The organism is Wolbachia endosymbiont of Litomosoides sigmodontis (assembly GCF_013365435.1).
Classification (GTDB): Bacteria; Pseudomonadota; Alphaproteobacteria; order Rickettsiales; family Anaplasmataceae; genus Wolbachia.
In genome coordinates this window covers 749,729-807,399 of the sequence record NZ_CP046577.1, presented here as the reverse complement: position 1 = coordinate 807,399, position 57,671 = coordinate 749,729, and the positions used below count along the sequence as shown (strand labels likewise).

The window sequence follows — 57,671 nt, the reverse complement described above, 5'->3', positions numbered from 1 at the left end:
CTAGCTACCTTTGGTTCTTTTTATTTTCTCTGCTTAGTAAATTTCTTGACATTAAGTTTGTTGCATAAAAATAGCAAAACTGTATATTTAGAATAAAAATTCCAAGGTTTGAGTACATAATAAGATCAATTTCTACTGTAGAAGGAACGGATAGGTAGTAATGGAGAAGAAAAGTCATAAAAGAAATGCTGAAGGAAGTGTGAAATAACACGTATATGTTGCAAAAAAACTAAATGCTGTAATTGTAGAAAAAAAGTACTGTATAACACAGCCATAGTAAAAAATATGTTGCATTTGAAGAACAGTATTAACTGCATGATAAAGCACTAAAACTTGGAAGAGAAGAAAATCAGAGTAATTTAAACGAGTTGAAGTATAAATACAAGAAAATCTAATATTACCATTAAAGGATGAGAATAAGAATCCAAGAAAAGTTTGCTTGAATGTTAACAAGTCTACAGTACACTGTAACGTCCAAAAAATGAGGTTACGTATATTACGCCAAGACCAATAATTCATAATGAGTGTAAGATAAAGGTGGATAAGGGGAGGGTTTTAAAAGAACCTTAATGAGGTTATTGGTAAGTATCCTAAATAAGAGTTATTCGCCTTTGGTGAATTGTGATTTGGTATACTTTTTCAAAAGTTGATACTGGTGGTTTAAAAAGGCGTTAAAACACAGGTTAAAGTTAGGTAGACAGAATTTTTATCTCTACAATACAGTTAATCCTAGTAATGGAAAGCATTCTAGCTTATTTGCACAGGATTATTATCACCACTAATTGGTATGAATATGTTTCTTGAATAAATGTTACGATATTTAAGAATATGAGAAGCCTTTCTTATTATGGATTGTGCTAATGGTATAAATCGGAAAATTTAAAGACACCTTAAAAACGTTGAAATTATATACTTACTATCATACTCACCTAAACCATCTTCTATTGAGAGACTTTTGGTTGTATATAGAATAGAAAATTTTGTGTAATAAAGCCTATGATGTAGTTGCTTTGCTTGAGAGCACTTCTTTATTCAAATTTTTCCTTTCTTTCTCACTACGTAATTAAATAACTCTGCAATATCGCTTATTTGATCCACGGAGTGTAAAAATTAATATAAAGAGTTTTTAAAAAGCTGCCTTAAACATTTTGGTAAGCGAAAAATTTTTTACAAGCACTACATTTGGTGATTAAAGATATCCACATTTTCCCATCCCATTAAATCTAATTCAACACGAGCGGGAAGAAATTCAAAGCATTTTTGTGCTAACTCTTTTCTGTTTTCACGCTCCAACATTAAATCTAACTTTTCCTTTATCTTATGAAGATACAGAACATCGGATGCAGCATAACTTTTTTGTTTATCTGTTAAATTCTCACTTCCCCAATCAGAAGATTGCTGCTGCTTATTTAATTTAGTATTAAGTAGCTCTAAGCATAACTCTTTCAGACTATGATTGTCTGTATAGGTGCGAACTAAACGTGAAGCTATTTTTGTGCAATAGCATGGAAGCGCCCAAGTCTCTAGATAATAACGTGTTATGCTAACATCAAATCGTGCAAAATGAAATATTTTAGTTATATTTTTATCTCCCAATATTTTTCTTAAATTTGGAGCTGTATAATCATTTTTGAATTGAATCAGGTGAGCGTTTCCATCATTAAAAGAGAGCTGTATAAGGCACAATCTATCTCTTACATGAAGTAAGCCCATTGCTTCTGTATCAACAGCTATAGACCTTACATTATCTGGTATTGAACTAATTGGCAAGTCGTTTTTATATACAAATATCCTCATAAGGCTTTGTAGAATAACAAAACGTCAATAATAATTGAAAGTAAGTTTTAAGTACACAAATATATGGATATAATTCCTCACATTTTAGTATGCATGTAGTTTACAAATTGTTGTATATGTCTATAATTAAGGAATTAATCTAAACTAATTGCGGGAGTAGTTCAGTTGGTAGAACGTAACCTTGCCAAGGTTAAGGTCGAGGGTTCGAGTCCCTTCTCCCGCTCTTTTTTCAAGAATTACTACATGAAAAAAATATTTCACCTAATTTAGTCAATTTATGGTTAGGGTATAACCATTATTGGTAGGTAAAAGTGTCTCATAGAAGGCAAAAAGTTATTTGATCTACCTTAGGGGCCAGCTCTTTTACCCTGGCAATATAAGAGCTGTTTTATATAACTAATTTGGGCAGGTTAGTTGAAATGGCAAAAAGATCTTGTGTATTTAGCGTATTAGCGTTTAGTTTTTTGTAATATGTATATATTATGTCTTTATAGAATTCTGGATTTTTGCCTATTTAAATTGAAAAGCACCTATAAGGCATTCAACGTCAAATTTTTAAAATAGGGAGTTAGTAGACTAATTCTCATTTTCAATTAGTCAAATAAGTGACATTGCAGAGTTGTTTAATTATATAGTGAAAAAGAGTGGTAACAAATTTGCAAAACACTCTTAAGCAAAGTACCTACATTATAGGCTTTATTACACAAAATTTTCTGTTCCTATATACAACCAAAGTCTCTCAATAAGAAAGGGTTAGGTGAGTGTGGTGGTAGGTATATAATACTGACGTTTTTATATGTGCCTTTAAATTTTTTGACTTACGCCCCAACTAGTACAATCTATGACAAGAAAACCCTCTCGTGTTTTGTGTTCTAATTCCAGCTATATAAAAAACTGGTAGATAATAATTGGAAAGAAAAATCATGCTGCAGTAAATAAAATAGCAAGGTTTAAATGGCATTGTAATTAAAATTATTAGATAAAAAAATCGTGAAATCAGTAAAAAATCCTGAAGGAAATGTGAAGTAACGCATATATTGTAAAAAACTAAGTGCTGTAAAATTGTGGGAAAAAGCACAGTATAATAGCCATAGCAAAGAATATGCTGAATTTTAAGAATAATACTAACTGTATGGATAAAGCACTAAAATTTAGAAGAGAAGAAAAATTACCTGCTCTCCCTTAACGTTGTAGCAAAACTAGATTGAATTAGAGTTAATTTAAACAAGTTAAATGTGGATACAAGAAAACCAATATTACCATTAAAGAAATGAGAATAAAAATCCAAGAAAAATTTAGCTTGAATATTAGCAGATCTGCAGTATACGTAGTATGCAAAAATGAAATTTCGTACATTACGCCTAGACTAATCTCCATAATGAACAAGATAAAGATAAACAAGAAGAGTTAAAAAAAACTTAATGGTACTATTAATGGGCACCTGAACAAGGGCTATTCATCTTTGATGAATCACAATTTGACACACATTAGAAAGTTTGACATGGATAATTAAAAAAAGGTGTTAGAACACAGATTAAAGCAAAATTGGGTAGATAAAATTTTTATCTTTACAGTGCAGTTGATTCTAAAAATGGAGAGAATTCTATCTTATTGTACCGAATGTCAACACTGATTGTATGAATATATTCTTGAACAAATATTGTAATATTTAAGAACACGAGAAGCCTTTTTTATCACGGATTGTTCTAGTTAGCATAAATCAAAAAATTTAAAGGTACTTAAAAATATTGAGATTACATACTTAATACCATATTCACTTGAGCTCAATTCTATTACATAATAAAGTCTATAATACAATTGCTTTGTGTGAGGGCACTTTGTGCAAATTTATTACCTCTCTTTTTCATATCGCAATTAAACAACTCTGCAATGTCACTTATTTGATCCACTAACAGAGAATTGGTATTAAAAACTTCAATGCAGGAAATAGATATTAACTAGGGATTCTTTTGCCTTTTTTCTATTTGGTATATTTCTAGTATTTATAATTAAAGCGATTCGTGAATTGATACTGAGTAGTGCTTTATCTAATTGTAAAATTAGCTATCTATTGTTAATAGCTGGAATATTTGTAAGTCAAGGGTTCTAACTTTTTTTACTCTTTTTCAAAATAATACCGTAAAAATTGCTTTGCTTATCTGATTATCTCACCCTTAATGACGATAGAAAGGACTTAAAGCTTTGTAGAATATTTTTATTGTTAAACTTAGGGAAATTGTGTAGATGGAGATTTAATACTTTCAGGTGTAGCATTGGTAATAGGAGCATTTATAAATTAGGTATTAAAATTTCACATCTATGTTGCTTTTGGTAATTAGGTGGAATTATTTCCGCTATTCTTGTAATGTTATTGATGCGCATTATATATGCGATAATGTAAAAAAAAGAAAATTCTCTAAAAAAGATCTCTTAGAATTTGTTTGTATATGCTTTACAAGTGCTGCAACTGCAATTTCTATTTTTTCTTGGCACGATGGTTGAAATGAATTTTTCACCTTCAGTAGGTACAGCAATAAGAGGATAATGGTGCAGGTTGTAGCGATGTTTACGACGTACAGTATTATAGCATCAGTGGCTGAAAAAGTGAATGAGTATATTACCTCTCCTATAATTTGGTATTCTTCTCTAACAGAGAAAGAGTGCAAACCAGTTTTAGCTCATCAAAAAAAATCTATTTTCTGTTGTTTTAATGTGTGATATTAGAGTAATAATTGGAACAACGCTGTATTGCTGTAAAATTTGACATCAATTGCTGATAATTGAAATACTAGTAAAGTAGAAATTACTTAGAAAAGTATGAATAAATATGACGTAGTGGTAGTAGGTGGTGGTCATGCAGGCTGCGAAGCAGCAGCAGCAGCAGCTCGCCTTGGTGCAAGCACGTTGCTTATAACCCATAAAATTTCAACTATAGGAGAAATGTCTTGCAATCCAGCAATTGGAGGAGTTGCAAAAGGTATTGTAGTCAGAGAAGTTGACGCCCTTGACGGAATAATGGGAAGGGCAATCGATCAAGCAAGCATACATTCAGTCGTTTTAAATAGTAGTAAAGGTGCAGCAGTGTGGGGGCCAAGGGCACAGGCAGATAGAAAACTATACAAGAAAGCGATACAGGGAATTATTCTAAATTATGTCAATTTGACAGTAAAAGAAGAGTCAGTTGATGATTTCCTTATTGAAAGTAATAGCAACGGAGGGATGTACATTAAGGCTGTCATAACAAGCTCAGGAAGACAGATACTGACAAGCAAAGTTATTTTAACTACGGGTACTTTTCTACAAGGTGTGATTCATATAGGAGAACAAACAACTACTTCAGGGAGAATGGGAGATAAGTCTGCAGTGAAACTTGCAAATACGTTGAGAAAGTACAATTTTAAATTAGGCAGGTTGCGTACCGGAACTCCACCTAGGCTTAATCGTAGTACTATAAACTGGTCAATATTAGAAGAGCAAGTGGGTGATAATCCACCTATACCCTTTTCTTATCTCACAGAAAAAATTAATCAACCTCAAGTCTCATGTTTTATTACCCATACTAATGAGAACACACACAGAATAATTCAAGCGAGTCTTCATAGGTCAGCTTCTTCATATATGAATGATATTGTTGCACCAAGATACTGCCCATCAATTGAAGCTAAGGTAAAAAAATTCGCAAAAAAAAATAGTCACCAAATATTTTTAGAACCAGAAGGGCTTGATGATGATACTGTATACCCAAATGGAATTTCAAATTCATTGCCTATTGAAGTGCAATGTGAAATGATAAATAGTATCAAAGGGCTTGAAAATGCAGAGATGTTAAGACCTGGATATGCAGTTGAGTATGATTACATTGATCCACGAGAGCTATTTCATACCTTAGAAACCAGGAAGGTTAAAGGTCTATATTTTGCTGGCCAAATTAATGGTACCACTGGGTATGAAGAAGCAGCAGGGCAAGGAATTATCGCTGGAATCAATGCAGCACTCTCTGCATCTAAAAAAAAAGAAAGCTTTGTTCTCCATCGTACAGATTCATATATCGGCGTAATGATAGATGATCTGGTTACTAAAGGAGTGACTGAGCCTTATAGATTATTTACCTCACATGCGGAATATAGGCTGGCAATTAGGTCCGATAATGCAGATAGGAGATTAACGCAAAAAGGTTATAATATTTCTCTTGTATCGCATGAAAGATACTCTGTTTTGCAAAATAAACTTAAATCTATTAAGCAACTTAGAGAGAAATTAGAAAGTCTGAAAATTACTCCTGAGCAGCTTGGGTTTTATGGTATTAAAATATCTTGTGATGGGATAAGAAAAACGGCATTGGATCTACTTGGCTATCCAAATATCGATTGGAACAAATTACAAGAAATATGGCCAGAGTTAATTAATGTCCAATGCTGGAATGGTAATGAAGTAAGTCAAGCTATTATCCAAGTAGCTGATACTATAATCCAGAAAAGAAATAATGTAGATTCCGGCGTCATGAGCTGGAATGATAAAATAAGGTGCTGGGGTGATGGTAAAACAATGAATAACATAATTAAAAATGAAATATGTGAGGCAATTGCAATTGAAGCAAGATACAAACCTTATTTAGTAAGACAAGAGGCAGATATGAAGTTTTTACAAGAAGAAATGAATACTCAAATTCCAACCAATTTTGACTATTCACAAATTAAAGGCTTGTCAAATGAAGTAATAGAAAAACTGCAGGCAATTAAACCAGCAACAATTGGTATTGCAAAGCAAATACAAGGTATTACTCCAGCAGCAATAGTTAGCATGTTGGTGTATTTGAGAAGAAATAGGAAAACGAAAGTAGCTGCTAATTCTATACAAGGTGTCTATGTCGAAAATTGAAAAATTCCGTTCTTTTATGCGTGAAATAAACGTTGATGCGTTTATGTTGCATACTAAAGATGAGTATTTAAATGAATATTCAGATGAATTAACTAAATTGTGTGGCTTTACAGGTACAAATGGGCTACTTATCGTTACGAAGGACAACAAGTGCCCATTTTTTACGGATGGGCGCTATATCATACAAGCTCGCAATCAGCTAGATCAGGAAAATTTCCAAGTATATAATATACAAGAAGAGGATCCACCCAAATGGGTAAAAGCAAACTTAACATTGAGCACCTCGCTAGGTTATTATTTACAATACTTTACCGTAAAAGAGATGAGAAAATATAAAGATATTTGTAAATTAGTACCATATTCAATTAAAAAAGGAATTGGCCGTAGAAAACAAACGGTAGTTTCGCACGCAATTGAGCATTCAGGTGAAAGTAGTAAGAGTAAATGTGAAAAAGTAGCTAAAAGCATAAATAAAGAAGCTGAAGCAGTACTTTTAACTGATCCAAATTCAATTTCGTGGTTACTAAATCTAAGAAATGAAAGTGCTAAATATACTCCGTGTATATTGGGTCGTGCTATATTATATAAAAACGGCAACATTGACTTGTTTATTCAAGATAAAGAACACTCAACTATAGAAGCAAATTTAGATAATTATGTAAACATCTTTGATATTAGTGAGCTCAAAAATTCACTGCGCAAGCTAAATTCGATAATTACAGATCCAAGTACAACTCCAATGAGTATTGTAAATATAATAAAAAATAAGCAGATAGTTGAAAAAGAGGATCCATGCTTGCTTCACAAAGCAGTAAAAAACCAAACTGAAATAGCTGGAGCTATAAATGCACACATCAGAGATGGAATAGCAGTTACAAATCTTCTACATTGGATTAAAAATAATATCAGTACAGAACTTAGAGCAGAAGAGAAGATTTTAGAATATAGAAAAGAGCAAGCTTTGTTTAAGCAACCAAGTTTTCCAACAATTTCTGCATTTAATGAAAATGGAGCAATAATCCATTATCGTGCAAGCAGTAAGACAAATAAAGTCATTCAGAAAGATGGAATATATTTGATTGATTCTGGTGGCCAATATCTTGATGGTACAACTGACGTAACAAGGACTGTAGTAATTGGTAGTCCAACCAATGAACAAATAACTCACTATACAATAGTATTGAAAGCTCACATTGCTATAGCGAGTGCGATCTTTCCTTACGGCACTACTGGCGGAGAATTGGATACATTGGCACGCATTCACTTATGGAAATTTAGAATGGATTATATGCACGGCACAGGTCATGGAGTAGGGAGCTATTTATCGATACACGAAGGGCCGCAAGCGATATCAAAAGGAAATAAAGTAAAGCTCATACCAGGAATGGTACTTTCCAATGAACCTGGTTACTACGTTCCAGAAAAGTATGGAATAAGAATTGAAAATCTGATGTATGTTGATAAGCAAGAAAATTGCTTTTTACAATTTAAACAATTGACTTCCATTCCATATGATAGAGATCTAATAGATGTGCAAATGCTCACTAAAGATGAAATTGAATGGATAAATAATTATCATCAATTTGTCTATAAAAATTTACAAAATAGTATCAAAAATAAAGAATGGTTAAAGAAAATATGTGACTTTTTATAAGCAAGAGAGTAGCTTTTTATTGTTTAATAAAATATTGATACAATTTGTAGTGGGTATTTTGTATTGTTTTTAATTTAAAAACAATATATAATAGAAGATATATGTTTTTACGTAGGTGTAATCATGATGGGTAAAGTACAAGAAGATGAATTTATGAAGCAGTATATAGATACTTGTAAAGAGCAAATAGAGAAATTAGCTAAAGATCCTGAATTGCTTAATCAGACCTTAAAGCCATTTATGCAGATGTCTCAGCAACTTATGGCTGGTGGTATGTTAGATAGTTCTATGCCTAATATGATATCTAGTTTGGGTAGTATAAATATTGATAAGATGATTGCTCAGATGAAGGAAATGATTGACTACATAAGAAGTAATTATAAGGAACTTATGAAAAAGGATAACTTGCAGATTCAGGAGCTTGATGAGTCAAGTAAAAAATTGAGGAGCTTAGTCAAAAAATTGATAGAAAAGATCGAAAGTAACAAGTAATAGTAGCTGAAGTTATTAATAGCGTAGCAGTATGGAACCCCAAGTTAAGCCTGCACCTATTGCAACCAATAGTCCTAAGCTTCCAAGTTTTATTTTGGATTTTTGTATTGCATAGTCAAGTGCTAATGGAATTGATGCTGCTGAGGTATTTGCATGTTGATCAACTGTATTAATTACTTTCTCCATAGGAAAATCTAGTTTCTTTACTACAGCTTCAATAATACGAATGTTTGCTTGATGAGGAATTAACCAGTCAATATCAGTAATCTTCAAGTTATTGCATCTTAGTGTTTCTTTTATTGAAACTGTCAACTTATCTACTGCATGCTTAAACACTTCTCTACCATTCATACATATTTTTCCAGAATTACCAGTTGAAGATATACCTCCGTCTGTACATAATACATCTACATTACCATCGGAGTATAAGTTGGTTGATATTATACCTCTTGTAGAATTTTCTGTTATTTTATTACAATGTGCTGTAGATTTCATTATCACTGCACCAGCACCGTCACCAAACAGTACACAAGTTGACCTATCTTTCCAATCAACAATCCTAGACATTATTTCAGCACCTATCACCAATGCATACTTAATTCTATTATTAGATTTTGTGAGTGAATCAGCAATTGTAACTGCATATATAAAACCAGAGCATGCTGCTTGCACATCAAAGGAAAATGCGTTTTTACATCCTAACTTATTTTGTGCAATTGTTGCACAGCTAGGTAAAGTTTTATCGGGCGTTGTTGTTGCAACTATGATTAACCCAATTTCATCCACTGAAATTTGAACTTTTTCTATAGCATTTTTTGCTGCATTAACAACTAGATCAGACGTTAATTCTGCTTCATCTGCTATGCACCTTTGAGTTATTCCTGTTCTCTGTCTAATCCATTCATCACTTGTTTCAACCATTAATGCAATCTTGTCGTTGCCCAACTTTTTTTTTGGCAGGTAAGATCCAGTGCTTAATATAAAACTTTTATTCAATTTGATTTACCTCACTAATTATCTTTTGGTTTAAATTTTCACTAATGGAATTTACTGCAAATTTTATAGCATGGGCAAAAGAAACGGCATCAGAGTTCCCGTGGCTCTTAATAACAATACCACTTAGCCCTAAAAACATAGCTCCGCTTCTGATTTTAGGATTAAACCGCGTTAATGCTTTATTCAACTTAAATTTTAATAACATACCAACAATCATCTTTGTTGCCCACGAATTAAACACTTCCTGTTTTATTAGATTGATAAAAGTGCTAGCAGTTGCCTCAGCTGTTTTAAGCATCACATTGCCAACAAAACCATCAGTAACAATTACATCTACATTACCTTCTAAAAATTCACTTGCCTCTATATATCCTTTAAAATTAATGCCTGGAGTACTTTTTAGCAGCTCGAAAGCGCCACGTACTGAATCATTGCCTTTAACTTCTTCTGTGCCAATATTTAGCAAAGCAACTTCAGGATTGTCAACTTTTAATGCTATTTTTGCAAATACACTTCCCATCAACGCAAATTGAAATAATGAGTCAGCATTGCAATCAACATTAGCACCAAGATCAAGCAATACAAAGCTTTTTGTCTTGGTTGGACAAGTGGATACTATAGCAGGACGATAAACGTTTGGTAATGTCCCTAAAATAAATCTAGAAATTGCCATCAATGCTCCAGTATTACCTGAAGATACTACTCCAGAAGCTTTACCTTTTTTCACTGCTTCAATGGCGGCTTTCATACTTGAATCTTTGCGGTGTTTCAGTGCAAAAGAAGGCTTATCATTTGCGAGAACGTTATCAGAGCAGTGAGTAAATTCAGAATTATCACTTACTTTTCTATATTTTAAAAGCAAAGGAGATATTTCTTTCTGGTCTCCATAAATATGAAAAAAAACTTTTATGTCTTGATCAAGAAGGTTATCCAAAAAGAAACCAGCGCCTTGAATCACTGAGAGAGGTGCAAAATCACCTCCCATAGCGTCAAGTGCAATGGTTATATTATTGTTAACCATGGATAGCATATCACGATAATTATTTTGTCTGTTGTTTAATGAAAACCCGTCTTCCTTTATAGCTGCCATCAACTGCTATACTGTGAGGCAACATAAATTCTCCAGTTATTGTGCATACTACAATATTCTTAGGCTCAATAACATGATGAGAACGATGCATATTACGCTTTGATTTTGACTTTTTTCTTTTTGGAACTGCCAAAACTTCCTCCATTTTACTTGAAAAATTACAATTTATTAGTAGCATATTTTTTACAAGAAGTAAACAGTGGTAGTAAAATAAGTAAGATTTGCTTATACAATTAAACTCCATTAATTTTAAACTAAAGCATTTTAGATTAAGTATATTAAACTTAGGATATATCTTGGCTATACTATGCGGTAAAATTAATAGAGTTTTTAACAAAATCAGTAAAATTAATTTTTAACTGGACAAATGCAAAGTGAGTGCGTTTACGTAAATGGTATTAGAATAATTTGTAAGTGCTTCATTAAGCTCTTATTAAGGGCTTGGCAGCACATTCATGTTTTTTATTCAAGCATATATTGTTGCTTCGTACTACTATATTATTTGCCTAATGTAGCAAGGCAAGTAATAGAAATAGGCTTTTTCTCTTTGCCAATTATTAGACTTACAGGAATTTTTATAAAGAGTGATGGTTTTGCAAGACAGTTTGAGTACTTCATTGATTAGTTAGAACAAGATAATACCTAATCTTGTCACGGCCACTATTATTGAAGATTTAGAACCAATTTTAGTTAGTTTAATAATGGTAGGAAAGGTTGAGTTATCAATTGCTATAGAAATTAGCACGATGTATACCACCGAACAAATAGATGCACCTACACAGTTTTGAATATTAATTATTTCAAATACCTAATTGTACTAAGGATTTTAGCATCAGTTACAGTATTTTATATATTTACAATATGTGTACAGATCTAATAGGAGTATTCGGGGGATATATCACTGCAGTTTTAAAATAACCATAACTTAAATGTATATTAAATACACTACTCAATTCTTTAATATGTATGCTTTTATCGCCGGAGTAATAAAAGCAACTGCTTTTGAATGTTATATAATTTCCGTTTCAAGGAGAGTCGAGTACTTGGCATTGCTGGCAACATTAACTGTTGTTTTACTATATGCTGATCATTCTAATAAACTATATGATTACTTTAATTCATGTATAATGCTGTAATGTCAATATCAGATTTGCACCTATTTTTTAATGATAAGGAAATACTGAATGGTATAAAGAAGTCTTAGCATACAGAAGAAAGAATTACTAGTTATGTTTAGCGACTTAGGAAGCGGCAAATCTGTATGAACAAAGACAATTATCATCTTACTGGCATTAAATTTAGGACATATTAAGATAAATAGCAAAAATAAAAACAGATTTAAGATTTTATTTCAAAATTCCACTTTATTTGACTATGTTAGGTATGGAAAAATATTTCTTTTAATTGTAGGAAACGTTTCAATCTTATCAAAAAAGAGGTAAAAGCAATTAGCAATTGAAAAATTAAATGATGTCCAGGTTAGAGAAAAACATATCAGGTATGTTTTAGATAGAGTTATCGGGTAAAATGAAGAAAAGGGTGGCATTTACAAGAGCAGTTGCGTATAATTTAGAAATTATTATATTAGACATTAACCAACTTCAGGATTAAATTCTATCATGTTAGATATAGTAAACGAGATAATGGTAAGTCTGTCTAAAGATCTTAGTCATACAGTTATCATAGCTACATACGATATTTATGACACATTCAAAATTGCTGATGAAATAGCAGTGTTCTATGAAAGAAACATTATTTTTATGGAATCATTTAAGAAAATGGCCATACTAAGAATAAATATGTAAAGCGATTTATTTTTTATATAGGTACAAATAATAAAATTCCCTACCTTATCTCTTATTTTCGAGGCATATAATTTTCGTCATGTTTTGCAAATACCGTTTCTGCCAAAAAGGTATTGTTATCAAACATTTTACCTTGAACAACAACACCACTTTTTTCTGAGAACATTGGAGGGAGTATTCCCTGATATTTTATCATAACGCTTTTGTTAAAGTCTGTCATTTGGAAAATTACTTCATTCTTACTGTGTATTACACTACCTTCAACAACCATTCCACCTATACGGATTGGTTTTTGATTGTTTGGTAAAGTTATTGCTTCGCTTACTGTATAAAAAAATGAGATATTTTCTCTGAGCGTTGTTAAAATAAAAAAGATTGTACAATTTAAAAAGAAGAAAAATCCTGAAGCTATAAGTAATCTCTTATATTTCTTTTTCATTATTCTTTTTAAGATTTTCTAAATTTTTTTTACTTTTAATATAGCAAGAAGTAGTAAAAATCAGTTCTCCAGCAATTAATATAAAACTGATAAGGTAAGCAAAAATTACATATGTATTCATAATGTATTATCAATAAATAACTCACCTGCATTAAAATAGATTAATCTTCCATCTTTTTGCTGCAATACCAATCTACCACCTTTATCTATATCAATAAAAATTCCCTCATACAATTTATTAGCAAACTTTACACTAATTTGCTCATTCATTTTGAATGCTCTTTTCAACCACATTTCTCTTATAGTGCAAAACCCATCGAGCATCCATTGTTTTTTTAACTTATTAAAGTTTATTATTAATTCCTCTAATAGATATGTGTTTCGTAGCGTCATTCTAGCACGTGACATCGGAATTTGCATCTGTATTTCAGTGTCGGTTGCTGAAATAGCAGATAATGAGAGAAGCTTGCTAATGCAAGTTGCTCCTAAAAGTGGTGCGTGATTAATGTTAATTCCAATTCCTATTACCAGCCAATTTGAATTGGATTTTTTTTCAAGCAATATTCCACTTATTTTTTTTCCATTAACAAAGATATCGTTTGGCCATTTATATTGAACGTTACTATCATTTATAAACGATAGTAACGTGTTTCCAACAGCAAGAGCAGTAACAAAAGTTAATCCTGTTAGTTTGCTTAAATTTTCTCTGTCATTCCAACGCTGGATTTTGATTTCATGTGCTGGAATGACACCAAAGTGTGCTGCTACACTTAATTCACCATTATGGTATATGATGTTAGGACCTAGTGCTGGAATTTTTAAGAGGTCTATGATAAAACTTACATGAAAATTACCTTGGAGAGAAATCCAATTCTTTCCAGTGCGTCCCCTACCTTTTGTTTGTTTATCGGCAATAATAACGGTTTCATTTAATATTCCTCTATCAATCAAATCCAACGCTTTTTCATTAGTACTTGAAACTTCTTTGTAATGATAAATATGAAAGCTCTCAAATATTTTATGGCTCATTTTATAAACTTTTAGTTATTAAGTGGATCAGTAAGTGTAAATCCTCTACGTACATAAAAAGAACAATATTAATTAATGAAGCTACTGAAGTGACAATAAATAGACTCTTGGAATAAATAACTTTACTGTCACTAGGCTTGTTGAAATACATGGCTTTTATAATGCTTAAATAGTAATAACATGATATAACACTTGCTACTGTGAGAATCAAAGACATACCAATAAAGCCAGAATTTACCAAGCTTTTAAGTATAAAAAGTTTAGCGAAAAAACCTGCAAGTGGTGGTATTCCCGCCATCGAAAGTAATAGTACAGAAAGGTGAAATGCTAAAACAGGGCTTTTTTTGCCTATACCAGATAAATTTGCAACACTGCAATTGTCATCATCAATTTGTATAAAACATGAGAACAGTCCTATACTGGCAATTATGTATATAATTAAGTATATCAGGGAGCTATTTGTCCCCATCCGTGTAAAGATAGAAAGTGAAGCAAGTATGAAGCCAACATGACCGATTGAACTGTAAGCTAGAAGTCTTTTTAAGTTCCTTTGGCGCAAAGCTCCAAGAGCTGAGATAAGTACAGATAGTGCTGAAACGTATAAAAGAACAGGTTGAAAATACTTTGCTATACCTACTAACTCTTCACCCATAAAAAATCGAACTAAAAACGTCACAAGTGCAATTTTGGGAACTGTAGAAAAAAATGCAGTTACTATAGTTGGCGCACCTTGATAGACATCTGGAGCCCATATATGAAAAGGAACAATAGCAAGCTTGAAACATAAACCAATAAGGATAAAGAATAATCCAAAAACTATTCCATAAGTTATCTGGTGATCTTCTAGGAATGAACTTAACTCAGAAAAATTGATTAGTCCTGTATACCCATAAAGTAGCGATACTCCATATAGCATGATGCAGGAAGATAATGCACTTAGTGCAAAATATTTCACACCTGCTTCGCATGAATAAACTGAATCCTTATTAAAACTCGCAAGAACATATAGAGGTATACTCATCAACTCAAAAGCTAAATAAAAAGAGATTAAATTATTTGATGAAACGAAAGTTATCATGCCAAACAGCGCCAAGGGAATGAGTATTGAAAACTCATATTCATAGTCATACTTTGATAAATTTAGCAGTAAAAGCACTAAAATTCCAGCTATAAGGATCAATCCCTGAGCTGATCTAATATATAGATCGAGTTTCAACAATGAATTAAAAGGAAAAATTCCATTATTTTTTGCTGATAGTATTAAAATAATTAAAGTAACTGTTGTGCAGCCAAGCGCCAATAAATTGATAGTGCGACGGTTAAATACAATTCCAAGCAGTAGCAATACTAACGAAGAAATAATAGAAAAGGTTTCTGGTAATATCTGTATGTAATTCATAGGGCATTATACTTGATTAACAAATTTACCATGTATGGTTTTAAGTAATTCAGTGCAAGAGCTGGGTAGAATCCAAGCAAAATAACAAGTACTGCAAGCAGAGCTAAGATAGAAAATTCTATCATATCCAAGCGATTATTTAATAATTTAGAATAGCTAACTCCCCATATTATTTGCTTGCATAAATTCAGCATATAAACTGCGCTCAAAATAGTGCTAAATGCGATGAATCCTGTAAAAAATCCTATGCTTTTAAATATTCCAATCATAGCCAAAAATTCACCTATAAAGCCAGATGTTCCAGGTAGTCCTATCGAAGACATTGAAAACAGAATGAACATAAAACCAAGTTTTGGCATTGTATTTACTATGCCAAAATACTTTGCAATCTCCAAGGTTCCAGTTCGAGCATATAGCATTCCAACACATAGAAATAAAGCAGAAGAAATAAGGCCGTGACTAATCATTTGGAATATGGCACCAATCACTCCCTCTTCACTAAATGAAAATAGGCCGGCAGTAACGATCCCCATATGTGCTATTGAAGAATAAGCTATTAACTTTTTTATATCGTCCTGAGCAAATGCAACTAATGAAGCATATATTACTGCAATTGTACTTAACACAATAACGAAATTTGCAAGGTAGAAACTTGCCTGTGGAAGCATTGGAATTGAGAATCTTAAGAATCCGTATCCCCCCATTTTAATAAGCAACCCAGCTAAAATTACAGATCCAGAAGTTGGAGATTGCACATGCGCATCAGGGAGCCAAGTATGAAATGGAATCATCGGTACTTTTATTGCAAAAGAGGCAAAAAATGTAATCCATAGCAATGATTGCACTTCAGGATCAAGACTTGGTACTAGTGTAGCTAATTTCCGTATATCAAAAGTTCCAAAGACATTATGAATGTATACTAACCCAAGCAAAAATAACAATGAACCAACTAGCGTATAAAGGAATAACTTAAATGCTGCATATACTCTCTGTTTTCCTCCCCAGACGCCGATGATGAAAAACATTGGCACTAAAACAGCTTCAAAAAATATATAAAAGCTTATAGCATTCAGCGAAATGAAGAAACCAACCACGAAACCCTCAAGCAGTAAAAATAATGTCATATACGGCTTGAGGGTTGTATAACTCATTTTGCAATTGTAGAGCATACAAATAACAAATAGGAAAGTTGTAAGTAGAAGGAAAAGCAACGATATACCATCCACTCCTACTCCAGCATTTTTAATTGGATAGCTGACAAACTGAAAGTCTGTATTATTATAATCAAACTTTATACAAACTATAACGCTAAGCAAAAGTGGAAGTACGGAAAAAAATAGAGAGATAAATCTTAGATATATTGACTTATAATCAATCTTGATTAAAGTTAAAATTAACGCTCCTATTAACGGAAGCAGAAATATGCTAAGTAGCAACACCTTTTATTTAATTCCAATAATATACAAGGCACCGATTACTAAAGTAACAAACATAATAAGTGCATAATCAAATATATAGCCGGTTTGTAACTTTGTAGAACTTTTTGAACATTCATCAATTAACTTTACGATACCATTTGGTCCAAATGAATCAATAATCTTAACATCAAACTTCCATAGAAGCCTAGATATAAACTTCACAGGTGCAATTATGGTAAGTCCGTATACTTCATCAAAATACCATTTATTCTGTAAAAATTTAAGTAAAAATTTACCCTTAATTTGTTTAATTATTTGATAATAGTAAATCAAATACGCAAGTGCTACTCCACTTAAGCTTATTAAGGTAGGTAATAATTTTATAAAGAAACTATGAACTTTATACTCACCAATAACTACTAAACTCGACTTCCAGAATGTACTACTAGTTATGTTCAAAATATTTGTTCCCCACATTCCAGAAAATATCGATCCAAAAGCAAGTATTAGTAGCGGTATAAGCATAATCTTTGGTACTTCATGTATATTGATTTCACCTTGTCTTTGACTATGAAATACAAGAAGTAGCAACCTCCAAGAGTAAAACGCTGTAAAGAACGCAACAATTAAGCTTACTATAAAAGCAAAATTATCCATACTATAAGCATGTTCAATTATTAAATCCTTTGAGTAAGAACCTGCAAAGGGAAATATTCCAGAAAGTGCAAGAGATGCAATCCATATAAGAACATAAGTGCAAGGGATTTTCTTCCAACAATTTACCATTTGCTGAATGTTTTGCTCATGCTGCATTGCGTGAATTACATTGCCTACACCGAGAAATAATAAAGCCTTGAAAAAGGCGTGCGTCGTTAAATGAAAAATAGCTGCATTGTAAGCAGAAAGGCCACAAGCCATAAACATATAACCAAGTTGACTGCAAGTTGAATAAGCAATTATTTTCTTTATATCATTTTGCGTAATTGCAACGGTAGCTGCAAAAAAAGCAGTGAGCGCACCAATAATAATTATCAATTTTTGTGCTATATTTGATAGCTCAAACAATGGAGAACATTTTGCTACTAAAAATATACCAGCTGTCACCATCGTTGCTGCATGAATAAGGGCAGACACGGGAGTTGGCCCTTCCATCGCATCTGGTAGCCAAATATGTAAGCCAAGCTGAGCAGATTTACCCATACAGCCAATAAAAAGTAATATACACATTATGTGAATTACTTTAAACTCACAGCAGAATGTCCTGATGCTCTGCGCACCAAAAAAATCAGCTGTATTAAAAATTTCAGTAAAATTCAAAGAATGAAACGTGTAATAAGTGAGAAAAATTCCAATTAATAGCGCAAAATCTCCTACCCTATTTACAATAAATGCTTTGACTGCTGCATTATTTGCAGAATATTTTTGAAACCAAAACCCTATGAGTAAATAAGAGCACAAGCCAACTCCTTCCCAGCCGAAGAAAAGTTGCACGAAATTATCGCTTACAACCAGTACAATCATGCAAAACGTAAATAGTGACAAGTAAGAAAAGAACCTAGATTTTCCTTTATCATGCTTCATATAACCAACAGAATAGAAATGAACTACCAACGAAACGGTGGTAATTACAATTAGCATCAAAGATGAAAGAGCATCAACACTAATTGTCCAATCTACTTTTAGGACGCTCAACGAAAGTAGAGGAAATAAAACAATATGATGATTTTCGGAGAAGTTGAGGAAAATGTACCAAGATAAAGCTGCGGATATTCCAACTCCTGCAATTGTAATTAACTGGCTAAAAATACTCCTTCTAAAGAAGGCTGCAAATAATGAACAAAAAAGCGGCAAAAATACTATTAATTTTAGTATACCTGTCATACCTTCATTCCTTCATTAAACTCGCTTGTTCAACATCTATGTTGCCATGGCTCCTATAATACACAACCAGTATCGCAAGCCCTATACCAGATTCTGCTGCGGAGGCAGTCAATACAAACATGACAAAAATTTGCCCAACTATATCATGTATAAAGGCAGAAAAAGCAACTAAGTTGATATTAACTGCTAAAAGTAATATTTCCACTGATAACAGTATATTAATTATGCTCTTACGGTTGATAAAAATACCGCTCACTCCAATAGTGAATAAGATAGCAGCAACTACTAAGAAATGATTTAATCCTATTTCCATTCTACTCCTTTTCTAAATTTAGCCTTAATCAGCTTTACAGACGAAGACTGTGTCAACTGCTTGAATACATTCTGTCTTTTAATTGCCTTCTTCTTGTTCTGTAAAGTGAGAGCAATTGTACCGACAATTGCAATGAGCAGCAAAATACCAGAAAGATGGAAAGCATACATATAGTCAGTATACAATAAGTTACCAATAGCTTTCACATTATTGGTATTATAATTTATAATATTGCTTATATTTAGCGCTGAGCTGCGAATGACAAAGCTGATAATCAGAAAAAATACAACACATAATATAGCACTAAAAATGAAATGCTTTGCAAAACTCTGGTGTAGTCTTATGTAGTCAATATCAAGCATCATAACCACAAAGAGGAATAGTACTGCAATTGCACCGGTATATACTATCAATATCATCATAGCAATAAATTCAGCTCCAAGGAGGATAAAAAGCACTGTAGAGCTAACGAAGGTAAGAATTAAAAATAATACGGCATGCACAGGATTCTTCATGCTAATTACACAAACAGCAGATAGAATGCTCAGAATTGAAAAAAAATAAAAGAAAAAGGGCATTAATATTTTAACTACAATAATGGTTACTAATTTAAAGTAACTATTGTTGTAAAGTCAATAAACTTCTTACATAACAGCTTGTTGGGCATATAGTAACATTTTTACAAGTTTCACAACCTCATTATTGTAACATTAAGGATATTTTTAAGCCAACTTGTTTTTGATTTACAAATTCAATGACAAAATTTAGTAAAAAACTTCAAATATTTATTGTCAGGTTATACCGAACTATTGCAGTGCCATATCTTTTTAATTTTTCTACATTTAACTAAGTCGCGCTTAAACTAAGCGTCAACACATTATTACAGCGTCAATTTAAATTATTATAGGTAAAAACTTGCTACTTAGGGTTTTTGTCCTTTTTTTGATTGTTAAATTTATTGACATTCTCAATTACAATCTAAAAGCAAGAATAAAAAATTCTAATATTCTAAGCTGAATGCAGCTACCACGGAGTTTCTTTTGCCTTTTAATGTAAGAGGATTATAGTAAATTCATACCAGTCCTCATTGTTAGTGGGTTAAATTAAGTGACATTGCAATGTCATTTAATTGTTGAGTGAGAAAAGAGAGGTAATAAGCTTGTGCAAAAGCACTTTATAAGTAAAACAATTATATTACAGACTTTAGATTACATAAAATATTCTGTTCTATATGCAACCAAAATTTCTCGATAAGGTTGAGCTTGGGTAAATTCTGATTTATGTCAATTAGTACAATCTGTATAAGATTTAAGCAAGGCTTCTTGTATTCTTAAATATTGTGACATTTATTCAAGAAATATATTCATACGATCAGTATTGATATTCGGCACAAATAAGCTAGAATTCTCTCTATTTTTAGGGTTAACTATACCCCCCACTATAGGGACGAAAATTTCGTCTACCTAATTTTATTTTAACCCGCATTCTAGCACTAATTACTACTGCCAAGGAACACGGATAAACAACAATGGGAAAGAGGCCATGCTGAAGTAAGTAAAATAGCTAAGTTAAATGGTGCCTGAAATCCAAACTATTGGATGGAAAATGTGAAATAAGCGAAAGAAACGCTGAAGGAAGTATGAAATAACACATATGTGCAAAAAAACTAGATGCTGTGATTGCAACAAAAAAAGCACAATATAATAACGGCCGTAGCAAGAATAGCGTTGACTATATGGGTATAGTATCTAAAATTTGGAAGAGAAGAAAAATTGTCTGCTTGCCTTTAACGTTGTAAAAAACTAAATTGAATCTTGGGCTAATTAAAACAAGTTGAAGTATAAATGCAAGAAAACCCCTATTTTACTACTAATAGAGATGAGAATAAGACATTTAGGAAAAGTTTGGCTTAAATGTCAGCAAGTTTTCAGTACACCGTGATATGCAAAAAATGAAATTTTCATATATTGCACCAAGAACAATTCATAATGAACAAGGTAAAGATAGATTAAAGAAAAGTTTTGAAAAAGTTAGTAAGCTTATTGGCAAGTATCCTAAATCAAGAGTTATTCATCTTTGATGAATCGAGTTTGACACACATCTGAAAGTTGGACATTAGTGTTTTGAAAAGGCGTTAAAGCACAAGTTAAAGTAAAACCAGATAAACAAAATTTTTATCTCTGAAAGAGCAGCTAATACTGAATTAAGAGAGTTCTAGCTTATTTATACTGAGTGTCAACACTGGTTGTATGAATATATTTCTTGAATAGATGCCAATATTTGAGAACACAAGAAGCCTTGCTTAAATCTTATATAGATTGTGCTAGTTGGCATAAATCAGAAAATTTATAATGTACCTAAAAATATTGAGATTATATACCTACTACCATATTTACCTAAGCTCAATCCTATTGAGAGACTTTGGTTGCATATAAAACAGGACACTTTGCACAATAAAACCTATAATACAATTGCTTTGCTTAAGAGCGTTTTGCGCACAAACTTATTACCTCTCTCTCAGTCAGCAATTAAACACCTCTGTAATGTTATTTATTTGACTTATTAACAATGAGAATTAGTATATTTAGTGATAGAATTAGTTTTTTTGCTTTATATAAAATGATGATATTTTGGTATCAGGTGATCTGCAAAAAATTTTGCCTGGTATATTTGGGGATTTATCTCATCGTTAATTGCATTGAGAACAGAAACTTTACATAGTGTAACAATTGGGTTAACTTATGTAACTATATCTGGTAGAGCTGCAATGAACGATTATCTCTCGCTGCTAAATTCGGAACAACAATCGGCTGTAATCAACGTAGATGGGCCGGTTTTGATACTGGCTGGGGCTGGGACGGGAAAGACAAGAACGATTACTTCAAGAATAGCACATATAATTCGAAATGGCTATGCTCATTCTGATGAGATATTGGCAGTCACATTCACAAATAAAGCAGCAAGTGAAATGATGTCGAGAGTACTTGAATTTACGGGCACAAATATACCATGGCTTGGTACTTTTCATGCAATTGCAGCAAAAATTTTACGTTGTCATGCTGAAGTTGTAGGTTTAAATTCCAATTTTACAATTATTGGCATGGATGACCAGCTACAGGTAATAAAAAATATTATTAATGAAGTAAGTCCCAGCAATTTATTAGAAAAACATAGTACCATTATGAACACCATTCAAAAATGGAAAGAAAAGTGCTTGCTGCCGTTTGAAGTGGAAGAAACTCAATTATTTAGGCCAATATACGTAACTGCATTAAAAGTTTATTATCAATATCAGGAGAGGTTGAGATTTCTTAACTCAGTTGACTTTGGTGATTTACTACTGTATAATATACAGCTCTTCAATCAAAAAACTGAAACTTTGTCCTATTATCAGGGCAAATTTAAGTATATTATGGTAGATGAGTACCAAGATACAAATGTAATACAGTATCTTTGGCTAAAGTACCTTGCAAAAGAGCACTCAAATATTTGTTGTGTGGGGGATGATGACCAATCGATATATAGCTGGCGTGGTGCAGAGGTTGAAAACATTTTGAAATTTTCTGACGATTTTAAAAATGCAAAAACTGTCAAACTAGAATGTAATTATAGGTCAACATCTCATATACTTGCAACTGCGTCATACGTTATCAATCACAATAAAGCTCGCTTAGAAAAAAAATTGTGGACAACAAATATCAAAGGGGAAAAGGTAAATCTAATAAAATTATGGGATGGGAAGGCTGAAGCAAGATTCATAAGCGAACAGATATTAAAGCTCAATAAATATAGATTCAGTGACATGGCAGTGCTGGTTAGGGCTACTTTTCAAACTAGAGTTCTAGAAGAATTTTTTATAAAAAATTTGATTCCCTACAAGATTATAAGTAGTGTAAAATTCTATGAACGTCAGGAAGTTAGGGATGTAATTGCATATTTAAGACTTGTTACAAATAGTAATGATGATTTAGCTTTTGAAAGGATAGTAAATCGGCCAAAGAGAAGTATAGGGCCTACCACCTTAAAAAAGATATACACTTTCGCTCAAGATAACAAAACTTCTTTCTTTGAAACGGCAAAAATATTAGTTGATAGTAATCAGGTAACTGAGAAAGTTAAACTATCACTGAATGATTTTTTAAATAGAATTAAAGCCTGGAAAGAAATGATAAATGTAAAACCACTATACAAATTTGTTGAAATAATAGTAAACCAATCAGGATATATTGAAATGCTTGAAAATGAAGAAGTAACAGGATCAGCGCGAATAGAAAATGTCAAAGAACTTATTTCATCATTAAAAAATTTCGATAATGCTACAACTTTCTTGGAGCATGTAAGCTTAGTTATGGAAGTGGATAATATGAATAACGAAAATACCGTACATATCATGACCCTTCACGCAGCTAAAGGGCTTGAATTTCCATGTGTGTTCTTACCAGGTTGGGAAGAAGGTTTATTTCCTCATCAAAGATCTTATGAAGATAAAAGTGGCAAAGCCTTAGAAGAAGAAAGGAGACTTGCATATGTTGGAATAACTAGAGCAAAGGAAAAGTTAACCATTTCATGTGTAAACAGGAGAGAAATGAATAATCAGTGGCAAATAATGTATGCTTCGAGGTTTATTAAAGAGCTGCCAAGGGAAAATATTGAGGTGATTGAGAGTAATATTGCCTACTGTTGAAATAGACGATTTTGCTATGTTTATACAGTTGCAAGTCAAGCTATAGAATGATAGAAATAAAGCTATAAAGAAATTATCTAACGCATTAATTAAGCTTTTTAATATTTACAGCTTAGGTAGCATGGTGACATAGCAGGGAAGTTTAGCCTACGTTAGTTATAAAGTTTAATTTACTTTAGGAAATTTTTATAATATTTAACCCACTTACTTTTCTATTTTCCATATCGCGATGAGCCTCCATCATTTCATCGAATTTATATTTTTTGTTAATCTTTACAGTTAAAAGTTTTTTCTTTATCATCTCAAAGATTTCCATTGCGGTGAGCATTAATGTGAATCTGTTGCATTTGTAATGATATATTGAAGTTCCTGTGGCAAATAAAGAACGTGAACTAAGTAAAGAAAAACTAATCTGAGCTCTACCTGATATTTGTCCATAGGAAACATATATGCCAAATTTACTAAGAGATTCAAAAGAAAGCTTACTTGTAGCATAGCCTATCGGGTCATACACTACGCCTACTCCTCTGTTCTGAGTAATTTCCATAATTTTAGAAACAAAGTTTTTATCATTATAATTTATTGCGTGCGTACAGCCATTCTGTAAAGCTATTTTCATTTTTTCATCAGAACTTACAGAGCCTATAATTACACCTTTTTTATCCTTTCCCCATTGGCATATTATCTGTCCTAAACCGCCATTAGCTCCGTGAACTAGCACAAAAGCGCCAGGTTTTATTTTATAAGATTGGTTAACTAAATAGTGAGCCGTCATGCCTTTAAACAGCACTGCAACTGCAACTTCATCATGTATCTCATCTGGAATTTTTATTAGGTATTTCTGGTGTATGACACGTTTTTCACAGTATGCTCCAGGTGGTGCTGTACAATAGCCAACTCTATCTCCAATCTGTAAATCATTACTTATTTTTTTGCCAAGCTTTTCAATAACTCCTACTGCTTCCACTCCAAGCACTGATGGCAGATCTTTAATTTTGCGGATGCCTTTTCTATGCTCTAAATCATAACGATTTAAACCTATAGCTGTGTGGCGTATTAAAACTTCCTCGCCTTTTGGTTCACATATGTTCTTATCTATAAACTCTAATACTTCTGGTCCTCCAGTTTTTTTTATTTGTATAGCTATAACCATGATGAATATAAAATAAAAACTTTAGTTATGTTATCTAACAACTGATCTCTTGCAAAACTATTTAGAGAATATACTGTAAAAGATGTATTAATAGTGAGGTAAGCTATGACAAATAAGATTTTTATTATATTTATGCAGAATATTAAATAGCATAAATAATGATCGCAATTTAAGTGCAACTAATAATAATAGAAAGAATGAGAGTAAAGTTAAAAGAGAAAAACAATTAATTTGAACCAGAAGTAAAAAAATTTTACAGCATCTGGAGAGAAATCTTATTAATTTTAAATTAAATATAGAAACGGAACTTAGTTATAAATCAAGCAATTTGCTTGACACAGTTATAGATTACATTAGCACGTGCTTTAAATTTTCCTTTGTGCTAAATGTGGCTAGGGCTTTAATAGGGAGTAGGAATTAACTTGCAAAATGGAAGAAATATCTATATGCCTGTGCTTAATTTAATTCTGCAGATGTATTGGCAATTTTTCTAAAAGCAGAGGCAAATGATGGTCTAAGTGAAGACCGTTATGAAAAAGCGGCTTTAGACCCCGTGCTGCTCGCTTATATAATAAAAGTAAGTCCAATATGAAAATTGCTGTGAGCTTTTAATTGAGCATGTGTTAGAAAGGAATCATAACGCATAAATACCAGATCATATAAAAAGAATAAAGAACTAGTTAAGTATTTGAACGTTTATTTCGTAAATAACGATAATAGAAATTGATTGGTTTAATCCAAAACATTAAAATACATGTAATTAGTCCACAAAGAGTCAATAAGGACTCTTATTTAATTTAATAGTAAATGATTAATAGAGCTTATACAAATTTTCATTGTTAGTGAATCAAATAAGTGACATTGCAAAATTGTTTAATTGTGAAATGAGAAAGAAAGATGTAAATTTACACAAAGTGCTTTTAAACGAAGCGATTGTATTATAAACTTTATTATGCAAAATGTTCTGTTTTATATACAACTAAAGTCCCTCACTAAGGTTGAGCTTGGGTAAAGTGGTGGTAGGTATATAACCTCGATATTTTTAGATACTCTTCAATTTTCTGATTCATGCTAACTGGCATGATCTATATAAGAAAATCTTCTTGTGTTCTTAAATATTGTGACATTTGCTCAAGAAGATATATTCATATTCTATCTATCTTTACCTTATTCACTATGAATTAGTTTTGGCGTAATATACAAAAATTTAATTTTTTGCATATCACGGTGTGTATTGTAGACTTGCTGATTATTTAAGCCAAATTTTTCTTGGATGTCTTAATTCTCATCTCTATTAGTAGTAGAATTGGGGTTTTCTTGCATTTATACTTCAACTTGTTTTAATTAGCTCCAATTCAATTTAATTTTTCTACGCCTTTGAAGGCGAGCAGATAATTTTTCTTCTCTTCCAAATTTTAGGTGCTTTACCCATATAGTCAACGCTATATTTCGCGCTTCCTTCAGCGTTTCTTTCGCTTGTTCCATAACTTTTTTATCCAATAGTTTTGATTTCAACACCATTTAAACCTAGCTATTTTACTTACTGCAGCATGGCTTCTTTTCCATTATTGTTTATTCGTGTTCTTTATGTAGTGGTAATTAGTACTGGAATGCAGGTTAAAGTAAAATTAGGGGAAAAATTTTCGTCTCTATGGTGCAGTTAATCCTAAAAGTAGAAAGAGTTCTAGTTTATTTGTACCGAATATCAACACTGATCGTATGAATATATTTCTTAAGTAAATATCACAATATTTAAGAACCAAGAAAACTTTCTTATATGAATTGTGCTAGTTGGTATAAATCAGAAAATTGAAGTATCTAAAAATATCAAGGTTATATACCTACCACCACATTTACCCAAGCTCAACCCTAGTGAGAGACTTTGGTTGTATATAAAACAAAATACTTTAACATAATAAAGCCTATAATACAATTGCTTCATTTGAAAGCACTTTGTGTAAATTCATATCTTTCTTTCTCATTCTGCAATATCACTTAACTTGATTTAGTAACAATGTAAATTGATATTATTAACTCTTTAATTTAAAAAACTTGACATCTGGTGAGACTTAAACGCTTTACAAGCGCATTTTACCTTAATATAGGTAAAAATCCTAGAAATTTTATAAAGACATACGGTGCACATAATACAAAAAATTAAACACACTATACAAACACAAGATCTTCTTGTTATTTTAGTTTACATTAAGAAGTTATATAAAATAGCTCTACCATTATGGGTAAAGAAATAGCAAAGCTTATCAAGTGGTTTTTTGCATTTTTGAGCTGCTTAAATTTCTGAAATTACAACGCTCACGCAGTTATACGGGAAATATTTAGAAGAAAAAGGGACAGAGACCTATCCCTTTTTACTGAAAATTGTCACCAACCTACGCAGGAGTTTTTTCTTCCTCTGTTGAGATTCTAAATATTTCCTTAAGCTCGTCTACCTTGCTTGCTGGTTTTTCATCTTTAAGTAACTCACGTGCTTTCTCAATTTGGCTTGTTTTACTGCTATTCATCCATGCACATATAGGCGCAGCTATTAAAGCTACCACCGAAGCAGCAATGATCAGGCTAGCAACTACTGGATGAGTAACTGCAAATGCAGATAATCCAGCAATAGCAGGGCTAATAAACGTTGAAATTTTTGTCCCAGCTATACCAATAAAGGCTGTATGAGCTGGGTTTAAAAAGCAAGCAGCTGTAAGTGTTACTACTGAAAGTGCACCAAGAACAATAGCAGTTGTTTTGTATGGATGATGGCATACATATTGCCAATTTGCGTCAGCAATTCCTTTAGTTGTACTCCAAAATCCTTCATCAGAATCTTTATATCCCTTTTCACTAGCTTTAATGAAGGAATCATTTTCCAAGATATTTATTGTCATAATTCTACTCCTTAAATAGAATGTGAATTTTTGTTTATAATGTTAATATATAATAAGGAAAAACTTCCTGTCAAGTATATTAGCTTATTAGCATACTCTTATTCTACAATTTAGCGCTTCTGCGATATGTGCTCTTTTTACTTCTTTACTTTTTATAAGATTTGCAATGGTTCTTGCGCTTCTTAATAAGCGTATATAGCCTCGATTAAGAATGTAGTTTTTTAGCGCATATTTTAGCAATTCTAGTCCTGCTTAGTTTGGCTTGATGAGTTTATTTGAGTTTTACTACTTATGTCATTCTCACTATACAAGGAATTAGTAAACAATAGTGGAAAAGAAGCTAGCTGAAGTAAGTAAAATGGCGTTGAAATCAAAATTACTAGATAAAAAAAGTCGTGAAACAAGCAAAAGAAATGCTAAAGGAAGTGTGAAATAACGCATATGTTACAAAAAAACTAAATGTTGTAATTGTAGCAAAAACACAGTATAACAGCGTTAGTAAAAATATATTGCATTTTAAAGATATACGCCAACTACATGGATAAAGCACCTAAAATTTGGAAGAGAAGAAGATTATCTACTTCCTTCAATATTGAGAAAACTAAATTGAATCTGAGGCAATTAAAACGAGTTAAAGTATGAATGGAAGAAAATCCCAATATTACTACTGAAGAGATGAAAATAAGACATTTAGGAAAAATTTGGCTTAAATATTAGCAAGTCTGCAGTACCTTGTGATATAAAAAATGAAGTTTTCGTATATTACGTCAAGACCAATTCATAATGAATAAGGTAAAGATAGATAGGAATAGTTTTGAAAAATTAATAAAGCTATTGGTAAATATTCTAATTAAGAGTTATTCATCTTTGATGAATCGCGGTTTGACATACATCCGAGAGTTGGATACTGGTATTTAAACAAAGGCATTGAAACATAAATTAAAGTAAAAATCAGGTAAACAAAATTTTTATCTCTACAGTGCAGTTAATTCTAGAAATGGAGAAAATTCTAGCTATATCCTGAATTATAGAGTATCAAGTAATAAGTTTGCGAAGCCAGAATAATGATCATTGCATTTCATGCTGCCCAAGTGCTATTGCCTTTTTTCTTTCATAGTTGTTTTTGAAGTGTTAGAATCATGCTTTATTTTTAATAAGCATATCCTTAATTGGTATATAGTGCTATTAATATAGTATAAAGAATTTGTAAAAATTATTTTGTGAAACTTTATTGCCATTATTTTGTTCTACAGTAGGAACAGTTCCTTGTTGATGAGTATATTGCTTAAGATTGTTGTGTGTTAATATAATTAATATATTAGCTTTCTAAAAAACTATGTATAAATAAAGGATCTGATGATTATTTACCTAGTTATACTAGCATAACTTTTTTAAAAGTAGTTATAATAGGTGTATCAATATTTTAACCAAATTATATGTTGCACAGGAGTATATATTATCCTACTATTGAAGTGGATCAAAAATGAAGGAATTAGCATGAGTTTTACTTTAACTGAGCTGCCATATGATAAAACGGCTTTAGAGCCTTATATATCTGCGAAAACCTTAGATTTTCATTATGATAAGCATCATAAAGGGTATTTAAATAAGCTTAATGAGCTAATTGAGAGTACAGATTATCAAAATGTGAAAATTGAAGAATTAATAATGAAGGTTCACGGCAATAGTGATGAAGTTTCTGTTTTCAATAATGCTGCACAAGTTTGGAATCACACTTTTTATTGGAATTCAATGAAAAAGAGTGGTGGTGGTAAGCCTAAAGACGATGGTATTCTGATAAAAAAAATTCAAGATGATATAGGTGGCTTTGATAAATTCCATGAAGAATTTTTCAATCATGGAATAGGTCAGTTTGGTAGTGGATGGATATGGTTAGTGCTTGAAAGAGGTAAACTAAAAATTACCAAAACTCCAAATGCGAATTTGCCGTTAATTTATGGTCAAGTACCACTACTTACTATGGATGTGTGGGAGCATGCCTATTACTTAGATTGTCAAAATCGTAGAATTGACTACATAAAGGTTTTCCTTGACCACTTAATTAATTGGGACTTTGCAGAAGAAAATCTAAAAAAGAATATGTAAGATGAATATGCCCAGGGTAACAAAACTGGATAATGGTCTGCGCATAATAACTGAGCAGGTGCTTGATGTTGATTCTGTAGCTTTGAATATACGAATTGGTGTTGGCAGTAGAGCTGAAAGTGTAAATCAAAATGGGATATCTCATTTTCTAGAGCACATGGCTTTCAAGGGAACAAAGACAAGAACTGCATTTGAAATTGCACAAGCTTTTGACGATATAGGTGGAGTGTTTAATGCCAGTACCGGTAGAGAGAGCACGAATTACTATGTGAAGGTTCTCAAGAAAGACATAAAAATTGGCATTGGTATATTAATAGATATATTGATGAATTCTACGTTTCCAGAAGATGAATTAGAACGTGAAAAGGGTGTTGTAATACAAGAAATTTTGCAAACTAATGATTCACCGAGCGATATCATCTTCGATAAATATTTTGAGGTAGCTTACAAAGATCAGCCATTTAGTAGGTCAATTTTAGGCACGCAGGATACTGTTAGATCATTTGCTCGAGGGGATTTAAATAATTATATAAACGAACATTACTTTGGCGAGAATATGATATTTGCTGTTGCCGGCGACATTGAGCATGAGGAGGTTGCTCAGTTAACAAAAGATTTTTTCTCGAAGATTTCTTCTCAAAAATTCAAAGAAAACCAAGCTGCAAATTGCACTGGTGGTGAGTATCTGGAATATCGCAAATTAGATCAGGTGTATTTGCTAATAGGTTTTCCTAGTGTTTCTCGCCATGATAATAGGTATTACACGTTTCAAGTGCTTGATTCTATATTAGGGAGCGGAATGTCATCACGTTTATTCCAAGAAGTAAGAGAAAAGCAAGGATTAGCTTACTCTGTCTATTCATTTAATTCCAGTTATACTGATACAGGTATGCTTTCCATTTTTGCTGGTACGGACAGTAATAGCTTAGATAAACTTTTAAAATCCATAACCACGGAATTAAAAAAGTTATCTACGGATGATTTGAGGGAAGAAGAAGTAAATAGAGTAAAAGAGCGGATCAAATCCCAAATTTTGATGTCGCGTGAAAGTGTTAGTTCTCGTGCTAAAGCTTTAGGGCATTATTATGGTAACTATAATAGATACATCAGCAAAAATGAACTGATAGAAAAAACTAATGCAGTTACTACTGCTGATGTAAAAAAAGCAGCAGAAGAATTACTATTTAAGCATGAAAAAACTACTTTAGCTGCAATTGGAGAAATTAAATCACTGCCGTCCTATGATAAAGTGATTTCTATGCTTAGAGCTTAGTTTATTTTATATAGCTTTGCCAGGCCATTTGCCAAAAATATTACAAAATAGTTGAAAAGCTCTTCCTATGGATGGATTGCTTTTTTTGTCTGGTAAAGAGGGTATATTTTACTTGAGGTGTCAGCTTTCTGTTACTTCTATACTAGATAAGATATTTAAATTCATCCTATAACTAGACAAATAGCTATAGCAGGTGCGGTACCTACTGCAATTAATGGTAGCCTAACTAGAGATGTGATGACTGATTGATATTTTTCTTATTACTAGCTATAAATAGCTCACAAAACGATACTTTCAATGTATTAGTATTATTGTGTATTGTCTTCTTTTTAAGGAAGATTAAAAGAGTGTAGCGCATATATGCAATACGTTGATTCTTAAGTTTGTCTTATGCTTTATCAAATTTTGTTATTGTATGTACTGTTGTAACAAGTCTAGTTATTTTTTCATTCTGTGAGATTCTTTTTTGTATTTTATCAAAGTAATGGTTATTTTTTACACTAGAATATCTACTGTATAAATGGCAGGAGGATAATCACTAACTTGTGACCTTTTGTAGAAAGCATTGTTTTCTTTCACCAAACTTGACATGAAATGGTATTGTAATTAATACTTAAGCAATTCATTTAAGTTTATCGTTACCAATTAGGGTTAAGTATGTTCATTTCTGAAGTTTTTGCGGCAAGTGCAGCTAGCAATGTATCAAGCATTGGTGTGCCTTTTGTTAATTTTATTCCGTTGATTTTAATATGTATAGTATTTTATTTCTTTATCATTCGTCCAAATCACAAGAAACTGAAAGAACATAGAAAGATGATAGATCAAATAAAGCGTGGCGATATAGTTGTTACCTCTGGTGGGATAATGGGTGAAGTTAACAAAATTGATGAGCCAAATGCACAACTTATAATAGAAATAGCCCCAAAAGTTGAGATAAAGGTTTTAAAGACTGCTATATCTGAGGTTTTAAACAAAGAGGTGCAAACCAAATTAATTGAAAAAGGTAAGACAGAGAAGGACGACAAAAGGAGCCAAAATCAATCAGAGAAAAGTAAAAAGGGGAAAGATAGTAAAAGCAAGAATGCTTCATAGCTCTAAAAAAGGTTTACTTGGTTGTGTGTGGAATATTTGGCGTAGTAAGCGATGGTGATTCAGTAATACCAACTTTGTTGGCTGGGTTACGAAAATTGGAATATAGAGGATATGACTCTTCAGGTATAGCAATCATAAACAATGAAGGTAAAATAGAAGTCCAAAAATCAGAAGGCAAAGTTGAAAGATTATGTGAAATTGTCGGTAACAGTAGGATGTCTAGCAGTGTAGTTGGCATAGCGCATACTCGCTGGGCTACACATGGAGTCCCTGATCTTAAAAATGCTCATCCCATTCATACAAATAACGTTGTTGTTGCTCATAACGGTATAATCGAGAATTATAATCTGCTAAAAAAGGGTCTAGAAAAAAGAGGAATACCGTTTCATACTGATACAGACACAGAGGTCATACCAAACATGCTAACCTTATATCTTAATGAAGGATTGTCACCTATTAATTCTCTACTTAAGTGTTTGAACAACTTACACGGTTCATTTGCTTTAGTCCTATTATTTGCAGAATGTCCAGATGTTCTATTTGTCGCGAAAAGGAATTTACCTTTAGCGATAGGCTATAATTGTAACACTATATTTGCTGCATCTGATTCTAATACGTTAAATACACTGGTGAAAAGAATATCTTACCTGGAGGATAATGACGTTGCAGTGATAAAATCTAGCGGAGTGGATATATATAATAACGGTGCACAAGTGAAACGCAGCATAGAAAATAATAATTCAAGTAATTTTTTAATCAGCAAAAATGGTTACTCTAGCTTCATGTTAAAAGAGATTTTTGAGCAGCCATATATATTAAACAAAACAATAAATCAATTTTATAAAAAGTATACAGAGGTGATATCTGCTAACAAAAAATTATTTTCCGAACTAAGTTATATTACTATAGTTGGATGCGGGTCATCTTACTTTGTTGGGCTAATAGCAAAATATTGGTTAGAAAGTGTTGCTCAAGTGCGTGTATACCTAGAAATCTCATCAGAATTTAGGTATAGCAATGCAAGACTAGAAGAAGGAAGCATTGGGTTATTCATCTCACAATCTGGTGAAACCGCGGATACCATGGAAGCATTACGCTATGCGAAATCGCAGAAACAAACAATCATTAGCATAACTAACACATTTAACAGCAGCATTGAAAAAATCTCAGATATTGTGTTACACACTCTTGCTGGACCAGAAATTGGTGTTGCTTCAACAAAAACCTTTTCTGCGCAACTTGCTATTTTAGCATGCTTTACCTTAGAGCTTGCAAAAATAAAAGATACAGTGGGTGAAAAAAGAACAAAACAGCTGAGTGATGCTATCAATTCTATTCCAGAATATGTTGAATGCGTTTTGAATGCAATAAAAGTACAACACATATCAGATAGTATATTGGAGCACAATAGCATTATTTTAATTGGTAGGGGAAGCTCATATGGAGTTGCAATGGAAGGTGCATTGAAGATAAAAGAACTTTCATACATTAATACTATTGGTATTGCAGCAGGAGAGATGAAGCATGGTTCAATTGCCTTAATAGATTCATCTGTACTTATTATAGCAATTATTCCATATGACGATTTATTTTTTAAAACATTATCCAATATACAAGAAGTCATTGCAAGAAAAGGTAAAGTGATTGCCTTTAGTGATAAGCAAGGAGTGCCCTTCTTAAGGGAGATTTGTAAAGATGTGATTCAACTTCCGGACGTCGATAATTTTATTTCTCCAATAGTTTATAGTGTTGCTATGCAATTCCTTGCTTATTCTGTTGCAGTAAAAAAAGGGCTAGATGCTGATTGTCCAAGGAACTTGGCTAAATCTGTTACAGTTGAGTAATCCACTCTTAATTATTATGCTAGTGCTTCAACAAATAACTACACGAACATTATGATTTAAAAACAGAGAACCAGGGCTAAAAAACCGTTTGGCAAATCTTGCCGATCCACCATATCATAAAATATAGATGTTATAAGCCTAAAATTTATCTTTAATCTTTACTTTAAGTGGCAAAAGTACAATATTAAGCTAGCCTTGTTGAGTTTAATTTTTTTATATATTCCACTTCTTTATAAATTTTTATCTACATTAGCTGAACCTCGCTTATTAAGCAGTGTAAAAAACCTAGCGCAAATTTTTGAGGAAATAGTGAACACTTACATTGCAGAGTTCTTTTTACCTTTTTTCAAAGTTATTTTAAAATCTAACTAATATTATTTTTTGACAAGAAAATTACTTGATAAACTTTTGCATTCCTTTTAAATCAAGACATTATTGATATTTCTAATCACAATAGGTGTTAGAATAATAAGAAAAGGGCTATTTAGGTGATAGCTGCCAGGTAGCAAGATGTTTGTACAGCTATATATCAGGTACTGAAATAACAAAAAAGAGTAACTGACATAATACCGCCACCTGATAGACTTAAATCATAACATTTGTATAGCTGTATTAGTAAATTCGAAATTTTGTTATATCCTTAACTATTCTTCAACAGTAGAATGATGTGCTGCTATTTCTTGTTTGACATTTAAGCTTAAGTTAATTATTGAAACACTCTCTTTGTCAAAATCTATATCTTCGACTAGCATATCATCAGTAACGTTCAAAAGTTCTGGCGGAGAAATAATAGTCCTATTATTACCCTCTTTCATTCCTATGACTCCAAGGTCCATGGCAAGTGGTACTTTTTTATCGCCAACTTTAAATTGTATTGTTTGATCTTTGATCATATATTTACCATCATATCTCATTAAGCTATATTTAACTGATATCCTGTCACCACACTTTACCTGCTTTCCAGTCTTGTTAATTAATTCGTTAAAAATCATCATACTATTTGCTGAGTCAGGATATTTATCTTTTATTTCGATTAGTTTAATATAATAAGAATTAAAATTCATTTTATTCTTATCGGCAATATTGTTTATTGTAATTACACGCTCTCCACCTTCTTTCATACCTATTACTCCTAAACCTACCTCTCTTTGGTTATTATCTCGACCTATTGTCAAAGTAACATCAGAAACTTGTTTTGAAAGTGATAGTGGTGTTGCTAAATTATTAGATATTTTATACATTTGTAATACGATTTCCTGACCACAAAAAGCTTTGCTACCACTACCTTCTATGATTTCATAAAAATTTATTGAGTTTTCTTCTGTTTTTTGTTGTATTGTTTCTTTCAAATATTCTGTCAGCCCATGCTTTTTAATATAGCGATCAAGTGCGGATTCAAGTATTGGCTTCACTAGATAATATGCTATCGTTTGTACCCAACTACTATGTACAGCATTTATCTCATAAAGCTTGTCCTTTTTCTCTTGGTTACCTTTATTTATACAAACGACAATAAGTACAAAGGCAGAAGTTAAAGTAACAATTATCACTATAGAAATAATTAATTGTAGTATAACTTTTCTAGCCATCTTTTTTTACTTGATTCAATAAATTATGTAAATAATTAGTATCTCCTGAAAGATTACCCAGATTATCTAGAGCTTGTTTAAAGAGATTGTTTATATAGTTTTTTATTTCACCTTTACTAAGCACAGACATCAAATTATTCGTTTCGTCTTGTTTGTAATCTTTAATATCATCCTTAGCTTGAAAGATAAGCCCTAGATTTACTCCATAATTACACAACGCTCTACGTTGCTTATCTGTAGCATTTCCTATTATAGCGCCTATTTCACATGAAGCCGCAAATAGTTTTGCGGTTTTCATTAAATGAATTCCTTTTATTTTACTATCTGGAGTCACCTCAGTGTATGGCTCAGGAGTTATGCTCTTATTATATAGCTGTCTGATATGTTCATTTACAATTAAGTTTTCTTGATTTAGGTGGTCAGGGTGCTGAATGACATGGGGCACTGTCTTAATATCTAAAACTTGTCCTCCTATCATTCCCTTGGCTCCTATCGCCTGAGAGAGCACTTTTATAATTTCACAGCGCTTATCGCTATCCTCATTTAACGAAGATAATATTTCAAAAGCTAAAGTAAGGAGTGCATCTCCTGCAAGCACTGCTGTTGCTTCATCAAATCTTTTATGACAGCTTAACTTGCCTCTGCGAGTATCGCTATTGTCCATACATGGCAAGTCATCATGAATAAGAGAGTAGGTATGAACACATTCAACTGCTACAGCAATTGATATTACCCTTTCAGCTTCAACATTGAATACTCGTGATGAAGCTACGACTAAAAATGGACGTATGTGCTTTGCAGGAGCAAAAAGTGCATAACGTACAGCTGATATAAGCTTATTTTGACTATTTTTAGGTAAAAACTTATTTATTTCTGTAATAAATAAATTTTCTGTTGTTTTGTCTAGCATCTTTGAATTTGTTAATTGCTCAGCATATGACGTTAAAGGATACCTCAGCTGAAGTAGTAGGAAACTGTTCATAGCTTATCAATCATACAAAGGTATTGCAAATATAAAAATTTTCTATAATATCAAAGGATAGGTTTTTTTTTGGTAAAAAATGAATAGTGAACTAGCAAAGAGTACTAGAGAAGACATAGAAGAGAAGGTAAAAAAGATTGTGTTAGAGCATATTAGTAAGGATGTGGAGAAATTTAATAATTTCTCAAAGCTTTCAGAGCATGGTGCGGATAGTTTAGATGCAGTTGAAATAATTATGGCAATAGAAGAAGAATTTGGAATAGAAATACCTGATGAAGATGCACAAAAAATGGAAACTATGGAACAAATAGTTGAGTTTATTAATAACAAAAAAACAATAATTGATATTAAATGAGCAGAAGAGTAGTAGTTACTGGTATTGGTTTAATTACTCCACTGGCAGCAGATGTTGAAAATACTTGGCTTAAGTTAATAAATAGCAAGTCTGGTATAAGAAAAATTAGTAGATTCGATGTTTCTGACCTTACCTGCAAAATTGCAGGACAAGTTCTCCTACAACATGATAGCGTTGAGCATTATTTTAACCCATTGAATTATATATCTGAGAGAGACCTAAAAAGGACAGATCTCTTTGTTCATTACGGTGTTGCGGCTGCTATTCTGGCAGTAGAAGATTCACTAATTTTGGAAAATCAAAGCACTAATCGAGAACGTGTTGGTGTAGTTATTGGCTCTGGCATAGGTGGTCTTCCATCAATTCAGGAAAATGTAATTGTTATGCAGGAAAAGGGGCCAAGACGCGTTAGTCCATTTTTTGTTCCTGCAAGCTTAATAAATTTGGTATCTGGACATATTTCTATCAAATATGGATTCACAGGTCCAAATGATTCCGCGGTAACTGCATGTGCAACTGGTGCACACGCAATTATAAATTCAGCAAGAGTTATAAAACTTGGTGAAGCAGACGTGATAATTGCAGGTGGATCAGAAAGTGCATTATGCAGAGTTGGCATTGCAGGTTTTGCATCTATGAAGGCATTATCAACTAAATTTAATGATAACCCTGAAGAAGCTTCAAGGCCATGGGATGAAGGACGTGATGGATTTGTTATGGGCGAAGGAGCTGGTATATTAGTGCTAGAAGAATATGAGCATGCAAAAAAAAGAGGTGCGAGAATATATGCAGAACTTACTGGATACGGATTAACAGGAGATGCATATCATATCACCGCACCACACTCAAAAGGAAGAGGTGCATTAAAAGCAATGCAACTTGCCTTAAAAAGTGCACAAATCAACCCAAATCAAATTGGGTATATCAATGCACATGGAACTTCAACACCTCTTGGAGATAAAATTGAAGTAATAGCAATAAAACAATTATTTGATGACTATGCCTATAAAATACCAGTTTCTTCAACTAAATCTTCTGTAGGACATTTACTTGGTGCTGCAGGGAGTGTTGAAGCAATATTTAGCATTCTTGCGTTGAACAATGGAATTGTTCCTCCAACCTTAAATTTGCATAAACCTTCAGATGGGTGTGATTTGAATTTTGTACCGCTTGAAGCTCAAGAGCATAAAATTCAATATGTGCTTTCTAATTCGTTTGGGTTTGGTGGCACTAATGCATCACTTGTTTTTGGAAAGTGTAATTAATTTCATGTTTCATAAAGCATAGGTTATTTTACTATTGTATGATTTGTTTTTTGCTGTAGATTTACTATATTATTCAGTAAGATCTAGTTTTGTTGAATGCATAAAATATTAGTAAGGAGTAACCATAAACCCTTAATTGGACAAATTAAGATTAATGGTTCAAAGAATGCTATTTTGCCAATAATGGCAGCAAGTCTCTTGAGTAGTTCTTCAGTGATTCTACATAATGTGCCTGACCTCATTGATGTACATTTAATGTCTGAATTGCTTAAAAGTCTTGGAGCAAAAGTAAGTTTTATGTACAACGGAGATCATAAAGCAAATCATACTTTGGAAACTGATTGCAGTAACATCATCAATCACGTAATGCAATATAAAATTGCAAGTAAACTAAGGACTTCTTTTCTAATGTTGGGGCCAATGCTTAGTAGATTTGGCAAAGTGAAAACGGCATTTCCTGGTGGATGCAATATTGGGAAGCGTCCAGTTGATATGCATATTAAAGCGTTAAAAGAAATGGGAGCTAAGGTTGAAATTGATGGCTGTAATATAATTGCAACAGTGAAAAGAAAGCTACAAGGGAGAGAAATCACATTTGAGAAAATAAGCGTAGGCGCAACAGAAAATATAATAATGGCAGCAACACTTGCAGAAGGAGTAACAACAATAAATAACGCTGCAACTGAGCCAGAAGTTCTTGACTTAATAGTGTTTCTAAAGAAAATGGGAGCTAATATTGAAATTAATAATACGAAAGTTATAATAGCGGGAGTGAAAAGATTAAACGGATGTGTCCACAAAATAATATCAGATAGAATAGAAGCAGGTACGTATGCATTAGCTGCTATCATAACTAATGGTAAGCTGGTGTTAAAAGGAGTCAATTTATCTGACGTCAGATCTATTGCAAATGAGTTGAAAGCTATAGGGGCTATGGTTGAATTATATGATGAAGGTATTATCATTTCCAGAAAAAATGGTTCTATTAAATCTATTAATGTTGCAACAGGTCCATACCCTAATTTCCCCAGTGATATGCAACCACAACTAATGTCCACAATGTGCATTGCTGATGGGGTATCAATAATTGAAGAAAACATTTTTGAAAATAGATTTTTACATGTAAATGAGTTGAGAAAGTTAGGTGCTAATATTAGCATTAAAAAAAATAAAGCTACTATGAATGGAGTACAAAGCTTATCTGGAGCTAATCTATATGCTACTGACTTAAGATCAACTGCAGCTTTAGTGCTTGCGTCTTTAGTAGCTAGTGGAGAAACCATAATAAGTAATCCACATCATTTATGGAGAGGATATGAAGCAATGCACGAAAAACTCAATTCATGCGGGGCTGATATCTCCATTTTATCTTAAGGGTATCTTATGAATGAAGAACGTTATTCGACCAAGAGAATCACGGTAAAAGAAATAGATGATATTTTATATGAGGAACATAGGGTACTAGATCATGGATTTATTCGCGTAGTGGATTATATGGGCTCTGATAGTGCCATAGTGCAAGCTGCTCGTGTTTCTTATGGCAAAGGAACAAAACAAATAAATCAAGATGAGTCGCTTATAAAGTATTTAATGAGGCATCATCATACAACTCCATTTGAAATGTGTGAAATTAAGTTTCACGTGAAACTTCCAATTTTTGTTGCAAGACAATGGATAAGGCACAGGACTGCAAACGTAAATGAATATTCTGCTAGGTATTCAATACTTGATCATGAGTTTTATATACCAAAACCAGAACAAATTGCAAAACAATCTGATAATAATAAACAAGGTAGTGGTGAAACTTTTGATTTGGATGTTTCAAAGGAAATAGTAGATTCTCTAACAAATGACTCTAATTTAGTGTATTCTCATTATGGTAAATTTATTGAACAAGGACTTGCAAGAGAAATTGCTAGAACTAACTTAACACTTAATTATTACACGCAATTTTATTGGAAGATAGACCTACATAACCTTCTTCATTTTTTGAAGCTTAGAGCTGATAAGCATGCCCAATATGAAATTAGAGTTTATACAGAAGTTATGTTGGATATAGTAAAGAAGTGGGTGCCACTGGCGCATAGCGCCTTTATTGAATACTGTTTAGAATCAACCTGCATTTCGAGAACTGGCCTTGGAATAATTTGCAAATTAATTAAAGGAGAAAATGTTACCAGAGAAGAAAGTAATATTAGTAAAAGAGAATGGGACGAGTTGATGTTTTTACTTGATAAATAACCTGAAAGATAAAGGTATGTACACTAATTTTTCTCTGCCAGTTTTAATTCTTGTCCTCTAGATCACATCTTATACCAATTACCATTGTAAAGGAACAGATGGACAATAATGGAATAAGGAGTCATGCTAAAGTAAATAAAATGGCGAAGTCTAAATGGCATTGAAATCAAAATTATTGGATGAAAAAGTTGTGGAATTAGAAAAAGAAGTACTGAAGGAAGTGCAAAATAGTGTGTGTTGCAAAAAACTAAGTGCTGTAATTGCGCAAAAAAGCATAACAAGTCTTAGTAAAAGTAAGTTATATTTCAAGAACAGCACTAACTGCATGTATAAAACACTAAAACTTAAAGGATAAGTAAAATTGTTCACTCTTTCTCGATATCATAAAAAAACTAGATTGAATCAGAGTCAATTTGAATAAGTTAAAATATAGGTACAAAAAAATATAATATTACATACAATTGTTATACTTGAGAGTGCTTTGTGCAATTTATTACTTCTCTTTCTCACTCCGCAATTAAACAACTTTGCAATGTTACTTATTTAGCCTACATGAGAATTGGTATAGCTAAACTTATACGTCATATGCCTATGTTCTAGTTATATGATAAAATAAATAAAAATATCAATTATTTAGATGAAATTCATTTCTTTAAAAGAAAATATACCTTAATTTTTTTAGGGCTGTTATCCCCTTTTCAATTTTTTACATTTAGTAATCTTAGAATGAGCTGTGAATCTTCATTAATTGATAAGCAGAGCATCTCTTTCATTAAGATAATTGACTAGGTGATTCTTTTTTTAAAAGAATTGCTGCTTCCCTCAACAAGTCGCATTTGTTTAACACTATAATTTCTTCTTTTTTAACAAGATTACTGTTGTAAAGTTCTAGCGCATTGCGCGTACAATTATAAGCTGAAATGATATTAATCGTGAATTATATCAATCAAATGCAATAAAATTTTGCACCTTATCTACGTATTTTTAAAATTTATGCACAAGTTCACCTCCAAGGTGAGTATCAGTAATTATTCCAGGAGTATCTACTATTATAATTTCGCTATTATCCGCTTTTGTTACTCCTAAATGAGGCTTGGTGGTGGTAAACGGATAGTTTCTTACTTTTTGTATCTGCATTTGAACAGCGAGTTAAAAATTTAGATTTACCTGCATTTAGCATACTAATAATACCAACATCAGATGAAACTTTGAGCTTTAATACTATACACATTTTTCTTCACCAGACTGACCATAAGTAAAACGCTTTGGGTACCCTATTAATAGAAGACTTAAAATTAGCATTTTCCCTAAAGTCCACCTTTTCCACCTTGCGCTATTAAAAACTTCATATCAGACTTATAAAAAGCTGCTATTATTTCCTCACTTTCTCCCCATCGATCATTTGTGTGCAAACTGGCACTTTAAGCACAGCATTTTCCCCTGCTATGCTAAATCTATCTCTACTCGCACCACTTTTTCCATTACCTGCTTTAATATTTTTCCTATAGCGAAAATTAAGCAAAGTGTGAGATTTGCATTATTAACAAAAATTGTGTTTCCGCTCTTTTCTCCATTACCACTATCTGGACTACCAAGTTCAACAAATTTTTTTCGACGAAAACTCACATAACCATCGCACCATCACCCGCTTTTAAATATAATTTAATCTCGTCTATAAAGTTCATGCTTTAACCCGCAATAATATTTGGCATTTCTTCCTAATGCACCCTATATTCTCGTTAGCTCATTATACTTTGCAAAAGCCTATCTCAGAACATGATGAAGAACCAGTTTTTATTTGCCTGCAATTCGATGCAATTGCTATATGAGATATTATTATGTCTTTTATTTCACCTGAGCAGTGAGAAATAACAGCTTTATAGCCACTTGATCTTGTCATTTTAATAGCAGCAAAAGTTTTTGTTAACGTTCCTATTTGATTGGATTTGGTTAATACAGCGTTTGCCATTTTTTCCTCTATTCCTTTGCGTATTAACTCACAATTTGTAACGAATAAATCATCTCTGATCAATTGAACTTTATTTCCCAACCTTGCAATAAGCAACTTCCAACTTTCATAATCGTCTTCACTCATCGCATCTTCCATGGAAACTATTGGATATTTTCTTATAAGGTTTTAATAGTACTTAACCAGTTTCTCTGAAGGAGGCTCCTTATTTGCAAACTTGTAAATTTTATTTTTATAAAAAGCAGATGAAGCAATATCAAGCTACAGTGCAAAATGACTCTGTGTTGAATAATTGGCAGATTTCATAGCTTGTATAATTAAGTCAGATGCTTCCTCGGTACTTTCAATGTTAGGTGAAAACCACCTTCATCTCCTATACTTGTGCTATAACCTTTCTTTCTAAGAGAATCACGTAAATTATATACCTCTGCAGGCGTTCTGATCGTTTCACTAAAAGCCTCAGCTCCAATAGGGAGAATCATATAAATTCTTGAAAGTCTAGTTTATTATCTGCATGAACTCTACCATTAATTATGTTAATCAGCGGAAACGGCATGATACTTGCTTGCTCTCCCTCTCCCAAATATTTGTTAACGGCATTTTGAAACTGTTTACCGCGCTTTTGCAGGTGCAAAAGACACTCCTAAAGTTGCATTTGCTCCGAGCTTAGACTTATTTCTTGTTCCATCTAATTCGATGAACGTTTCATCAATTGAACTTTGGTCTGCTGCATCCATTTCAATAATCGCATCTGCTATCGCTTTATTGACTGCCTGAACAGGCTTTAGCCACTCCCTTACCACAATACCTTTTTTCATTCTGATACATTAATTCCAAAGTTTCTAATTTGCCGATTGAAGCTCAAGAAGGTACAGATGTCCTTACCTATGCTCCATCATAGAGCTCAATTTCTACCTCAACAATGGGCAACCACTGCTATCTAAAATTCCTCTTATAAATATATTATTAATTATTCTTTTTATCATATTAAACCTCCACTTCTGACATAAACATTAAAGTTTCTCTGTTAGTCTAGCTGCGTTATTACCAGCAATAGATAGTACAATATTACCTGAATTTATTGAATCACTGATAAAATTTGAAATGGGCAAAGCATTATCCATAATCTTTACGTTATTAAACCCATTGCCAATTAAAGCTTCTTATATATCATCAATCTTACAACCAGGAATAGGTTCCTTTTCTAAAGGATGAGAATAAGAACAAGAATTATATAGTCAAACATCATGAAAATTCATATAAATTCATAAGAAAATTATGAACAAGGGCAAAATGAAGCAGCTCGATAATGCCTATTATCTCCCCTTTTAGAGATTGAACTTGCTGTTGTTAAAGTTGCTTGTATTTCACTGAATGATGAGCATAATCTTCAATTAACTTAATGTCTTTAATATCGGTAACTAAAAAAATCTTCTCGCAACTCCTTTAGATCTTAAAGGCCTTTTTTAATATTCAAATAGTTGATTCACGGCTTTATTGCAAACTGATATCGTCAGTTTGACGTTACTAGCCTTATTTATTTCTATTGCGTTTAATAGTACTATATTTTTTATAATTCTGAATCTCACTGATGTCATTTGAGCAGGAGATAAAGGAGAGATTGCTACCATTCCAGTGCAGATACTGGGATCACATGATTTCTGTCTATACTATAATTATAATCAACACATCAAATTATATACTGTTATTATATTGCCTGATGTTACTTGCTTTTGCATGGTGTACGCCAATTTTTTTTCTGGATCTTAATGTTATACACTGGATTGACAAAGATGAATTGGATGATAAAGGGATAAGCATCATCAACTTTAAATATTGCGTAACTACTTTTGCTATCGCTAATTCTTACAGAATTAGGCAAAATTGCAAAATCTGCACTATTTATAAATTGAGAAAATGCATTTTTGATATTATCAAATGTTCCGTAATGGTCTATGTAGGCATTATTAATGCTTGTATAACAGCAATATTTGCAGGGCTTTTTAGCATAGTTTCATCATCTTCAATTAAAAAAATGTTACTTTTGCCAAATCTTGAGTTATTTTGATACGAATTTAATATCCCTCCCACAATTACAGTTGCATTAGTACCAGCATGATCAAAAGTAGAAGCAATTATGGCAATTGTTGTCTTTCCACTTAAACCTGAATCGCTATCACATACTTATCTTTCATAATCTCAGCAAGTATTTCTGATTTATGCAAAATAGCCTTATTGTTATTCCTTGCTACGATTAACTTCACATTATCAGATTTGATGGCAGAAAGATATGTAACTGTAACCTACTACATTGTTGCTTGACTGTGCATCACTATCTTGAATTGTGTAATTGGAATTATAGGAAATTTCAGAGATTGCGCTTATTTCAATTTTACCTATACCAATTATATGTATTATTCCTTTCTAGACACCATTCATATTTAGCAGTAGATTTTTACTTATTACTAAATTTATTATAGTATAATTTAAAATCCTCATGGTATCGAGCCCTTTCACTAAATGCAATGATAAAAAAAATAACCCTTCTATGTCTAACATTTGTTTTGATGAGTAGTTGCAATTTTTGCAACAGGTGTAATGATACTGCAGGTCATTATAAAATTGGTAATAGTTATACGATAAATGGTATAACTTATCATCCCAAACACTGTAACCATTATGAAGAAATAGGAGTAGCATCGTGGTATGGAATAGAAGATCATGGCACACTTACAGCGAATGGTGAAATATTTAACCGTCATTTAATTTCTGCAGCGCATAAGACTTTGCCTCTACCATGCTTTGTTCTTGTTACTAACTTAGAAAATGGAAGAAAACTTGTTGTAAGAGTTAATGACAGAGGGCCATTTGTTAAAGGTAGGATAATAGACTTGTCGGAAAAGGCAGCAAAAGTTTTAGGTATTCATAAGGCTGGGCTTGCAAAAGTAAAAGTGCAATATTTAAGAAAAATATCAGAGCAATTAATACAAAAAACTCCTCATTATAGAAAGCAGCGTGAAAAAGAAATAGAGAAACTTCACCCAAAACAAGACAATGTGGAAAGTAAGGGATATATTGCATTTTTTGAAAATGCTCAAGCTGCTAAATCAGCTGCATCAAAGCTTCGTAATCAAGGAATAAAAAACATTAGATTGTTTTTTAAAGACAACCAATATTGCGTGAAAGTGAGTGTAGTGAAGGTTGGATTATAAAATTTGGCAGTGATGGATTGAAAAGTTTGATTAATAATACCAATTACCACTGTATTAAGAATACGGGTAGATAATAATGGAAAAGAAGCCATACTGAAGTAAGTAAAATGGCAAGGTTTAAGTGACATTAAAATCAAATTTATTGGATGAAAAAATCTTGAAATCAGCAAAAGAAATGCTCAAGTAAATGTAAAATAATGCATATGTTGTAAAAAAAATTAAATACTGTAATTGTAGCAAAGAAATACTGTATAACAGCCGTGGCAAAAATATGTTTCATTTCAAGAACAGCACTAACTGTATAGATAAAGTACCTAGGATTTGGAAGAGAAATTGTGCTCCATCTCCTCAACATCGTAGAGAGACTAGGTTAGATCAGAGTCAATTTGAATAAGTTGAAAGTATGGATACAAGAAACCTTAATATTACCATTGAAGAAATGGGAATAGGAATGACAGGAAAAATTTTGCTCGAGTGTTAACAAGTCTACATTATGCTTTAATGTACAAAAATGAAATTTCTTTATATTATGCTAAGATCAATTCATAATGAACAAGATAAAGCAGACAAGAAGAGTTAAAAAAAACTTAATGGGATATTGATGGGTATTCTGAGCAAGAGTTGTCATTCTTTAATGAATTGCAGTTTTTGGTACATATTAAGAAGTTAGATACGGGTGGTTTAAAAAGGTATTGGAACACAGGTTAAAGTAAAATTAGGTAGGTGAAGTTTTTATCTATGAAGTGTACTTAATTCTAGAAAAGTAGAGAGTTCTAGCTTAGAGATACTGAATGTTAATACTGATTATATGAATATATTTCTTAAAAAAATGTTACAATATTTAAAACACGAAAAGCCTTATTTATCATGAATTGTACTAATTAGTATAAGTTAAAAAATTTAAAGGTACCTAAAAATATCGAGGTTATATACCTACCACATATTCACCTGAGCCCAATTCTATTGAGAAGCTTTAATTATATATAAAATAGAGATTTTGCGCAATAAAATCTATAATACAATTATTATACTTAAAAGTGCTTTGTACAAGTTTATTACCTCTCTTTATTTACTATTAATTAAACAACTCTGTAATATCACTTATTAATATATTAACAGTGAGAATTAATACATGTTTTTAAACCTTTACGATCAGTTTGTAAATCTCTTGTCTCTGTAAACGTTTACAAAAAATTTATTAGGCGGAAAAAAGGCAAAAGAAGCCCTGGTTAATGTCTCTTTAGAGGCTTATCAAGTATTTTTCATAAAAAAATAAGATTAGTTAATTTTTAGCTAATTTTTTAAAGAAAAGATAAAGGGGATCTGCGATTGGGTTATTTACTGTTCTCTCGAAAGCTTGGTGTTTGGTTCCATTTTACATTCTTAATAAGCATGATTCAGCTAATGTAGATAAAAATTTATTAAAGAAATGAAGCACCTATATAAGAAAAGTTAAACATAACACGCCTAATACTGTGCTTTTTTACTTAAAATAAAGATTAAAGATAAATTTTTAGACCTAAAATTCCACTTTCTCATGGCAAGATGGATAATAAGGTTTATTTAAGTAGTTTTTTATACTTAATCAAGAGCTAGAATGAATAAAGAACTCTAAAGTGTACGTCCAATAGCATTGTCTATAAGAGAAATTGTATTATTTACTCCGTAAAGTTTGATAAAAGACCCCATTCTCGGGCCGGTTTTTTGGCCAAGCAGCGTTTCGTACAGCAACTGGAACCAATCGCGTAAATTGTTATAATTGTGTTTTTTTCCGATAGAAAAAATCTGAGATTGAATTTCTTCAGCAATGGCCGTAATAGGTAAGGAATGCAAGATATTTCTTAGATCTAGTAACGCTTCTTTCTCTTTTTCATTTGGAGCTTTATACGCTTTTGTTGGCTTAACAAAGTCGTGATAATATCTGACTGCAAAATCTGAAAGCCTGTCGAGCATCTTGTTATTTTCTGGTGTAATGTTCGGTATATAAGTGGATATAAAACCCCAAAGAATCTCTTTGTTTTCAGCGTTACAGGCTGCTACTAAGTTTAAGAGCAATGAGAAATTTATACCTGAAGTTTCCACGTTTGGAACTTTGCTATGGTGAATATGCCAAGCAGGATTATTTATATCTTTCTCTTTACCCTCATTGTAACGCTTAACAAACTCTAAATATTCATCAGTTGATTTTGGTATTACATCAAAGTATAGACGTTTAGCTTTTTTAGGACTCTGAAAAATATATAACGCTAAACTTTCTGTCGGTGCGTAAGTTAACCATTTCTCAAGTGAAATGCCATTTCCTTTTGATTTTGATATTTTCTTTCCTTCTTTATCAAGAAAAAATTCGTAGCAAAACAGAAGTGGTGGCTTTTCTCCAAGAATTTCACATATTTGACTTGAAAGTACAGCAGATGGAGTCAAATCTTTGCCATGAGCTTCGTAATTGACTCTAAATGCGGCCCACCTCATTCCCCAATCCGGTTTCCATTGCAATTTACACCTTCCTTTCGTCACAGGAATTTCTATTTTTTCTCCATTTTGGTCCTTGTATATGATAGTTCCTTTATTTGTATTCCTTTCAATTACTGAAACCTGTAAAACTTGAGAAGTTTTCGGACATATAGGCAAGAATGGACTATATGTCTCCTGCCTTTCTACTCGAAACGATGGAAGCATTATATCCATCACTTTATCATAATTTTTCAGCAAGAGCAAAAGTTTTTCATCGTAAATGCCAGACTTATAACACTCTGTAGCACTTCTAAATTCGTATTCGAACTCGAATAAATCAAGAAATTTACACAACAGCGAATTCATATGATGGCCGTAACTTTCATGAATGCTAAATGGGTCTGGTATCATAGTCAACGGCTTATTTAAATGTTCTCTTAGCATTTCCTGATTTGGTACATTATCTGGTATTTTTCGTAAACCATCCATATCATCGGAAACTGCAATGATTTTAATTTTTATTTCAGGAGCTATTTTCTTTAGTGCATTTGCAACAACTGTAGTACGAAAAACTTCTCCAAAAGTACCAATGTGTGGCAAGCCAGAAGGCCCATAGCCAGTTTCAAATATTATCTCTTTTTTATCAGGAAATTCTTGCAATACCTTTTCTGCTTCATGAAATGGCCAGCTCATCATTGATGATTAAATTAATTATCTTACCTAAAATGTCGCTCATTTCAATGGATTTTTAATTAATGATGTAGTATTAGTGTTAGAGCTATTAATGAGAAAGGTACATATGTCCACAGGCAGCATACAAACAGATCAGTTATTTAAAGGTCTTACACGACCTGCAATGCTTTTTGGTGTAAGTTATATGTTTGCAATACTAAACGTCCTAATTTGCATGCTAATTTTTATTAATTCAAACGATCTTAGAGTAATTCTTTTGATGTTACCAGGAATACATGGACTTGGTTATATAGCTTCTACAAAAGAACCGTTGTTTATTGAATTATTTATGGTAAAATTAGGAAAATGCTCAAAATGTTTGAATCGTTTTCACCATGGAGCCAATTCTTACGACATTACTTAATGTTATGCGATGCTGAGATTCAGAGCTATCCAATCAAGGAATAAGTCTATTCTAAGCAGGGAAGTTCACGCTGCTGAGTTTATTCCTTATTCTTGTTATTGGAATAGCACGACCTTGATAACTAAGCAAGATTGGTTAGTTAAGTTCATCAAATTGAGTGGCTTTGCATTTGAAACAGCTGATGATGAAGATCTAGTAATACAAAACAATATCAGGAATCAGATGCTAAGAAGTATTTCATCTCCAGCATTTGGTTTATATTTTCATACTATCAGGCGTAAGAAAAATATTTTTTCTGATGAATTTGCAGGTCAAAATTTTCCAAACTTTTTTGCCAATTATGTAAATTTAAAATGGAGAGAAAAATGTGCAACAAGGCAGTCATTTATCAATGATCTATACATTACAATTATTCGTAGAGCAGACACAAAAGGAGTAGAATTTTTATCATATTTACTAAAAAAATTTGGACATGTAACTTCAAAACATGCTTGGGAAGGCAATATGCGTGCTACCTATGAAGATTTAGAAGAGACGACAAACCGTATAATGACAAACCTTAGAAATTATTCGCCCAAAATTCTTGGGGTAAAAGAAACCCCAAACGGTCTATTCTGTGAAATAATGGAATTCTTATCTAGGATCGTGAATTGTGGCTTCATTACAAATGCACTCCTTCCGCTAAAAACTGAAATATCAAGATACTTACCGGTACATAGATTATTTTTTGGCCGTAAGATGATACAGGTTGTAACTCATAATGAGAGTAAATACGCTGGAATAGTTAGTATCAAAGAATATGGAAATAGTACTTGTGCAGGAATGCTTGATCACTTTTTACAACTTCCTTATGAATTTATTATTACGCAGTCTTTCCAGTTTACAAATAAACAAATGGCAATTGCCAAAATGCAGATACAGCAAAATCGGATGATACAATCTGCAGACAAAGCCATTTCTCAAATCGCAGAAATTTCTCATGCACTTGATGATGCAATGAGTGGTAGAATTGTGTTTGGTGAACATCACTTAACCATCTTATGTATAGAAAAAAGCCCTAAGTCATTGGATAATGCTTTATCATTTGTAGAGTCTGAGCTTTCTAATTGTGGTGTTTACCCTATTCGTGAAAGAGTTAATCTTGAACCAGCATTTTGGGCACAAATTCCTGGTAATTTTGATTACATAGTAAGGAAAGGTACAATAAGCAGTCTTAATTTAGCTGGTTTTGTATCCCAACATAATTATCCTACCGGTAATAAATTTAATAACCACTGGGGAGATGCCGTAACAGTCTTTGACACAACATCTGGCACTCCATTTTTCTTCAATTTTCATATAAGGGACGTTGGACATACTATGATAATCGGTCCAACTGGTACTGGTAAAACTGTTTTAATGAATTTTCTATGTGCCCAGGCAATGAAATTTTCTCCAAGAATGTTTTTTTTTGATAAAGACCGCGGTGCGGAAATTTTCCTAAGAGCACTTGGTGGTATGTATACTCTGATAGAACCAAGAACTAAGACGAATTTTAATCCTCTGCAGCTTGATGATACTCCTAACAATAGAACATTCTTAATGGAATGGGTAAAGTCTTTAATTTCAGTGTATAATGATAAATTTACTTCGGAGGATATTGCGCGAATTAATGATGCAATTGAGGGAAATTTTAAATTAAGAAAAGAAGACAGGTTCTTAAGAAATCTAGTACCATTTTTAGGGCTGGCAGGTCCTGATACTCTAGCTGGAGCAATATCTATGTGGCATGGTAACGGTTCTCATGCTGCAATATTTGACAACAAAGAAGATTTGCTAGATTTTTCAAAAGCAAGGGTATTTGGTTTTGAAATGGCTAGCTTGCTCAAAGATCCTGTTGCTCTTGGACCGGTCTTGGTTTATTTGTTTCACAGGATTAGTATATCTCTTGATGGCACTCCATCTATTATCGTTCTTGATGAAGCATGGGCATTAATAGATAATCCAGTTTTTGCACCAAAGGTAAAGGATTGGTTAAAAGTACTGAGAAAATTAAATGCTTTTGTGATTTTTGCTACTCAGAGCGTTGAAGATGCAAGTAAAAGTGCTATTAGTGATACGCTTGTACAGCAAACAGCAACACAGATTTTTTTGCCAAATCTAAAGGCTACTAGTGTCTACCGGGATGTTTTTATGTTGACTGAACGTGAGTATATACTAATCAAACATACAGATCCGAGTACTAGGTTTTTTTTGGTAAAACAAGGAGTTAATGCCGTAGTAGCTAGAATAGACCTAAAAGGTTTAGATGATATAGTCAACGTGTTATCTGGACGTGCAGAGAGCGTCATACTATTACATGATATATTAAAAAAAGTCGGAGATGATCCGAAAGTATGGTTGCCTATATTTTATCAAAAGGTAAAAAATGTTTAAGATTAAACTGTTATTGCTATTAATTGCAATATTTTTACTGAATATGGATTTTTTGCTCTCGTGTCCAGCATTAGCAGACGAAATAAATAGTACTGGCAAGACAGAATTTGTTAGCAGATTTAATTCTGCTGGCAATTTTAGTCGTGCCTCTAATCCTGACTGTGGAGCTTTTAAAACAGCTGCAGCCATTGCAGGAATAGCAATTGCCATTGGTACAATATGGACTGGCATTGTTTTGATCCTCTCTCCCGCTGGCTTATTTACTGCTCTTGTTATTGTTGGAATGATAGCTGCAATTGTTGGGGTTTGGAAAGCAATAGGAGGACTTGTTGTTTGTGAACATAGTTTTGTTAGACATCCAGTTGCACGTGATTACGATGGAGGATATAGAGATTTTGCACTATTAGATGGAGGATATGCGGATTGTACTAATAAGAATTATCAGAAAGAGGACGAATATTTTTCTTGTTTGCAAAATAAAGCTCGAGAAAACATAAACAAAAAGGACTACGATGGAAAAAGAGCAGAAAAAGAAGCTTTGAACTCCAATATTCAGAACAATGTAAGAAGTTATTATTGGCCAAAGAATAGTGTGCAGTACAGTGAATATATAGAAGTATGTCATCGCAACCCTTTAACATTTAGTAATCTTTTTAAAAAGGAAAATTTCGATCACAGAGGGGAAGATGGATATATAAACTTTGATGTCAGAGAAAAAGATACTGGATATGTAAATGGGTCATGGTCTCCGAAAATTGATGGCGACCTAGAATGTAAAATTCTTAAAGCTGGACAGAGCAAAACTATATATGGGTCAACATTTAAAGCGCTAAGAAAGATGGGTAAGTTGTGTGTAGAGTTGGCTAGTATTAATATGCTTGGTATCTTAATGACTCCTTGGCCGCAAGGGGTTAATGTGGGATGTACAGAATTGCCACCTGATCTACTTGCTCCTATGTGTGATGAATCTAAGATGAAATTTAAAAGCAAGGATGGTGTAATTGTCACAGACTCAGATCCTATTAAGGCTCTTCTTAAAGAGAATGAGAGTAAAGATTACAAAACTCTAATAAAAGAAAGGGAAGAAAAAAGGGAAATTTTTATAGGTTATGATAATAAAGGCTGTTTTAGCTCATATGTCTCTGAAGCTTGCTATAATCAGGACGGAAGTAAATCATTGGCTCCTATTCCTATAACTTCTATGATAGTGCAATGCATTAAGGAATCATTGGATAATTTAATTGCAGGTAAAGGTGCACCAAATGGTGAAAGCTTTATATCTATAGCACAGAAAAGGCTGAAGAACACCATTACTGCTGTTTTGGTTCTAGCTTTAATATTGTTCTCTATAAAAGCTATGTCTGGTGGGGTTCGTAGCCCTCAGGAAATGTACATGTTAATCATTAAATTTGCTTTAGTGATTTACTTCACAACAGGCAATACCATGTCTCATTATTATGGAGAATTAACAAAACTTTCAAATGGTTTATCGGAGATAGTATTAAAAGCATCGTCTGAAAGTAAAGGTATATGTAATTATGAAGCGAAAGATTACAAAAGTGATACAACAAATTACAGTTATCTTGCACCTTGGGATAGGCTTGACTGTAGAATTTTATTTTATCTAGGTGCCCCTTTGGATGGAATTGCTGGCAAAATTGGTACTGGAGGTGTAGGAATATTGGCTGTTTTGCTAGGCGCTGCTCCTGCTTTGTTAATTGCAAGTTCAATAATAGGTATTATTTGTGCTGGTGGACAGATCTTAGTAGCCCTTGTTGCTATATTTATGGCTGTTATGATGATGATGGTTATTTTATGGCTGTGCTATGTGTTTATCTTATCCCTCATTGCTTTGAGCATAATCATTACTTTATCACCCCTATTTATCCCTATGGTTTTGTTCCAATATACTAAAGGATACTTTGATGGGTGGCTAAGAGAATTGATTACCTATAGCCTATATCCAGTTATGCTTTTTGCGTTTTTGTCCTTTATGTTCATAGCATGTGATAAAATCTATTTTAAAGGTTTACATTTTGAAAAAGAAGAAAAGATCAAAATATTAGGCAAAGAGAAACAGTGGTTTAAATTGCAAAGTGGTGAATGTGATAAAAATGAAAATACTCTTGCATGCATGATGCAAAATTACAAATGGGAGAAGAGCAGCATACTTGGTCTATTTGATTTTACATATGTGGAGTTTAGTAATTCTCTCATCGGAGAATTGTTTAAATTAGCTCTAATACTATTCCTATTTTATCATTTCTTGAGCATTCTTCCTGATATGGCTGCAGAACTTTCTGGTAATCATAGAGCGGCACTCAGTTCTGGTACTACACATGGGAAAATGATGTCTAAAGCTTTCTCTGCAGCTAAAGCTATTGCTGGAGCTGTTGGTAAGGCTCACTCTGGAGATGTTGCTGGAGCTGCTAAAGAAGCTCAGAAGGCAAGGGATGATTCAAGAGCTCTTGCATCTGAAGATGCTGATGATAAAGATGGACGATCCTCCTCTGCTATTGTTGCTTCTGAAGCAGCTGCTACTGGAGAAGATATTAAAGGTACTGCTGACGCTGTACAAAGTGCTGCTAGTGGAGCTGATAACTCTACTGAAAATGGTAATCTTAAAGGTATTAGTGGCACTAGAAGTTAAAGATGGGTAAAAGATGCTTAAATATTTAAGTGACTAAAACTTGATAAGCTATGCGTAAGTTTTTGTTAGTATTAGCAATCTTCTTATTATCTAGTTGCGAGAATCGCTGTATTAAGCCAGAGAATTTGTCAAATTTGCAAGAAAAATTAAATGTGGTCTCAACACAACAGAAGTGGGTTGATTCTAGTGTTTACATTTCAGATAGAATAAAAGTAACGGAAATTAATATAGTGCCTAGCAAGGTCAATTTTTGTCCGCAGTATGAAGATTTTGCAATTAGACCTGAAGTAGATAACGGTACAATTCCACGCACATTGCCATTTGCGCTTAGAGCAGGTGATTCGATAAGCTTTAGTGTCATTGGAAATAAAATGTGTAAAAACAAAAAAGATGATACAATTAGGTATATAAAAATCGATGAAAAGTGCAGAGAGCAAGAAACAGAGTATTTTGCACATGTTTTAAATCAAAATGAATGTCAGCCAATATGGCTGGGTGGAAAATATCAGTACACAATATGTCCTAATAAATATATTATAGGCAATCTACAATGGTTAAATGGAAAGGAGTACTGGAATTCAAATTTTTCGAAGTTAGATCAAAATGAGGAGAAAATTAAAAGTATTATATATTCTATAAAACAAGAAAAAAGCATAGATTGCAGCAGTCTTTCAAATGATCAGAAAGGTGAGATAGATACGCGCATTTTAAATTTACTCTGTGGACATATATGTGAATTTGCTTCTAGCAACGAAAATAAGAGTTGTGTATATCCTGAATACAATAATGTAGGAGTTGAGATATTTCAGTCCATTAATAGTGCTAATGGTAAATCTATTGATGTTGAAGCTATTAGTAAAATACTGAAGGAAAGGCAGGTAAAGACTGGCATTACATTATTAAGTATTGACATGGATGGTGAAAAATTTAAACCCATTCCAACAGGTGGCATATGTACTAATTGTGATTACAAAATAGATAATGACCATCCAGTACCAAAATTAACTTTTAAGTTAGGTGACAGCGGTGGTAAAGGTGGTTTCAACATAAGAGTAACAAAAAAACATAGCCTAAAAGATAACTTATATATACGAGTTTCTAATAAATTTCCTGAGCATAACCCTGGTGAAAATCAGGGAGATATACCTGTAGACATTGGTAGAATTCATGATATTCGGTATATGGAAGACTTAAAAGAAAAATTAAAAGGCAAAAACGGCACTATATATTACGGAATAAAGGATCATGGCTGCAGTTATGAAAAAAATGAAGGTCAATTTAGCATTAACTTAACAATCAAAAAGCCACCTATAAAAACCTTCAGCGCAATATATAATTTTTTTGATGAGAAAATAAAAACTATATTTTTTGGCTCTAGCTACAAAGACCTTAACGCAATTCGTTCTGATACTAGCTCTGCTAAGTCTCTTTACCAGAGTTTTATATTATCTGGCAGGGCAAAAACTATTAGATCTACAATAGTATCACTGTTAATATTATATGTAATCTTATATACCATTTATTACTTTTTTGGATTATCTCATATTTCTATATATGAATTTTTGATTATATGCGTAAAGATAGGAGCTATTGCCCAGTTATTACAGGATGGCAGTTGGAGTTTTTTCTATAACAGTGCATTCTCTATTTTTATTGATGCTCCAAAACATTTAATAGAAATAGCAAACTTCAGGGGCACGACATCAAATGTTTTTGAGTTTCTCGATTTACCGTTAAATAGATTTTTATCATCACATTCAGTGTTATTAATAGTGTCTCTTATATTTTCTGGCCCTTTGGGCATTGTATCTTTCTGTTTAGTAATTTGGGGTTTAATAACAGTGAGCTTATCTATTTTTAATGCTCTATTTTCTTTTATTATATCCATGGCAATAGTTGTGTTATTGCTATCTTTAGCACCTATTTTTATTATTTTCCTTCTATTTGCGTATACTAGGCAGATGTTTCACAATTGGATCAAGCACCTAGCAAGATGTGCGATTCATCCAGTAGTGCTTTTAATTTCTATATCACTGATAAGTCAAGTTATGGATTATATCATATATTCAGTGTTTAATTTTGAAATCTGTTCTACATGTATACTTAATATTAACCTGAAAATTTTTGAATCTTGTATTCTACACGGGTATACTTCCAAGTATACACCTAACATCACTGCTATGATGGCTTTTGTTATCTTGGGGCACGCTATGAAGGCCTTAGTTGAAGCTTCTTCAAAAATATCTGACTCATTATTTGGTGTTTATATAATGAGCGAGCCTGGAAAACAATATCAACAGAGTTTAATGGGAATAGTAGGGTTAGATGAGGAAAATGTTCAAAGAAGAGAAAGAAGCGGAGAAGGAGGTGCTCCTCAACAATTGAATGCACCAAGCCAAAATGGCCAAATACCGCAAAGAGCTCTCGTGCCTAAAATACCTCCTACAGGAGGAGGTAGTAGCCTATTATGATAAATAGAAGATTGCTATTATTGATACTATATTTCGCAATCACTAATTGCAATATAGATTGTGTTGAACCTGGGTTGCAGAGCAGAAATACTAGCGTTAATGTAAATGTTCCAGTTCGTAAAGCTGATAAAGGTACTAAAATTCATTGGATTGATTCTGGTCAAGTAATCAGTAAAGGTGAGGAAATCAAATTTACTCTCGATGGGTCGATAAATTTTTGTCCTCTTAAAGAAGGTAAAAATCCAAGAAAAGTACTTGTACCTGCTGTATTTTGTGCTGATGGTTCAATACCAAGTTATAGTGATAAGTTAATTAATAATTCTGGCCTTAATAAACAAGAAGTGTGTAAGGACGTAGGATTTGGAAACAGTCAATCTTACAGCAAAAGACGTTATGTTGATACTGGAATCAAAGTAAATTTTGGTGACAAACTAAGATTCAGACTAATTCCTAGAGAGATAACAATTGATTATGATAATCCAGAAGGAAAAGGCATCAGTTTCGATGACAATTGTTATAAAACTGAAAAAGGAGATGACAAAGCTACAATAAAGGATCTGCTCAACGGAGGAACCTTTTATTGTGAAAATAATGGTAAAAGGATAGCAGAAAAATTTCCACAGCTTAGCAAAGGAAATATGGAAAAAAGAGAAGTGCTAGTTGGAAATGGCTATACCCCGTATGATAATAAAGTGTATTTTAATAAAGGCTATATTCAAGACAAAAGCCCATGGATGCATG

General features: G+C 32.6%; 42 protein-coding genes, 1 tRNA gene and 3 pseudogenes (1 of these 46 cut by a window edge). 25 read left to right on the top strand and 21 right to left on the bottom strand.

Going from position 1 to position 57,671, the window contains the following annotated elements; genetic code table 11:
- Positions 1 to 1,176: 1,176 nt before the first annotated feature.
- Positions 1,177 to 1,797, bottom strand: a complete 621-nt coding sequence (locus GOY07_RS03265) for a ribonuclease D (protein ID WP_175838184.1) — start codon at positions 1,795 to 1,797, stop codon at positions 1,177 to 1,179.
- Positions 1,798 to 1,947: 150 nt separating this feature from the next.
- Between GOY07_RS03265 and GOY07_RS03260 the strand changes: the two genes are divergently transcribed.
- The 4 genes from GOY07_RS03260 to GOY07_RS03240 all read left to right on the top strand — a co-directional run bounded on the left by GOY07_RS03260 (position 1,948) and on the right by GOY07_RS03240 (position 8,821).
- Positions 1,948 to 2,020, top strand: a tRNA-Gly gene (locus GOY07_RS03260).
- Between the two features lie 2,594 nt (positions 2,021 to 4,614).
- Positions 4,615 to 6,675, top strand: a complete 2,061-nt coding sequence (mnmG, locus tag GOY07_RS03250) for a tRNA uridine-5-carboxymethylaminomethyl(34) synthesis enzyme MnmG (RefSeq protein ID WP_175838182.1) — start codon at positions 4,615 to 4,617, stop codon at positions 6,673 to 6,675.
- Positions 6,662 to 8,329, top strand: coding sequence for an aminopeptidase P family protein (locus GOY07_RS03245; protein WP_175838180.1), 1,668 nt, complete (start codon positions 6,662 to 6,664; stop codon positions 8,327 to 8,329). The genes mnmG and GOY07_RS03245 overlap by 14 nt, the downstream gene beginning before the upstream one ends.
- Positions 8,330 to 8,452: 123 nt before the next feature.
- Positions 8,453 to 8,821 (top strand): hypothetical protein, encoded by a 369-nt coding sequence (locus GOY07_RS03240; protein ID WP_175838178.1) that lies wholly within the window; start codon positions 8,453 to 8,455, stop codon positions 8,819 to 8,821.
- A 15-nt stretch (positions 8,822 to 8,836) separates the two neighbouring features.
- On the opposite strand, the gene GOY07_RS03235 is transcribed toward GOY07_RS03240, so the two are convergent.
- Genes GOY07_RS03235 through rpmF form a run of 3 tightly spaced genes read right to left on the bottom strand, consistent with a single transcriptional unit; the run spans position 8,837 to position 11,040 of the window.
- On the bottom strand, positions 8,837 to 9,817 hold the full coding sequence (locus GOY07_RS03235; RefSeq protein WP_175838177.1) for a beta-ketoacyl-ACP synthase III: 981 nt from the start codon (positions 9,815 to 9,817) through the stop codon (positions 8,837 to 8,839).
- Positions 9,810 to 10,847 (bottom strand): phosphate acyltransferase PlsX, encoded by a 1,038-nt coding sequence (plsX, locus tag GOY07_RS03230; protein WP_175838544.1) that lies wholly within the window; start codon positions 10,845 to 10,847, stop codon positions 9,810 to 9,812. The genes GOY07_RS03235 and plsX overlap by 8 nt, the downstream gene beginning before the upstream one ends.
- A 10-nt stretch (positions 10,848 to 10,857) precedes the next feature.
- Positions 10,858 to 11,040 (bottom strand): 50S ribosomal protein L32, encoded by a 183-nt coding sequence (rpmF, locus tag GOY07_RS03225; protein ID WP_175838546.1) that lies wholly within the window; start codon positions 11,038 to 11,040, stop codon positions 10,858 to 10,860.
- Between the two features lie 502 nt (positions 11,041 to 11,542).
- Here rpmF and GOY07_RS04450 point away from each other — a divergent pair.
- Positions 11,543 to 11,695, top strand: a complete 153-nt coding sequence (locus tag GOY07_RS04450) for an ABC transporter permease (RefSeq protein WP_367618212.1) — start codon at positions 11,543 to 11,545, stop codon at positions 11,693 to 11,695.
- Positions 11,696 to 12,764: 1,069 nt separating this feature from the next.
- On the opposite strand, the gene ccmE is transcribed toward GOY07_RS04450, so the two are convergent.
- From ccmE to GOY07_RS03185, 8 genes are read right to left on the bottom strand one after another with little or no spacing between them, the layout of a single operon-like run.
- Positions 12,765 to 13,151, bottom strand: a complete 387-nt coding sequence (ccmE, locus tag GOY07_RS03215) for a cytochrome c maturation protein CcmE (protein WP_175838175.1) — start codon at positions 13,149 to 13,151, stop codon at positions 12,765 to 12,767.
- Positions 13,135 to 13,272 (bottom strand): CcmD-like small membrane protein, encoded by a 138-nt coding sequence (locus GOY07_RS04755; RefSeq protein ID WP_458695339.1) that lies wholly within the window; start codon positions 13,270 to 13,272, stop codon positions 13,135 to 13,137. Before GOY07_RS04755 ends, ccmE begins: the two co-directional genes overlap by 17 nt.
- Complete coding sequence (locus tag GOY07_RS03210; RefSeq protein ID WP_175838173.1) at positions 13,269 to 14,180, bottom strand: biotin--[acetyl-CoA-carboxylase] ligase; 912 nt, start codon at positions 14,178 to 14,180, stop codon at positions 13,269 to 13,271. The genes GOY07_RS04755 and GOY07_RS03210 overlap by 4 nt, the downstream gene beginning before the upstream one ends.
- A 1-nt stretch (position 14,181) precedes the next feature.
- Positions 14,182 to 15,579 (bottom strand): NADH-quinone oxidoreductase subunit N, encoded by a 1,398-nt coding sequence (locus GOY07_RS03205; RefSeq protein ID WP_175838171.1) that lies wholly within the window; start codon positions 15,577 to 15,579, stop codon positions 14,182 to 14,184.
- Positions 15,576 to 17,018: a complex I subunit 4 family protein gene (locus tag GOY07_RS03200; RefSeq protein WP_175838169.1), complete on the bottom strand. Its 1,443-nt coding sequence runs from the start codon at positions 17,016 to 17,018 to the stop codon at positions 15,576 to 15,578. Before GOY07_RS03200 ends, GOY07_RS03205 begins: the two co-directional genes overlap by 4 nt.
- A gap of 3 nt (positions 17,019 to 17,021) precedes the next feature.
- Positions 17,022 to 18,878, bottom strand: coding sequence for an NADH-quinone oxidoreductase subunit L (gene nuoL / locus GOY07_RS03195; protein WP_175838167.1), 1,857 nt, complete (start codon positions 18,876 to 18,878; stop codon positions 17,022 to 17,024).
- A 4-nt stretch (positions 18,879 to 18,882) separates the two neighbouring features.
- Positions 18,883 to 19,191 (bottom strand): NADH-quinone oxidoreductase subunit NuoK, encoded by a 309-nt coding sequence (nuoK, locus tag GOY07_RS03190; RefSeq protein WP_175838165.1) that lies wholly within the window; start codon positions 19,189 to 19,191, stop codon positions 18,883 to 18,885.
- Complete coding sequence (locus tag GOY07_RS03185; RefSeq protein WP_175838163.1) at positions 19,182 to 19,769, bottom strand: NADH-quinone oxidoreductase subunit J; 588 nt, start codon at positions 19,767 to 19,769, stop codon at positions 19,182 to 19,184. The genes nuoK and GOY07_RS03185 overlap by 10 nt, the downstream gene beginning before the upstream one ends.
- A 1,373-nt stretch (positions 19,770 to 21,142) precedes the next feature.
- Between GOY07_RS03185 and GOY07_RS04535 the strand changes: the two genes are divergently transcribed.
- From GOY07_RS04535 to GOY07_RS03175, 3 genes are all read left to right on the top strand, one after another.
- Positions 21,143 to 21,271 (top strand): hypothetical protein, encoded by a 129-nt coding sequence (locus GOY07_RS04535; RefSeq protein WP_256359449.1) that lies wholly within the window; start codon positions 21,143 to 21,145, stop codon positions 21,269 to 21,271.
- 240 nt (positions 21,272 to 21,511) lie between these two features.
- Positions 21,512 to 21,757 (top strand): transposase, encoded by a 246-nt coding sequence (locus GOY07_RS04705; protein WP_175838161.1) that lies wholly within the window; start codon positions 21,512 to 21,514, stop codon positions 21,755 to 21,757.
- Positions 21,758 to 21,958: 201 nt separating this feature from the next.
- Positions 21,959 to 23,875, top strand: a complete 1,917-nt coding sequence (locus tag GOY07_RS03175; protein WP_175838542.1) for an ATP-dependent helicase — start codon at positions 21,959 to 21,961, stop codon at positions 23,873 to 23,875.
- A gap of 175 nt (positions 23,876 to 24,050) precedes the next feature.
- Here GOY07_RS03175 and GOY07_RS03170 read toward each other — a convergent pair whose 3' ends face one another.
- Positions 24,051 to 25,028 carry a quinone oxidoreductase family protein gene (locus tag GOY07_RS03170; RefSeq protein ID WP_175838160.1) on the bottom strand — a complete coding sequence of 326 codons (978 nt, stop codon included), beginning with the start codon at positions 25,026 to 25,028 and terminating at the stop codon, positions 24,051 to 24,053.
- 1,344 nt (positions 25,029 to 26,372) lie between these two features.
- Positions 26,373 to 26,549: a hypothetical protein gene (locus GOY07_RS03165; protein WP_175838158.1), complete on the bottom strand. Its 177-nt coding sequence runs from the start codon at positions 26,547 to 26,549 to the stop codon at positions 26,373 to 26,375.
- Positions 26,550 to 26,812: 263 nt separating this feature from the next.
- Between GOY07_RS03165 and GOY07_RS04700 the strand changes: the two genes are divergently transcribed.
- Positions 26,813 to 26,944, top strand: a complete 132-nt coding sequence (locus tag GOY07_RS04700; protein WP_175838156.1) for a transposase — start codon at positions 26,813 to 26,815, stop codon at positions 26,942 to 26,944.
- 474 nt (positions 26,945 to 27,418) lie between these two features.
- Here the strand turns inward: GOY07_RS04700 and GOY07_RS03155 are convergent, their stop codons facing one another.
- Positions 27,419 to 27,919: a hypothetical protein gene (locus tag GOY07_RS03155; RefSeq protein ID WP_175838155.1), complete on the bottom strand. Its 501-nt coding sequence runs from the start codon at positions 27,917 to 27,919 to the stop codon at positions 27,419 to 27,421.
- Between the two features lie 87 nt (positions 27,920 to 28,006).
- Positions 28,007 to 28,159, bottom strand: coding sequence for a magnesium chelatase subunit ChlI family protein (locus GOY07_RS03150; protein ID WP_175838145.1), 153 nt, complete (start codon positions 28,157 to 28,159; stop codon positions 28,007 to 28,009).
- 1,257 nt (positions 28,160 to 29,416) lie between these two features.
- Between GOY07_RS03150 and GOY07_RS03145 the strand changes: the two genes are divergently transcribed.
- From GOY07_RS03145 to glmS, 4 genes are all read left to right on the top strand, one after another.
- Positions 29,417 to 30,025 carry a superoxide dismutase gene (locus GOY07_RS03145; RefSeq protein ID WP_175838143.1) on the top strand — a complete coding sequence of 203 codons (609 nt, stop codon included), beginning with the start codon at positions 29,417 to 29,419 and terminating at the stop codon, positions 30,023 to 30,025.
- 1 nt (position 30,026) lies between these two features.
- Positions 30,027 to 31,298, top strand: coding sequence for a M16 family metallopeptidase (locus GOY07_RS03140; protein WP_175838142.1), 1,272 nt, complete (start codon positions 30,027 to 30,029; stop codon positions 31,296 to 31,298).
- Positions 31,299 to 31,955: 657 nt separating this feature from the next.
- Positions 31,956 to 32,390 (top strand): preprotein translocase subunit YajC, encoded by a 435-nt coding sequence (gene yajC, locus GOY07_RS03135; protein ID WP_175838140.1) that lies wholly within the window; start codon positions 31,956 to 31,958, stop codon positions 32,388 to 32,390.
- A gap of 23 nt (positions 32,391 to 32,413) precedes the next feature.
- Complete coding sequence (gene glmS, locus GOY07_RS03130; protein ID WP_175838138.1) at positions 32,414 to 34,234, top strand: glutamine--fructose-6-phosphate transaminase (isomerizing); 1,821 nt, start codon at positions 32,414 to 32,416, stop codon at positions 34,232 to 34,234.
- Positions 34,235 to 34,878: 644 nt separating this feature from the next.
- Here the strand turns inward: glmS and GOY07_RS03125 are convergent.
- On the bottom strand, positions 34,879 to 35,823 hold the full coding sequence (locus GOY07_RS03125; RefSeq protein ID WP_175838137.1) for an FKBP-type peptidyl-prolyl cis-trans isomerase: 945 nt from the start codon (positions 35,821 to 35,823) through the stop codon (positions 34,879 to 34,881).
- Positions 35,816 to 36,733 carry a polyprenyl synthetase family protein gene (locus GOY07_RS03120; protein WP_175838540.1) on the bottom strand — a complete coding sequence of 306 codons (918 nt, stop codon included), beginning with the start codon at positions 36,731 to 36,733 and terminating at the stop codon, positions 35,816 to 35,818. The genes GOY07_RS03125 and GOY07_RS03120 overlap by 8 nt, the downstream gene beginning before the upstream one ends.
- Positions 36,734 to 36,884: 151 nt before the next feature.
- Between GOY07_RS03120 and acpP the strand changes: the two genes are divergently transcribed.
- The 5 genes and pseudogenes from acpP to GOY07_RS03095 all read left to right on the top strand — a co-directional run.
- Positions 36,885 to 37,160 carry an acyl carrier protein gene (gene acpP, locus GOY07_RS03115; RefSeq protein ID WP_175838135.1) on the top strand — a complete coding sequence of 92 codons (276 nt, stop codon included), beginning with the start codon at positions 36,885 to 36,887 and terminating at the stop codon, positions 37,158 to 37,160.
- Positions 37,157 to 38,425 carry a beta-ketoacyl-ACP synthase II gene (gene fabF / locus GOY07_RS03110; RefSeq protein ID WP_175838133.1) on the top strand — a complete coding sequence of 423 codons (1,269 nt, stop codon included), beginning with the start codon at positions 37,157 to 37,159 and terminating at the stop codon, positions 38,423 to 38,425. Before acpP ends, fabF begins: the two co-directional genes overlap by 4 nt.
- 96 nt (positions 38,426 to 38,521) lie before the next feature.
- Positions 38,522 to 39,799 carry a UDP-N-acetylglucosamine 1-carboxyvinyltransferase gene (murA, locus tag GOY07_RS03105; protein WP_175838131.1) on the top strand — a complete coding sequence of 426 codons (1,278 nt, stop codon included), beginning with the start codon at positions 38,522 to 38,524 and terminating at the stop codon, positions 39,797 to 39,799.
- A gap of 9 nt (positions 39,800 to 39,808) precedes the next feature.
- The gene (thyX, locus tag GOY07_RS03100; RefSeq protein WP_175838129.1) at positions 39,809 to 40,666 is read left to right on the top strand and encodes an FAD-dependent thymidylate synthase; all 858 of its coding nucleotides are present in this window, start codon (positions 39,809 to 39,811) and stop codon (positions 40,664 to 40,666) included.
- Between the two features lie 154 nt (positions 40,667 to 40,820).
- Positions 40,821 to 41,004 (top strand): annotated as a pseudogene (locus tag GOY07_RS03095) (IS630-like element ISWpi10 family transposase); the annotation flags it as partial.
- Positions 41,005 to 41,364: 360 nt separating this feature from the next.
- Here GOY07_RS03095 and obgE read toward each other — a convergent pair.
- Together obgE and eno are read right to left on the bottom strand one after the other, a co-directional pair.
- Positions 41,365 to 42,351: pseudogene (obgE, locus tag GOY07_RS04695) on the bottom strand (GTPase ObgE).
- Between the two features lie 43 nt (positions 42,352 to 42,394).
- Positions 42,395 to 43,621 (bottom strand): annotated as a pseudogene (gene eno / locus GOY07_RS03085) (phosphopyruvate hydratase).
- A gap of 605 nt (positions 43,622 to 44,226) precedes the next feature.
- On the opposite strand from eno, the gene GOY07_RS04420 reads away from it, so the two are divergent.
- Both GOY07_RS04420 and GOY07_RS03075 read left to right on the top strand, forming a co-directional pair.
- Entirely contained in the window at positions 44,227 to 44,703 is a 477-nt protein-coding gene (locus GOY07_RS04420) for a hypothetical protein (protein WP_246224382.1), read from the top strand.
- A gap of 457 nt (positions 44,704 to 45,160) precedes the next feature.
- Positions 45,161 to 45,847: a septal ring lytic transglycosylase RlpA family protein gene (locus GOY07_RS03075; protein WP_175838125.1), complete on the top strand. Its 687-nt coding sequence runs from the start codon at positions 45,161 to 45,163 to the stop codon at positions 45,845 to 45,847.
- A 1,611-nt stretch (positions 45,848 to 47,458) separates the two neighbouring features.
- Here GOY07_RS03075 and GOY07_RS03070 read toward each other — a convergent pair.
- A complete protein-coding gene (locus GOY07_RS03070) occupies positions 47,459 to 48,994 on the bottom strand; it encodes a lysine--tRNA ligase (RefSeq protein WP_175838124.1) in 1,536 nt (511 codons plus the stop codon).
- A gap of 103 nt (positions 48,995 to 49,097) precedes the next feature.
- On the opposite strand from GOY07_RS03070, the gene GOY07_RS03065 reads away from it, so the two are divergent.
- The 5 genes in view from GOY07_RS03065 to GOY07_RS03045 are tightly spaced (at most 50 nt apart) and all read left to right on the top strand, a layout consistent with a single transcriptional unit that may run on beyond the window.
- Complete coding sequence (locus GOY07_RS03065; RefSeq protein ID WP_175838538.1) at positions 49,098 to 49,394, top strand: type IV secretion system protein VirB3; 297 nt, start codon at positions 49,098 to 49,100, stop codon at positions 49,392 to 49,394.
- Positions 49,395 to 49,403: 9 nt separating this feature from the next.
- A complete protein-coding gene (locus GOY07_RS03060; protein ID WP_175838122.1) occupies positions 49,404 to 51,809 on the top strand; it encodes a VirB4 family type IV secretion/conjugal transfer ATPase in 2,406 nt (801 codons plus the stop codon).
- Positions 51,802 to 54,459 carry a TrbL/VirB6 family protein gene (locus GOY07_RS03055; RefSeq protein ID WP_175838120.1) on the top strand — a complete coding sequence of 886 codons (2,658 nt, stop codon included), beginning with the start codon at positions 51,802 to 51,804 and terminating at the stop codon, positions 54,457 to 54,459. The genes GOY07_RS03060 and GOY07_RS03055 overlap by 8 nt, the downstream gene beginning before the upstream one ends.
- 50 nt (positions 54,460 to 54,509) lie before the next feature.
- The gene (locus GOY07_RS03050) at positions 54,510 to 56,930 is read left to right on the top strand and encodes a TrbL/VirB6 family protein (RefSeq protein ID WP_175838119.1); all 2,421 of its coding nucleotides are present in this window, start codon (positions 54,510 to 54,512) and stop codon (positions 56,928 to 56,930) included.
- Positions 56,927 to 57,671: the 5' end (the start) of a TrbL/VirB6 family protein gene (locus GOY07_RS03045; protein ID WP_175838117.1), read on the top strand. 2,348 nt of this gene lie beyond the right edge of the window; only the first 745 of its 3,093 coding nucleotides appear in the window; it begins with the start codon at positions 56,927 to 56,929; its stop codon lies off the right edge, out of view. Before GOY07_RS03050 ends, GOY07_RS03045 begins: the two co-directional genes overlap by 4 nt.

Coding starts and splice junctions, on each gene's coding strand:
- nuoK (WP_175838165.1), bottom strand. CDS start 19,191: ATGGAAATAGGATTAAATCATTTCTTAGTAGTTGCTGCTATCTTATTC.
- nuoL (WP_175838167.1), bottom strand. CDS start 18,878: ATGACAGGTATACTAAAATTAATAGTATTTTTGCCGCTTTTTTGTTCA.
- GOY07_RS03240 (WP_175838178.1), top strand. CDS start 8,453: ATGATGGGTAAAGTACAAGAAGATGAATTTATGAAGCAGTATATAGAT.
- GOY07_RS04755 (WP_458695339.1), bottom strand. CDS start 13,272: ATGAATACATATGTAATTTTTGCTTACCTTATCAGTTTTATATTAATT.
- GOY07_RS03050 (WP_175838119.1), top strand. CDS start 54,510: ATGCGTAAGTTTTTGTTAGTATTAGCAATCTTCTTATTATCTAGTTGC.
- GOY07_RS03070 (WP_175838124.1), bottom strand. CDS start 48,994: ATGATGAGCTGGCCATTTCATGAAGCAGAAAAGGTATTGCAAGAATTT.
- GOY07_RS03145 (WP_175838143.1), top strand. CDS start 29,417: ATGAGTTTTACTTTAACTGAGCTGCCATATGATAAAACGGCTTTAGAG.
- ccmE (WP_175838175.1), bottom strand. CDS start 13,151: ATGAAAAAGAAATATAAGAGATTACTTATAGCTTCAGGATTTTTCTTC.
- GOY07_RS03075 (WP_175838125.1), top strand. CDS start 45,161: ATGATAAAAAAAATAACCCTTCTATGTCTAACATTTGTTTTGATGAGT.
- thyX (WP_175838129.1), top strand. CDS start 39,809: ATGAATGAAGAACGTTATTCGACCAAGAGAATCACGGTAAAAGAAATA.
- murA (WP_175838131.1), top strand. CDS start 38,522: ATGCATAAAATATTAGTAAGGAGTAACCATAAACCCTTAATTGGACAA.
- GOY07_RS03245 (WP_175838180.1), top strand. CDS start 6,662: ATGTCGAAAATTGAAAAATTCCGTTCTTTTATGCGTGAAATAAACGTT.
- GOY07_RS03185 (WP_175838163.1), bottom strand. CDS start 19,769: ATGCCCTTTTTCTTTTATTTTTTTTCAATTCTGAGCATTCTATCTGCT.
- GOY07_RS04535 (WP_256359449.1), top strand. CDS start 21,143: ATGAAATTTTCATATATTGCACCAAGAACAATTCATAATGAACAAGGT.
- GOY07_RS03165 (WP_175838158.1), bottom strand. CDS start 26,549: ATGGTGTTGAAATCAAAACTATTGGATAAAAAAGTTATGGAACAAGCG.
- fabF (WP_175838133.1), top strand. CDS start 37,157: ATGAGCAGAAGAGTAGTAGTTACTGGTATTGGTTTAATTACTCCACTG.
- GOY07_RS03170 (WP_175838160.1), bottom strand. CDS start 25,028: ATGGTTATAGCTATACAAATAAAAAAAACTGGAGGACCAGAAGTATTA.
- GOY07_RS03175 (WP_175838542.1), top strand. CDS start 21,959: ATGAACGATTATCTCTCGCTGCTAAATTCGGAACAACAATCGGCTGTA.
- acpP (WP_175838135.1), top strand. CDS start 36,885: ATGAATAGTGAACTAGCAAAGAGTACTAGAGAAGACATAGAAGAGAAG.
- GOY07_RS04420 (WP_246224382.1), top strand. CDS start 44,227: ATGTCATTTGAGCAGGAGATAAAGGAGAGATTGCTACCATTCCAGTGC.
- GOY07_RS03210 (WP_175838173.1), bottom strand. CDS start 14,180: ATGAGCCATAAAATATTTGAGAGCTTTCATATTTATCATTACAAAGAA.
- GOY07_RS03055 (WP_175838120.1), top strand. CDS start 51,802: ATGTTTAAGATTAAACTGTTATTGCTATTAATTGCAATATTTTTACTG.
- GOY07_RS03065 (WP_175838538.1), top strand. CDS start 49,098: ATGTCCACAGGCAGCATACAAACAGATCAGTTATTTAAAGGTCTTACA.
- mnmG (WP_175838182.1), top strand. CDS start 4,615: ATGAATAAATATGACGTAGTGGTAGTAGGTGGTGGTCATGCAGGCTGC.
- GOY07_RS03120 (WP_175838540.1), bottom strand. CDS start 36,733: ATGCTAGACAAAACAACAGAAAATTTATTTATTACAGAAATAAATAAG.
- plsX (WP_175838544.1), bottom strand. CDS start 10,847: ATGCTATCCATGGTTAACAATAATATAACCATTGCACTTGACGCTATG.
- GOY07_RS03205 (WP_175838171.1), bottom strand. CDS start 15,579: ATGAATTACATACAGATATTACCAGAAACCTTTTCTATTATTTCTTCG.
- GOY07_RS03155 (WP_175838155.1), bottom strand. CDS start 27,919: ATGACAATAAATATCTTGGAAAATGATTCCTTCATTAAAGCTAGTGAA.
- GOY07_RS03265 (WP_175838184.1), bottom strand. CDS start 1,797: ATGAGGATATTTGTATATAAAAACGACTTGCCAATTAGTTCAATACCA.
- yajC (WP_175838140.1), top strand. CDS start 31,956: ATGTTCATTTCTGAAGTTTTTGCGGCAAGTGCAGCTAGCAATGTATCA.
- GOY07_RS03125 (WP_175838137.1), bottom strand. CDS start 35,823: ATGGCTAGAAAAGTTATACTACAATTAATTATTTCTATAGTGATAATT.
- GOY07_RS03060 (WP_175838122.1), top strand. CDS start 49,404: ATGCTGAGATTCAGAGCTATCCAATCAAGGAATAAGTCTATTCTAAGC.
- GOY07_RS03140 (WP_175838142.1), top strand. CDS start 30,027: ATGAATATGCCCAGGGTAACAAAACTGGATAATGGTCTGCGCATAATA.